The organism is Streptomyces sp. NPDC005438 (assembly GCF_040606315.1).
Taxonomy (GTDB): Bacteria; Actinomycetota; Actinomycetes; order Streptomycetales; family Streptomycetaceae; genus Streptomyces.
Window position 1 is genome coordinate 57,672 of the sequence record NZ_JBEXEP010000012.1, and the last position, 56,098, is coordinate 113,769.

The 56,098-nt window shown below is 72.0% G+C and carries 53 protein-coding genes (2 of these 53 only partly in view); 32 read left to right on the forward strand and 21 right to left on the reverse strand.

The window, feature by feature from the left end; translation table 11 throughout:
- On the forward strand, positions 1–495 hold the end of the coding sequence (locus ABZT14_RS22400) for an aminotransferase class III-fold pyridoxal phosphate-dependent enzyme (RefSeq protein WP_356305549.1). It extends 837 nt beyond the left edge of the window; only the last 495 of its 1,332 coding nucleotides appear in the window; the start codon falls outside the window, past its left edge; the stop codon is at positions 493–495.
- Positions 496–617: 122 nt separating this feature from the next.
- On the opposite strand, the gene ABZT14_RS22405 is transcribed toward ABZT14_RS22400, so the two are convergent.
- From ABZT14_RS22405 to ABZT14_RS22420, 4 genes are all read right to left on the reverse strand, one after another.
- The gene (locus ABZT14_RS22405) at positions 618–3,410 is read right to left on the reverse strand and encodes an AAA family ATPase (RefSeq protein ID WP_356305551.1); all 2,793 of its coding nucleotides are present in this window, start codon (positions 3,408–3,410) and stop codon (positions 618–620) included.
- 606 nt (positions 3,411–4,016) lie between these two features.
- Positions 4,017–5,306, reverse strand: a complete 1,290-nt coding sequence (locus ABZT14_RS22410) for an ATP-grasp domain-containing protein (RefSeq protein WP_356305553.1) — start codon at positions 5,304–5,306, stop codon at positions 4,017–4,019.
- A gap of 486 nt (positions 5,307–5,792) precedes the next feature.
- Positions 5,793–6,980, reverse strand: a complete 1,188-nt coding sequence (locus ABZT14_RS22415) for a glycosyltransferase family 4 protein (protein WP_356305555.1) — start codon at positions 6,978–6,980, stop codon at positions 5,793–5,795.
- A 59-nt stretch (positions 6,981–7,039) separates the two neighbouring features.
- Complete coding sequence (locus tag ABZT14_RS22420) at positions 7,040–8,152, reverse strand: hypothetical protein (protein WP_356305557.1); 1,113 nt, start codon at positions 8,150–8,152, stop codon at positions 7,040–7,042.
- A 270-nt stretch (positions 8,153–8,422) separates the two neighbouring features.
- Here ABZT14_RS22420 and ABZT14_RS22425 point away from each other — a divergent pair, with 270 nt between their 5' ends.
- A complete protein-coding gene (locus tag ABZT14_RS22425; RefSeq protein ID WP_356305559.1) occupies positions 8,423–8,692 on the forward strand; it encodes a chaplin in 270 nt (89 codons plus the stop codon).
- A 129-nt stretch (positions 8,693–8,821) separates the two neighbouring features.
- On the opposite strand, the gene ABZT14_RS22430 is transcribed toward ABZT14_RS22425, so the two are convergent.
- A complete protein-coding gene (locus ABZT14_RS22430; RefSeq protein WP_356305562.1) occupies positions 8,822–10,048 on the reverse strand; it encodes an acyl-CoA dehydrogenase family protein in 1,227 nt (408 codons plus the stop codon).
- Between the two features lie 144 nt (positions 10,049–10,192).
- Here ABZT14_RS22430 and ABZT14_RS22435 point away from each other — a divergent pair, with 144 nt between their 5' ends.
- From ABZT14_RS22435 to ABZT14_RS22460, 6 genes are all read left to right on the forward strand, one after another.
- Complete coding sequence (locus tag ABZT14_RS22435; RefSeq protein WP_356305564.1) at positions 10,193–10,828, forward strand: TetR family transcriptional regulator; 636 nt, start codon at positions 10,193–10,195, stop codon at positions 10,826–10,828.
- A gap of 397 nt (positions 10,829–11,225) precedes the next feature.
- Positions 11,226–12,464, forward strand: coding sequence for a MurT ligase domain-containing protein (locus ABZT14_RS22440; RefSeq protein WP_356305566.1), 1,239 nt, complete (start codon positions 11,226–11,228; stop codon positions 12,462–12,464).
- Positions 12,465–12,499: 35 nt separating this feature from the next.
- Positions 12,500–13,225 carry a glutamine amidotransferase gene (locus ABZT14_RS22445; RefSeq protein ID WP_356305568.1) on the forward strand — a complete coding sequence of 242 codons (726 nt, stop codon included), beginning with the start codon at positions 12,500–12,502 and terminating at the stop codon, positions 13,223–13,225.
- 105 nt (positions 13,226–13,330) lie between these two features.
- Positions 13,331–14,269, forward strand: a complete 939-nt coding sequence (locus ABZT14_RS22450; RefSeq protein ID WP_356305570.1) for a cytochrome c oxidase assembly protein — start codon at positions 13,331–13,333, stop codon at positions 14,267–14,269.
- Positions 14,270–14,387: 118 nt separating this feature from the next.
- On the forward strand, positions 14,388–14,546 hold the full coding sequence (locus ABZT14_RS22455) for a hypothetical protein (RefSeq protein ID WP_356305572.1): 159 nt from the start codon (positions 14,388–14,390) through the stop codon (positions 14,544–14,546).
- 101 nt (positions 14,547–14,647) lie between these two features.
- Positions 14,648–15,355, forward strand: a complete 708-nt coding sequence (locus tag ABZT14_RS22460) for a lysophospholipid acyltransferase family protein (RefSeq protein ID WP_356305574.1) — start codon at positions 14,648–14,650, stop codon at positions 15,353–15,355.
- A gap of 162 nt (positions 15,356–15,517) precedes the next feature.
- On the opposite strand, the gene ABZT14_RS22465 is transcribed toward ABZT14_RS22460, so the two are convergent.
- Together ABZT14_RS22465 and ABZT14_RS22470 are read right to left on the reverse strand one after the other, a co-directional pair.
- The gene (locus tag ABZT14_RS22465; protein ID WP_356305576.1) at positions 15,518–17,143 is read right to left on the reverse strand and encodes an alpha/beta hydrolase; all 1,626 of its coding nucleotides are present in this window, start codon (positions 17,141–17,143) and stop codon (positions 15,518–15,520) included.
- Positions 17,144–17,398: 255 nt separating this feature from the next.
- Positions 17,399–18,043, reverse strand: a complete 645-nt coding sequence (locus ABZT14_RS22470; RefSeq protein ID WP_356305578.1) for a TetR/AcrR family transcriptional regulator — start codon at positions 18,041–18,043, stop codon at positions 17,399–17,401.
- A 107-nt stretch (positions 18,044–18,150) separates the two neighbouring features.
- Here ABZT14_RS22470 and ABZT14_RS22475 point away from each other — a divergent pair, with 107 nt between their 5' ends.
- Both ABZT14_RS22475 and ABZT14_RS22480 read left to right on the forward strand, forming a co-directional pair.
- Positions 18,151–19,131, forward strand: coding sequence for an ABC transporter permease (locus tag ABZT14_RS22475; protein WP_356305580.1), 981 nt, complete (start codon positions 18,151–18,153; stop codon positions 19,129–19,131).
- Between the two features lie 193 nt (positions 19,132–19,324).
- Positions 19,325–20,281: a M28 family metallopeptidase gene (locus ABZT14_RS22480; RefSeq protein ID WP_356305582.1), complete on the forward strand. Its 957-nt coding sequence runs from the start codon at positions 19,325–19,327 to the stop codon at positions 20,279–20,281.
- A gap of 28 nt (positions 20,282–20,309) precedes the next feature.
- On the opposite strand, the gene ABZT14_RS22485 is transcribed toward ABZT14_RS22480, so the two are convergent.
- Entirely contained in the window at positions 20,310–20,627 is a 318-nt protein-coding gene (locus ABZT14_RS22485) for a type II toxin-antitoxin system Phd/YefM family antitoxin (RefSeq protein WP_356305584.1), read from the reverse strand.
- A gap of 70 nt (positions 20,628–20,697) precedes the next feature.
- Between ABZT14_RS22485 and ABZT14_RS22490 the strand changes: the two genes are divergently transcribed.
- From ABZT14_RS22490 to ABZT14_RS22500, 3 genes are all read left to right on the forward strand, one after another.
- Positions 20,698–21,324, forward strand: a complete 627-nt coding sequence (locus ABZT14_RS22490) for an ATP-dependent Clp protease proteolytic subunit (RefSeq protein WP_356305586.1) — start codon at positions 20,698–20,700, stop codon at positions 21,322–21,324.
- 5 nt (positions 21,325–21,329) lie between these two features.
- The gene (locus ABZT14_RS22495) at positions 21,330–21,638 is read left to right on the forward strand and encodes a hypothetical protein (RefSeq protein WP_356305588.1); all 309 of its coding nucleotides are present in this window, start codon (positions 21,330–21,332) and stop codon (positions 21,636–21,638) included.
- 332 nt (positions 21,639–21,970) lie between these two features.
- The gene (locus ABZT14_RS22500; RefSeq protein ID WP_356305590.1) at positions 21,971–22,441 is read left to right on the forward strand and encodes a C40 family peptidase; all 471 of its coding nucleotides are present in this window, start codon (positions 21,971–21,973) and stop codon (positions 22,439–22,441) included.
- A 12-nt stretch (positions 22,442–22,453) separates the two neighbouring features.
- Here ABZT14_RS22500 and ABZT14_RS22505 read toward each other — a convergent pair whose 3' ends face one another.
- Positions 22,454–23,968 (reverse strand): FG-GAP and VCBS repeat-containing protein, encoded by a 1,515-nt coding sequence (locus ABZT14_RS22505; RefSeq protein WP_356305592.1) that lies wholly within the window; start codon positions 23,966–23,968, stop codon positions 22,454–22,456.
- Between the two features lie 220 nt (positions 23,969–24,188).
- On the opposite strand from ABZT14_RS22505, the gene ABZT14_RS22510 reads away from it, so the two are divergent.
- Complete coding sequence (locus ABZT14_RS22510) at positions 24,189–24,722, forward strand: DUF6328 family protein (RefSeq protein WP_356305594.1); 534 nt, start codon at positions 24,189–24,191, stop codon at positions 24,720–24,722.
- 34 nt (positions 24,723–24,756) lie between these two features.
- Here ABZT14_RS22510 and ABZT14_RS22515 read toward each other — a convergent pair whose 3' ends face one another.
- On the reverse strand, positions 24,757–25,929 hold the full coding sequence (locus tag ABZT14_RS22515; RefSeq protein ID WP_356305596.1) for an 8-amino-7-oxononanoate synthase: 1,173 nt from the start codon (positions 25,927–25,929) through the stop codon (positions 24,757–24,759).
- A gap of 162 nt (positions 25,930–26,091) precedes the next feature.
- Here ABZT14_RS22515 and bioB point away from each other — a divergent pair, with 162 nt between their 5' ends.
- Genes bioB through bioD form a run of 3 tightly spaced genes read left to right on the forward strand, consistent with a single transcriptional unit; the run spans position 26,092 to position 29,326 of the window.
- A complete protein-coding gene (bioB, locus tag ABZT14_RS22520) occupies positions 26,092–27,291 on the forward strand; it encodes a biotin synthase BioB (RefSeq protein ID WP_356305598.1) in 1,200 nt (399 codons plus the stop codon).
- The gene (locus ABZT14_RS22525) at positions 27,284–28,588 is read left to right on the forward strand and encodes an adenosylmethionine--8-amino-7-oxononanoate transaminase (RefSeq protein ID WP_356305600.1); all 1,305 of its coding nucleotides are present in this window, start codon (positions 27,284–27,286) and stop codon (positions 28,586–28,588) included. The genes bioB and ABZT14_RS22525 overlap by 8 nt, the downstream gene beginning before the upstream one ends.
- 21 nt (positions 28,589–28,609) lie before the next feature.
- The gene (bioD, locus tag ABZT14_RS22530) at positions 28,610–29,326 is read left to right on the forward strand and encodes a dethiobiotin synthase (RefSeq protein ID WP_356305602.1); all 717 of its coding nucleotides are present in this window, start codon (positions 28,610–28,612) and stop codon (positions 29,324–29,326) included.
- A 549-nt stretch (positions 29,327–29,875) separates the two neighbouring features.
- Here the strand turns inward: bioD and ABZT14_RS22535 are convergent.
- On the reverse strand, positions 29,876–30,247 hold the full coding sequence (locus ABZT14_RS22535) for a fic family toxin-antitoxin system, toxin component (protein ID WP_356305778.1): 372 nt from the start codon (positions 30,245–30,247) through the stop codon (positions 29,876–29,878).
- Between the two features lie 150 nt (positions 30,248–30,397).
- The gene (locus ABZT14_RS22540) at positions 30,398–30,634 is read right to left on the reverse strand and encodes an antitoxin (RefSeq protein WP_356305604.1); all 237 of its coding nucleotides are present in this window, start codon (positions 30,632–30,634) and stop codon (positions 30,398–30,400) included.
- Between the two features lie 102 nt (positions 30,635–30,736).
- Between ABZT14_RS22540 and ABZT14_RS22545 the strand changes: the two genes are divergently transcribed.
- The 7 genes from ABZT14_RS22545 (at position 30,737) to ABZT14_RS22575 (ending at position 37,897) form a co-directional block, all read left to right on the forward strand.
- Complete coding sequence (locus ABZT14_RS22545; RefSeq protein WP_356305605.1) at positions 30,737–31,183, forward strand: GNAT family N-acetyltransferase; 447 nt, start codon at positions 30,737–30,739, stop codon at positions 31,181–31,183.
- Positions 31,184–31,395: 212 nt separating this feature from the next.
- Positions 31,396–32,754: a hemolysin family protein gene (locus ABZT14_RS22550; protein WP_356305607.1), complete on the forward strand. Its 1,359-nt coding sequence runs from the start codon at positions 31,396–31,398 to the stop codon at positions 32,752–32,754.
- On the forward strand, positions 32,751–33,770 hold the full coding sequence (locus tag ABZT14_RS22555) for a hemolysin family protein (RefSeq protein WP_356305609.1): 1,020 nt from the start codon (positions 32,751–32,753) through the stop codon (positions 33,768–33,770). Before ABZT14_RS22550 ends, ABZT14_RS22555 begins: the two co-directional genes overlap by 4 nt.
- Before the next feature lie 90 nt (positions 33,771–33,860).
- A complete protein-coding gene (locus ABZT14_RS22560) occupies positions 33,861–34,676 on the forward strand; it encodes an SGNH/GDSL hydrolase family protein (RefSeq protein WP_356305611.1) in 816 nt (271 codons plus the stop codon).
- An 11-nt stretch (positions 34,677–34,687) separates the two neighbouring features.
- Positions 34,688–36,118 carry an adenylosuccinate lyase gene (gene purB / locus ABZT14_RS22565; protein WP_356305613.1) on the forward strand — a complete coding sequence of 477 codons (1,431 nt, stop codon included), beginning with the start codon at positions 34,688–34,690 and terminating at the stop codon, positions 36,116–36,118.
- Positions 36,115–36,654 carry a G/U mismatch-specific DNA glycosylase gene (gene mug / locus ABZT14_RS22570; protein WP_356305780.1) on the forward strand — a complete coding sequence of 180 codons (540 nt, stop codon included), beginning with the start codon at positions 36,115–36,117 and terminating at the stop codon, positions 36,652–36,654. The genes purB and mug overlap by 4 nt, the downstream gene beginning before the upstream one ends.
- Before the next feature lie 94 nt (positions 36,655–36,748).
- Positions 36,749–37,897, forward strand: a complete 1,149-nt coding sequence (locus ABZT14_RS22575) for an ROK family protein (protein ID WP_356305615.1) — start codon at positions 36,749–36,751, stop codon at positions 37,895–37,897.
- A 321-nt stretch (positions 37,898–38,218) separates the two neighbouring features.
- On the opposite strand, the gene ABZT14_RS22580 is transcribed toward ABZT14_RS22575, so the two are convergent.
- The 8 genes from ABZT14_RS22580 to ABZT14_RS22615 all read right to left on the reverse strand — a co-directional run bounded on the left by ABZT14_RS22580 (position 38,219) and on the right by ABZT14_RS22615 (position 47,179).
- Positions 38,219–39,364, reverse strand: a complete 1,146-nt coding sequence (locus ABZT14_RS22580) for an MFS transporter (protein WP_356305617.1) — start codon at positions 39,362–39,364, stop codon at positions 38,219–38,221.
- A gap of 11 nt (positions 39,365–39,375) precedes the next feature.
- Positions 39,376–40,236 (reverse strand): IclR family transcriptional regulator, encoded by an 861-nt coding sequence (locus tag ABZT14_RS22585; RefSeq protein ID WP_356305619.1) that lies wholly within the window; start codon positions 40,234–40,236, stop codon positions 39,376–39,378.
- A gap of 76 nt (positions 40,237–40,312) precedes the next feature.
- Positions 40,313–41,800, reverse strand: coding sequence for a UbiD family decarboxylase (locus tag ABZT14_RS22590; RefSeq protein WP_356305621.1), 1,488 nt, complete (start codon positions 41,798–41,800; stop codon positions 40,313–40,315).
- A complete protein-coding gene (locus ABZT14_RS22595; protein ID WP_356305623.1) occupies positions 41,797–42,663 on the reverse strand; it encodes an alpha/beta hydrolase in 867 nt (288 codons plus the stop codon). Before ABZT14_RS22595 ends, ABZT14_RS22590 begins: the two co-directional genes overlap by 4 nt.
- Positions 42,660–43,121: a (2Fe-2S)-binding protein gene (locus tag ABZT14_RS22600; protein WP_356305625.1), complete on the reverse strand. Its 462-nt coding sequence runs from the start codon at positions 43,119–43,121 to the stop codon at positions 42,660–42,662. Before ABZT14_RS22600 ends, ABZT14_RS22595 begins: the two co-directional genes overlap by 4 nt.
- Positions 43,118–45,592: a xanthine dehydrogenase family protein molybdopterin-binding subunit gene (locus ABZT14_RS22605; RefSeq protein ID WP_356305627.1), complete on the reverse strand. Its 2,475-nt coding sequence runs from the start codon at positions 45,590–45,592 to the stop codon at positions 43,118–43,120. Before ABZT14_RS22605 ends, ABZT14_RS22600 begins: the two co-directional genes overlap by 4 nt.
- Positions 45,585–46,427: an FAD binding domain-containing protein gene (locus ABZT14_RS22610; protein ID WP_356305629.1), complete on the reverse strand. Its 843-nt coding sequence runs from the start codon at positions 46,425–46,427 to the stop codon at positions 45,585–45,587. Before ABZT14_RS22610 ends, ABZT14_RS22605 begins: the two co-directional genes overlap by 8 nt.
- The gene (locus ABZT14_RS22615) at positions 46,424–47,179 is read right to left on the reverse strand and encodes an SRPBCC domain-containing protein (protein ID WP_356305631.1); all 756 of its coding nucleotides are present in this window, start codon (positions 47,177–47,179) and stop codon (positions 46,424–46,426) included. Before ABZT14_RS22615 ends, ABZT14_RS22610 begins: the two co-directional genes overlap by 4 nt.
- 220 nt (positions 47,180–47,399) lie before the next feature.
- On the opposite strand from ABZT14_RS22615, the gene ABZT14_RS22620 reads away from it, so the two are divergent.
- The 8 genes from ABZT14_RS22620 to ABZT14_RS22655 all read left to right on the forward strand — a co-directional run bounded on the left by ABZT14_RS22620 (position 47,400) and on the right by ABZT14_RS22655 (position 55,063).
- Positions 47,400–48,371 (forward strand): ABC transporter substrate-binding protein, encoded by a 972-nt coding sequence (locus ABZT14_RS22620; protein ID WP_356305633.1) that lies wholly within the window; start codon positions 47,400–47,402, stop codon positions 48,369–48,371.
- A gap of 155 nt (positions 48,372–48,526) precedes the next feature.
- On the forward strand, positions 48,527–49,327 hold the full coding sequence (locus ABZT14_RS22625; protein ID WP_356305635.1) for an isochorismatase family protein: 801 nt from the start codon (positions 48,527–48,529) through the stop codon (positions 49,325–49,327).
- Positions 49,311–50,129 carry an ABC transporter ATP-binding protein gene (locus tag ABZT14_RS22630; RefSeq protein WP_356305637.1) on the forward strand — a complete coding sequence of 273 codons (819 nt, stop codon included), beginning with the start codon at positions 49,311–49,313 and terminating at the stop codon, positions 50,127–50,129. The genes ABZT14_RS22625 and ABZT14_RS22630 overlap by 17 nt, the downstream gene beginning before the upstream one ends.
- 85 nt (positions 50,130–50,214) lie before the next feature.
- On the forward strand, positions 50,215–51,000 hold the full coding sequence (locus ABZT14_RS22635; RefSeq protein ID WP_356305638.1) for an ABC transporter permease: 786 nt from the start codon (positions 50,215–50,217) through the stop codon (positions 50,998–51,000).
- Positions 50,997–51,890, forward strand: coding sequence for an ABC transporter permease subunit (locus tag ABZT14_RS22640; protein WP_356305639.1), 894 nt, complete (start codon positions 50,997–50,999; stop codon positions 51,888–51,890). Before ABZT14_RS22635 ends, ABZT14_RS22640 begins: the two co-directional genes overlap by 4 nt.
- Before the next feature lie 287 nt (positions 51,891–52,177).
- The gene (locus tag ABZT14_RS22645; protein WP_356305640.1) at positions 52,178–53,131 is read left to right on the forward strand and encodes an ABC transporter substrate-binding protein; all 954 of its coding nucleotides are present in this window, start codon (positions 52,178–52,180) and stop codon (positions 53,129–53,131) included.
- Positions 53,124–53,795 (forward strand): isochorismatase family protein, encoded by a 672-nt coding sequence (locus tag ABZT14_RS22650; RefSeq protein WP_356305644.1) that lies wholly within the window; start codon positions 53,124–53,126, stop codon positions 53,793–53,795. Before ABZT14_RS22645 ends, ABZT14_RS22650 begins: the two co-directional genes overlap by 8 nt.
- A gap of 5 nt (positions 53,796–53,800) precedes the next feature.
- The gene (locus ABZT14_RS22655; RefSeq protein ID WP_356305646.1) at positions 53,801–55,063 is read left to right on the forward strand and encodes an XdhC family protein; all 1,263 of its coding nucleotides are present in this window, start codon (positions 53,801–53,803) and stop codon (positions 55,061–55,063) included.
- Positions 55,064–55,915: 852 nt separating this feature from the next.
- Here ABZT14_RS22655 and ABZT14_RS22660 read toward each other — a convergent pair.
- Positions 55,916–56,098: the 3' portion of a GntR family transcriptional regulator gene (locus ABZT14_RS22660; protein WP_356305648.1), read on the reverse strand. The gene runs 558 nt beyond the window's last position; only the last 183 of its 741 coding nucleotides appear in the window; its start codon lies off the right edge, out of view — the gene reads right to left on this strand; the stop codon is at positions 55,916–55,918.

Consider the following 56,098-nt stretch of genomic DNA (forward strand, 5'->3'; position numbering starts at 1 on the left):
GATGTCGTCACCATGGCCAAGGGGCTGACCAGTGGCTACGCCCCGCTGGCCGCCGTGACGGTGACCGAGGAGATCGGCCGTACCTTCTCCGGCGACCCGATGCTGGGCGGGCTCCGCCACGGGCACACCACCAGTGGCCACGGCATCGGCACCGCCGTCGGGTTGACCGTGCTGAAGGTCATCGAGGAGGACGGGCTGATCGAGCACGCCGCCACCGTCGGTGACCGGATGTGCCGGGCCCTCGCCGACCGGGTGGGCAGCCTGGACGGAGTACGCGAGGTGCGTGGCCAGGGGCTGTTGGCGGCCGTGGAGTTCACCTCGTTCGAGCTGGGGATGCAGGTGCAGAACGCCTGCCGGGCGGCGGGGGTGGTGCTGCGCTGCGAGGGCCCGGTCCTGGCCGTCTCCCCGCCACTGGTCGTCACCGCCGAGCAGGTGGACCGGATCGTCGAGGCGATACGGGAGGCGGTGTTGGCCCACGCCCCCTCGGCGTCCTGACCCTCCGTACGGATCGTGACCGGCCTCCGGGGCGCCCGCTCGGGCACCCCGGAGGCCGGGTCCGTCCAGGGGTCGCACCCGTCAAGGCACTGGAAGCGGCCCGTCCTCTGGCCGGCCGGTGGTCAGTGCGCCTGGGGAGTGGAGGAGCAGTCCACCCGGGAGGTGTCCGGGGACTCGGGCACCCACTCGACCGCCAGGTCGGTCCGGTTCTTGACCTTCAACTTGCGGAACACCTTGGTCAGATGCTGCTCCACCGTGCTGACCGTGATCAGCAGCTTGGCGGAGATCTCCCGGTTGGTGTAGCCCATCGAGGCCAGCGCGGCCACCCGGCGCTCGGACAGGGTGAGCGCCTCGACCGGCTGGTCCCGGGTGGGCGCCGGGGGCGTCGGGGTCCACCGGCCGGAGTGCGAGGCCAGCAACACCACCGGCACCTCGGCTCGCACCGCCTGCGGCGAGGGCCGCTGTTGGACGCCGCACTCCCGGGCCAGCCGTGCGGCCCGGTACGAGATCACCCGCGCCCGGCCGGTGTCACCGGCGTTCTGGTGGGCCTGGCTGAGGTCCTCCAGGGCGCTGGCCAGGGGCAACCGCGCTCCACGGGCCTGGAGGACCTCCACCGCCTCCTGGAGCATCGGCAGCCGGTCCGCCTCGTCCCGCGTGCCGGCCAGCACCCGCAGCGCGACGCCGTACGCCCTGGTCCTTCGCGGGCCCTCCAGCGCCAGTTGTTCCTCGGCGTGGTGCCGGGCGGCCTGGTGGTCGCCCAGCCGCAGGTGGGCCTGGGCCAGGTCGTTGCGCCAGTCGATGAACGAGGGGGTGTCGATGCCCCACTCGGTCATCAGCTCCCCGCAGTAGCGGAAGTCCTCCAGGGCGGCCCGGGGTTGCTCGGTCGCCAGGTGGAAGTGGCCCCGCGCCTGGAGCAGTTGGAGGCCGTAACGGCTCTGGTAGGTGCCCTCCGGCACCGGGGTACGCAGGTGGGCGCGGGCGCTGTCCAGGTCGCCCATGGCGGTGGCGGCCCGCAGCCGCAGGCTCAGCGGTGCCCCCGCGACCACCCCCAGGCCGTCGCCTCCGCCCAGGGAGAGGGCGCGCGCCGCGTACCGTTCGGACTCGGGCAGCTCCCCGGCCCGCAGGGCGATGTCCGCCCGGGCGGCGGCGAGGATCGACTGCCACTGGAGGACCCCGCGCCGCTCCGCCTCGGCCAACAGGTGGTCGCACCAGCGGGCGGCGACCGGCAGCTGGTCGTCCAGGGTCAGCGCCTGGAGGGCGCAGACCACCGCCTCCAGGGTGTCCTCGCCCAACAACGTGTCCTGGAGCACCTGTTCGGCGACCGTGTCGTACTGTTCGCGCTCGTGCGGCCCCTCGGTGAACAGCGTGCTCAGCAGCACCACCGCCTGGCTCCGGTGCCCGGGCAGCCGGACGGCCGGCCGCCCGCTCTGACGGGCCGTGAACTCGGTGCCGGGGGGCAGGAACCGGGGGAAGGTGCTGCGCAGCCAGTGTTCGGTGCTGGTGAGAACGGTCTCGGTGTACTCGTCACGGGGCGGTTCGAGACCGGCCAGGTGGTCGATGAGTTCGATGCCGTCCCGTACCCGGCCCTGCCTCATCCCCATCCGCAGCAGGGTGCCGACCTGGGCGGCGTCCAGCAGACCGTCGCGGTGCGCGTCCATCAGCGCGACCCAGTGCCGGTTGACGGCCTCGGGGTCGTAACGCTGCTCGGCCCGGGCCAACCGCAGGCGCAGCGCGGCCTGTTCGGTCGGGTCGGTGCTGAGGGAGAGGGCGAACTCCAGGTAGCGGACGGCCGCCCTCTCCTCGTCCCCGGCCAACGCCTCCTCGGCCGCGCGGAACAGTTCCGTCACCGCCCAGTCGGCGCTCACGGTCCTGGCGGACAGCAGGTGGTCGGCCGCCGCCCCGGGCTCGCCGTCCCTGCTCATCAACCGGGCGGCCCGGGTGTGCAGTTCGGTCAGTCCCGACGGTTCCAGGTCGTGGTAGACCGCCGCCTGGATCTCGGGGTGCCGGAACCGTCCGTCGACCAGCAGGGTCGCGGTGTTGAGCCCCTGGAGGGCGCGGGTGACCGCGTGGGTGTCCCAGTCCAGGAGTTCGGCGACCCTGCTGACCGAGCCGGAGTCGCCCAGTACGGCCATCGCCCGCGCGGCCTCCAGCACCTCGGGGCCGCTGCGGTGCAGGCAGGTCAGTACGGCCTGCCGGTAGCTCTCGCCCACCTGCCAGTCGCCGCCGGACCGGCTGAGGGAGTCGAGGTAGTCCTCCACCAGCGCCCGTACCAGGAGTTGGTTGCCGCCGCTGATCTGGTGCACGCCCCCGGCGATCTCCCGGGCCGTCTCCGGGCCCAGGTGGCGTGACAGCACCTCGACCACTCCCCCGACGGTGAGCGGGGCCAGCCGGAGCCGACAGAAGTGTGTCTGCCGGATCAACTCGATACGGCAGTTCGGGTAGCCGGCCCAGTCGTAGGAGGACTCGGCGAGGACCAGCATGACGCGCTCGGAACGGATGCGGTTGGCGAGGGACAGCAGCCACGCCAGAGAGGGACGGTCCGCCAGGTGCACGTCGTCGACGGCGATCACCACCGGTACCCGCTGGGAGAGTTCGAGCAGGGCACCCGTGGTCTGACGGTCACTCTCCCGCTCGACCTGCTCGGGGTTCAGCCCCTCGGTAGCCCCCTCGTCAGAGGGCAGGCAGTCCAGCAGTTGCCGCAGGACACCGTGGGGTTCGTCGGTCTCGGAACGGGCGGCGGTGGCGGTCAGGACCAGGCCTTTCCCCGCCTGGCAACGGTCGGTGAAGAATCGCAGGAGTTCCGTTTTCCCACTGGCCACCGCGCCACTCGCCAAAGCGATTCGACCGTGGCCTCGTACGCATTCCTCAAATGCCGTTTCGAGGAGTCGTATTTCGTGTTCCCGTTCCACCAACACCGTCGGGACTTACCTCCCCCCGCATTTCCATTGCGAATGCCAGGAAAACGGGGAGCCCGGCGCCGTGACCGAAAACGATCACTCAACCGAGGTCCCCAACGACCCGACGTTCGTCAGCTCACGGTAGTCGAGCCTCGTCACGTGCGGAAACTCTAGGCCTAGGCCTGCCGGGTGTAAACCCTTGACCCAGGGTTGGGGATCAGCCACCAGGGGCTGCCGCGCCAATGTCCCGAGAACCACAGCTGGCGACGACAACGTATCGACGGGCCGCCCCGGGGAATAACGCACCCCCTTCGGACAAGGTGGGCAGGCCATATGCGACGACGGTGATCGCGATTATGGACGACCGCTCACGAATACCCGGCAACGAGCCGTACACCAACCAGACACCATAACGAAACCCACGGGTCACATCGCGGCCGGGGCGGTGTCACCGAGACCGGGTCCACATCGCCGCGCCCCCACACCGGTCTCCACCTCCCCTCCAGCAACGGAAGCCTCAACTCCCCTTGGTCCGACGGCCGTTGACCGTACACGCCTGGGGTCACCCACCCGTCACCGACCCCGTGGACGGTGGACGAGATGGCGGCACCTCCAGGGGCGCGGTCAGCGCCGGCCCCGACCCCGGTACGACGTCAGCGCCCGCCGCAGCAGGGACCCGGCCATCGCGGCGAAGGGGCCGGGATCGTCACCCGCGAACCAGCGGGGTTCCCCTTCGGCCGACGCCTCCCGGAGTGGCCCGTCGGTCGCGCGCCCGCGCGGAGGGAGGGTCCGGGACGGCCGCCCCTCCCGAGGGGAGCCGGGTTGGGGAACGGTGCGGCCGGTGAGGTCGAGGTGCTGGGCGCGGACCGCGTCCATGTCCCCTTCTCCGGCCGGCCGCCGGTGGCCCGCGCCGGACCGGGCGTGGGCGTCCAGCAGCAGGAACGCTCCGGCCTCCCGGTCCCAGCGGAAGTCCAGGTCCAGCACTCCCTGGTAGCCGAGGGCGGCGGCGAGCGCGCGGGCGGTCTCCGTCAGGTCCCCGTACTCCCCCGCCGTGGCGCACGGGGAGGTGCCAGGCCGGGTCCGGGTTCCCGGTCCCGTACCGCCGAAGAGGAGCCGGCTGCGGGCGTCGAAGTAGCCATGGAAGGACCGGTCCCCACCCGGGGTGGGGGCCACGTACCGCTGGAGCAGCAACGGACTGCCGAGGTGCTGGCCGGCCGCGTACAACTCCCCCGCCTGGTCCGGGTGGTGGAGCACGGTGGTGGGTCGTGGCCCGTTCGCGGCGCCCAGCAGCCAGGGGCGGGCCCACTTCGCCACCACCGGTGGGCCCAGGGTGGCGGCGACCTCGACCGCCTGCCGCCCGTCCTCCACCAGCCGGGTCTCGGGGTGGGGCACCCCCAGTCGCGTACAGCCGAGGGCCAGTCGCTCCCAGTCCGCCACCTCCAGCACCTGGGGCAGGGACACCGACGGGACGAGGAACCGTCGGCCGAGCGCCTCGCGCAATCCGGCCACCGACAGCGCGCTCACCTGGTCCATCGGGATCAGCACCGCCGGACGCCCCAGTCGCTCACCGATACGCCAGAGGGTCCGGCGCAGCCCCTCGTGAGCGGGGTCCACCGTGGCGGGCGTCCAGGGGTGGACACGTTCCAGGTAGCGGGAGCGGCTGACCGGCCCCCGGGGAGCGGCCAGCAGGGCGTGCACCTCCACCCCGGCCCGGCCCAGGGAGCGGACGGCGCCGAGTGTCCGGTGGTCGAGGGGTTCGGGGTCCAGGCACAGCAACAGCGCCGGCACCTCCCGGGCGAAGTCCGGTGGTGGGACCTGGCCTGAGCCGCGCGGGCGGGAGGCGGGTTCCGGGATCTTCGGCGCCTCCCGGTGGTTCGCCGGACGCGGTGCGGACAAGGGGGGTGAAGCGGTCATGGCGCGGCTCCAGGACGGACCGGGTGGGCAACGGGTCTCACGAGGGGGCGGGGTGGGTGGAGTGGGGGGCCGTCGTGGCGGAGCACCGGATGCGACGCCGCCTCCGGGGGCCGGTGTCCGGTTCGCCGGCCACCGGCGCCGGTGGAGGGGCGGCCGGGCCGGCTCCACGACCTGGCCTTCGCCCGGCGGCGACCCGCGGCGCCGGGGCACCTGGGGGGCGGAGCGAACGGTCAGGTCAGGGGCGTACGCCGGGACGGGCCAGCCCCGAATGGCGCTCAGTGGCGGTGGGGGGATGCCGGGGTCAGGGCGGTGAGCGCTGCGCCACCGGCGCACAGCGGGTTCGGGCTCCTCGCCCGCCATCCGGGCGGGCCGGGTCGTCGGCCGCCCCGTCGACCAGCGCCGGCGACCGTGCCGGAGGGGCCGGCCGCGCGGTGGGGCGGTTCGGACGGGTTGGGGCGCGGTCACCCCGGCCTGCGTACGCGCCGGTCATGGGCGCACGCCCTCCTCCACGGGCGGGGCGGTCGGCGCGTGGCGGGCGAGCAGGTCGTGGTAGAGGCGCAGTACGGCCGAGGTGGTGCGGTCGACGGCGAAGCCGGCGCGCACGTGCTGGTGACCGGTCCGCCCCAGAGCGGCGAGGCGACCGGGGTCGGCCAGCAGGGTGGTCAACGCCCCGGCCAGGGCCGCCGGTTGGCCGGGTGGGACCAGACAGGAGCGACGTAGTTCGGCGGGGAGGCTCTCGCGGGCGCCGGCGACATCGGTGAGCAGCACAGGCCGGCCGACGGCCATCGCCTCCAGGGGGACCAGCGCCATGCCCTCCCAGCGCGAGGCCGACACCACCAGGTCGGCGGCGGTGTACCACAGTTCCGGCTCGTCGGTGTGCGGCACCAGTGCCACCCGGGAGGGGCGCGCCCCGTGCAGGGCGTCCCGGTCGGGGCCGTCGCCGACCAGGGCGAGGTAGGCCTCGGGCAACCGGGTGCGCACCGTGGACCAGGCCTCCAGCAGCAGGTCCTGTCCCTTCTGCGGGCACAGTCGGCCCACGCAGACCGCCAACGGGGCCCGGGGGTCGATGCCGTGGTGCCGCCTCAGCCGGGCGCGGGCCTCGGCGCGGTCGCCGTCCTCCGCGTACCGGAAGCGCCCCAGGTCCACCCCGTTACGGATCACGGTCCAGCAGCCGCGTACCTGTTGGGAACGCCCGTGGAGCCGTTCGCCCTCGCTGACGCACAGGACGCGGTCGGCCCAGCGGGTGGCGAACCTCTCCCAGCCCAGGGTCAGTGCGGAGGTGAGGCCCGGCGCCGTGTCGAAGGACCAGCCGTGCGGCTGGTAGACGGTGGGGAGCCGGCCACGTACGGCGAGCCGGCCGGCCAGTCCGGCCCGGACTCCGTGCAGATGCGCCAGGTGGGGCAGCCACCGGTCGACCAGTCGGGACGCCTCCAGGGCCTCGCGGGGCATCCCCGGTCCCGGTTCGCGCCGGGTGGCCCAGGGCACGACCCGGGCCCCGGCCTCCCGTGCGGTCGTGGGCAGTTCGCCTTCAGCGGGGCAGGCGACCACGGCGTGGACACCGGCCCTGGTCTGCGCCCGGACCAGGTCGGTGACGACTCGGGCGACACCGCCGGTGCTCGGGTGGGCCAGGTGCAGCACCGTCAACGGTTGTGGTGCGGGCGTCTGTCTGGACATGGGGGCTCCCGACACGGTGGCTGGGTGGGGGTACGGCCGGGCCCGGGTGGGGCCGGGGGTCAGCGTCGTGCGGTGGCCGCCAGGAACAGGGCGGCCAGCTGGAAGTCGTCTCCCCGGGTGGACAGGTCCACCCGGAGGCCCTCGCCGCCTCGGGCCAGGGCCGGGGTCAGGTCCAGCACGTCGGAGTCGTAACCGAGGGTGTTGGGGTAGGCGGGGGTGCCCCGGGTGGCCCGCCCCCGGTCGGAGAGGGTGGAGTTCAGTACGTCTCCGGCCGGGTTGGCCTTGTCGTGGAGGCGGACCCCGCTTCCCGAACCGGCCCGGGCGTGGAGGGAGTCGTGCCCCTGGCCCCGGTCGCCGTCGTAGGCCACGAGGCCGAGGGTTCCCGAGGCCCGGGCGGGGAACCGGGGCCTGGGCAGGGTGACCGACAGCCGGTCACGGCGGTCGTGCAGTCGCTCGTAGCCGTCCCAGACGGCCAGTTCGCGCAGGGGCTCCCGGTCGTCCTCGTAGGTGACGACCAGGGTCCATCCGCCCCAGGTGCCGGAGGCCGAGTGCCCGGTGGCGACGTTCACCTCGGCCACGGTGTACGGGCCGGCGCCGGCATCCCGCACCAGGGCGGTGACGTCGGCGGAGGCGGTGTAGCCGTCGGGGTCACGGCCCCCGGAGCCCCGGTGGCGGCCGATGGTGGAGTCGGCCCGTACCCGCTTGTAGGAGCCGCCCGGCTCGGCGAACAGCACCCACCCGTTGTCCCGTGCCGGTCGCCGTTCGTCGGCCCGCAGGTTGCCGCCCCAGTACAGGCGCGCGTAGGAGACCCGGGCGCGGTGGGGCAGCCCCAGCTCCGCCCGGCTGGAGTTGCGGGTCTCCCGGTCGTCGTCCACGTCGACGTGGGTCATCCGGTAGTCGTTGTTCCGGCCACCGCGCAGGGTGCCGGGGGCGCAGCGGTCAGCTGTGGCGGTGACCGCCTTCTCGCAGGTGACGACGGTGTTGGCGGCGCGTACCAGCCCCCCGTGCTGCACCGCCCGGTACCGCTCGGTGAAGGGGACGCGGGAGCGTTCCCTCGGGTCGGGGGTGGCCACGGAGTGGGGAAGGGCCAGGGCCACCGCCAGGGCACCCACGACGCAGCAGGCTCTCCGGCTGGCGTGCCCCGGGTCGGTACGCATGACTCGCCTCCGCATTCCTCGGCGCTCCTCGGCGTCCATCGGTGGAAACCGGGACTGACCATGACATATGCGCGCGGGGCAAGGAGGTGAGGCGCGCATCAACGCGCCGAGCGAGCACGGGACGGGCGCAACCGTAGGTTCATCGGACCGCGCTCTCGGAGGGGCCGTCGTCCCGTCACCGGGGTCGAGCGAATTCGCCGAACTCCTCGGCCACAGCCCATGTCCCCGGCCGGGCCTGATCGTTGAGGAGGTTGTCCCATACACAAGCGGAAAGGAAGACGGAGAATGAACCGAGTCTCCAAGGCAGCCACCCTCACCGCCGCCAGCTGCGCGGTCCTCCTGGGCGGCGCCGGTGCAGCCGCCGCCCACGACGGTGGTGGCGCCGGCGCCCAGGGTGTCGCCGCCCACTCCCCCGGTGTCGCCAGCGGCAACGTGCTGCAGGTCCCGGTGCACATCCCGGTCAACCTGTGCGGCAACTCGATCAACGTGATCGGCCTGCTGAACCCCAGCTTCGGCAACAGCTGCGTCAACGACGCCGGCCACTCGCACAAGTGACGGCGCGGGCCCAACGTCCCGGTGGGACCGGGGAGTTGGGCCTGACCGGCAGGGTGAACCGCGCGATGGGCGCCCCACCGTCTTCGGTGGGGCGCCCATCGGCGCGTGCGGGGGCGGGCCGGGCGCGGTTCAGCGGATGTTGACGCCGGAGATGGTGCGGGCGATGACCAGGCGCTGGATCTCGCTGCTGCCCTCGAAGATGGTGTAGATGGCCGCGTCGCGGTGCATCCGCTCCACCGGGTACTCCCGGGTGAAGCCGTTGCCCCCGAGGATCTGGATGGCCTGCCCGGTCACCTTCTTCGCCACCTCGCTGGCGTACAGCTTGGACATCGAGCCCTCGGCCGACTCGAAGGGCTTGCCGGCGGAGGCCATCCACGAGGCCCGCCACACCAGCATCCGCGCGGCGTCGATCTGGGTGCGCATGTCGGCGAGTTGGAAGGCCACGCCCTGGTTGTCGATGATCGGGCGACCGAACTGCACCCGGGTCTTGGCGTAGTCCAGGGCGACCTCGTACGCGGCCCGGGCGGTGCCCACGGCCATGGCCCCGACCGCCGGGCGGGACGCCTCGAAGGTCGCCATCGCCGCGTTCTTGACCCGCTCCCCGCCTCCCTTGGCGCGCTCCCGGGCGCGGGCCAGTCGCTCGTCCAGCTTGTCCTTGCCGCCCAGCAGGCACGACCCGGGCACCCGTACGTCGTCCAACACCACCTCGGCGGTGTGGGAGGCGCGGATGCCGTGCTTGAGGAACTTCTGCCCCTGCGACAGTCCGGGCGTGCCCGGCGGCACGATGAACGAGGCGTGCCCCTTGGAGCCCAGTTCGGAGTCGACCACCGCGACCACCACGTGGACGTTGGCTATCCCCCCGTTGGTGGCCCAGGTCTTGGTGCCGTTGAGGACCCACTCGTCCTTGGCCTCGTCGTAGACGGCGCGGGTGCGCATGGCGGCGACGTCGGACCCGGCGTCCGGCTCGGAGGAGCAGAAGGCCGCCACCTTCACGTCGTTGACGTCCCCGTACATCTGGGGGATCCAGGTGCCGATCTGCTCCTCGGTACCGTTGGCGAGCACGCCCACCGCCGCCAGGCCGGTGCCCACGATGGACAGCGCGATCCCCGCGTCGCCCCAGAACAGCTCCTCCATGGTCATGGGGACGCTCAGCCCGGTGGGGTCGAAGTACTGCTGCGCGTAGAAGTCCAGCGAGTAGAGCCCGATCTTGGCCGCCTCCTGGATGATCGGCCAGGGAGTCTCCTCGCGCTCGTCCCATTCGGCGGCGGCGGGCCGGATCACGTCGGCCGCGAAGCCGTGGATCCATTCCCGTACGGACTTCTGGTCGTCATTGAGGTCAAGGGCGAAGTCGGTCATGGGTCCCTCCGAGCGGGCTTACTTTCGGTAACTCGGAGTCTGTTACCGGCGAGTAGAGCATGTCAACCTCCTGGCCAGGGCGAAAAGACCAAAGCGGCGAATGTTACGTTGCGGCCGGGAACGGCTTCACGGTGGGGAGGACGCATGAGCGCACGGGACCAACAGGACGGCACCGAACGCAGACGCCGGGAACTGCTGGAGGCGGCGAACCGCGTGGTCCTCCGCGACGGCCCCGGCGCCTCCATGAACGCCATCGCCGCCGAGGCCGGCATCACCAAACCCATCCTCTACCGCCACTTCGGCGACAAGGGCGGGCTCTACCGCGCCCTGGCCGTACGCCACACCGACGCCCTGCTCGAAGGCCTCCGCCAGGCCCTGGACCAGCCCGGCGACCGCCGACAGCGCGTGGAGAACACCCTCGACACCTACCTGGCCGCCATCGAGGCGCACCCCCAGGTCTACCGCTTCCTGATGCACCCCGAGGGCGAGGCCGGGGAGGAGAACGGCCTCGGCAACGGCCAGCACCAGAGCCCCCTGTTGCGGCGCATGGGCGAGGAGTTGGGCACGGTCATCGTCGAGCGACTGGAGATGGACGGAGCGCACGGGCCGGAGCAGGCCCGGATCTGGGGGCACGGCATCGTCGGGATGATGCACGCCGCGGGCGACTGGTGGCTGGGCCAACAGCCCTGTTCCCGCCAGGAGTTGGTGCGTACCCTCGCCGACCTGCTGTGGGGCGGGCTGGCCGAGGCCAAGGACCGCCAGGGAGCGCCCGCCTTCTGACCCGACGACCCCGGCCGGCACGTACCCGCGTCCGGCTCCCTCGGAGGCGCCCGCACCTCCAGCGCACCTGCCCGGAGGCGGCGGAAAGGCGCCCGGTCCGGGACGGCGCGACACGGGTTCGGAGGGGGGCCCGTCGGGTGGCGCGGTCGGTGGCACCGCCGTGGCTCGATAGGCTGGAGCCCGATCTCAGGGCAAGGGGGTCTGTCTCTTTCGGTCATCGCCGGGCTCGCGTGCCCTGGCACCGTGCCTCGCGGCGCTGGCAGGGGTGCCGTCGGTCACCGGTGTGCGCCGACTGGCGACGCATCGGATTCCTCCTCGACCTTGCGATCCACGGCACCAGAACGCGCTCACTGATCCAACACGAGCAAGAAGAAACCCCCTAGGAGGGACCAGGGCGATGGCAGGAAACACGGAGCCGCTGTCGACGCGCGCCAAGTTCGCCGTCACGGCAGGCAAGGCGGCCTCGGCGGTATCACGTGCCGCCGGTCGGGGAAGCGGATCGGTCATCGGGGGCAAGGTCGCGCTGCGGCTCGACCCCGACCTGCTGGCCCGGTTGGCCCGCCATCTCGACGTGGTGCTGGTGTCGGCCACCAACGGCAAGACCACCACCACCCGGCTGATCGCCGAGGCGCTGCGGGCCCACGGCGAGGTCGTCTCCAACGCGCTGGGCGCCAACATGCCGGCCGGCATCACCTCCGCGCTGGCCGGCGGGTCCAGCGCCCAGTACGGGGTCATCGAGGTGGACGAGAAGTACCTGGCAGGGGTGGCCAGGGACGTCGGCCCCAAGGCGATCGCCCTGCTCAACCTCTCCCGCGACCAGTTGGACCGGGCCGCCGAGACGCGGATGCTGGCCGAGCGGTGGCGCGAGGGGCTGGCCGACCTCAAGGCCACGGTGATCGCCAACGCCGACGACCCCCTGGTGGTGTGGGCGGCGTCCTCCTCCCCCAACGTGGTGTGGGTGGCCGCCGGGCAGGAGTGGAAGGACGACGCCTGGTCCTGCCCCTCCTGTGGCGGCGTGATGCAGCGGCCCGGGGACGACTGGTTCTGCGGTGAGTGCGGTTTCCGCCGTCCCACCCCCACCTGGGCCCTGCACGGGGAGCAGGTGGTCGACCCGCAGGGGGTGGGCTGGCCCATCCGGCTCCAGCTCCCCGGCCGGGCCAACCGCGCCAACGCGGCCACCTCCACCGCGGTGGCGGCCGTCTTCGGGGTGCCGCCCCAGCAGGCGCTGGAGCGGATGTACTCGGTGACGGCGGTCGCCGGCCGCTACGACGTGGTCACCTACCAGGGGCGGAACGTACGGCTGCTGCTGGCCAAGAACCCGGCCGGCTGGCTGGAGACCTTCTCCCTGATCGACCCCCCGCCCACCCCCGTACTGCTGTCGGTCAACGCCCGCTCGGCCGACGGCACCGACACCTCGTGGCTGTGGGACGTGGACTACTCCCGACTGGCCGGGCACCCCATCCGGGTCATCGGTGACCGCAAGCTCGACCTCGCGGTACGCCTGGAGGTGGCGGGCGTGGACTTCGAGGTCTGTCAGGACGCGGCCGAGGCGGTGCGCGGCTGCCCGCCCGGGCAGATCGAGGCCATCGCCAACTACACGGCCTTCCAGGACCTGCGCCGCGCCGTCGGCAACTGACCCCGCGTAGCACTCACGGGAGAGGGACAGCGATCATGAACGACATGGCACTGAGGATCGTGTGGGTCTACCCGGACCTACTGAGCACCTACGGCGACCAGGGCAACGCCCTGGTCCTGGAACGACGGGCCCAGCAGCGGAGGTTGACCGTACAGCGTCGGGACGTCCGTTCCGACCAGGCGATCCCCACTGACGGGGACATCTATCTGATCGGCGGCGGTGAGGACCGGCCCCAGCGGCTGGCCGCCGAACGTCTGCGCCGCGACGGCGGGTTGAACCGCGCCAGCGACAACGGCGCGATCATCTTCTCGGTGTGCGCCGGCTACCAGATCCTGGGGCACGAGTTCGTCAACGACCTCGGCCAGCGCGAGCAGGGCCTCGGCCTGCTGGACGTGACCAGCGGTCGGGGCGAGGCCGAGCGCTGCGTCGGCGACGTGCTGGGCGACGTCGACTCCCGGCTGGGCCTGCCCGCGCTCACCGGCTTCGAGAACCACCAGGGCGTGACCCACCTGGGGCCGCACGCCCGCCCGTTCGCCCAGGTACGGCTGGGCAAGGGCAACGGCGTCGGCGACGGCACCGAGGGCGCCTGGAACGGCACCGTCTTCGGCACCTACCTGCACGGCCCGGTGCTCGCCCGCAACCCGCAGATCGCGGACCTGCTGATCCGGCTGGCGCTGGAGGTCAACAACCTCAACCCGGTGGACGAGACCTGGTACGAGGCGCTGCGCGCGGAGCGCATCGCCGCCGCACAGGCCGTCTGACCCCCCGCCCCCGGTCCACGGGGGCACGGACGACGGTACGTATGGCCCCCACGCCCTCGGGTGCGGGGGCCATACGTACCCTGGTGGCCGAGGATCGGAGTACGGATGGATCACGGCCACGACGGGATGGACCTGCCCCCCTTCACCCTGGGGCGGGGACTGGAGTTCACCGGGGAGCCGTTCTTCCTGACCGGCTGCCTGCTGGCGCTGGGTCTGTACCTGTGGGGCGTCGTCCGGCTGCGGCGCCGGGGGGACGAATGGCCCTGGGGGCGCACCTGCGGGTTCGTGGTCGGGGTGCTGACCGTGGCGCTGGTGATGTGCACCGGTCTGGGCGACTACGGCATGGTGCTGTTCAGCGTCCACATGGTGCAGCACATGGTGGTCAGTATGCTCTCGCCGATTCTGCTGCTGCTGGGGGCGCCGGTGACCCTCGCCCTGCGCGCGCTGCCCGCCTCGGCGGGCTCCGGCCGGGGCCCGCGCGAGCTGCTGGTGGCCCTGCTGCACAGCCGCTACCTGCGGGTGGTGACCCATCCGGCGTTCACCATCCCGCTGTTCATCGCCAGCCTCTACGCGCTGTACTTCACCCCGCTGTTCGACACCCTGATGCGCACCCAGCCGGGCCACCTGGCGATGATGGTGCACTTCCTGGCGGTGGGCCTGGTGTTCTTCTGGCCGATCATGGGCGTGGACCCGGGTCCGCACCGGCCGGGGTACGTGATGCGGATGCTGGAGCTGTTCGCCGGAATGCCCTTCCACGCGTTCTTCGGGATCGCGCTGATGATGGGCACCGAACCCATGGTGAGCACCTTCGCCCACCCCCCGGCCTCGCTGGGGGTCAGCGCCCTGGAGGACCAGCAGGCGGCCGGGGGCATCGCCTGGGCCTTCAGCGAGATCCCCTCACTGTTCGTGCTGCTGGCGCTGCTGTTCCAGTGGTACATGTCCGAGCAGCGGCAGGCCCGTCGGGCCGACCGGGCGGCGGACCGCGACGGGGACGCCGAGTTGGCCGCGTACAACGCCTACCTCGCCTCGCTGCGCACCCGCTGACGGCGGGCACCGCCCAGCAGTGGCGTACCCGTCACTCAGCGGGGACCATGGAGTACTGGACCGTGGTCACCCCACGGTCACGGTGCCTGGGTGCGGCGACCGCGAGAAGGGTGCTGAGATGACGGGTTCGACGAAGGCGATGGCGCTGTGCACGATCGTGGCCCTGGTGTTGGTCTCGGCCTACTCGGCGGTGCTCGGCGGTAACGGTTGGCTGTGGTTCTCCTGGGTGGTGCTGGGCCTGACCACCCTGGGCACGCTGACCATGTCGGAGAGCTGACCCGGCCGACCCCACGGAGAGCCTTCCGTGCGCGCCCCCTCCCGGGGTGGCCGCCCGGGAGGTTACGGTGCCACGCACCGTGACTCTCTGGGAGGCCGGAGTTGTTCTACTACCTGTGCAAGTACGTGCTGCTGGGTCCCGCGCTACGGGTGGCGTTCCGCCCCCGCATCGAGGGCCTGGAGCACGTTCCGGCGGAGGGCCCAGCGATCGTCGCGGGCAACCACCTGTCGTTCTCCGACCACTTCCTGATGCCGGCGATGCTGCACCGCAGGATCACCTTCCTCGCCAAGGCGGAGTACTTCAACGGGCCGGGGCTGAAAGGCCGGTTGACCGCCGCGTTCTTCCGCAGCGTCGGGCAGATCCCGGTGGACCGGCGGGGCCGCAGGGCCGCGCAGGCCGCGATCGAGGAGGGGCTGGGGGTGCTGTCCCGGGGCGAGCTGCTGGGCATCTACCCCGAGGGCACCCGCTCCCACGACGGCCGGCTCTACAAGGGCCGGGTGGGGGTGGCGTCGATGGCCCTCCAGGCCGGGGTCCCGGTGATCCCCTGCGCCATGGTCGGCACCTTCGAGGTGCAACCACCGGGACGGAAGATCCCCAAGCTGGGCCGGGTCACCATTCGGTTCGGCGAGCCCCTGGACTTCTCCCGGCACGCCGGGATGGAGAACGAGCGGGCGGTGCTGCGGGCGGTGACCGACGAGATCATGGGCGAGATCCTGCGGCTGTCGGGCCAGGAGTACGTGGACATGTACGCCCCGGACGCCAAGGCCGCCCAGCAGGCGGCCCGTGCCGAGGACAACTCGGCCGGCTGAACCGGGGCCACACCGTACGGAGTTGTCCCCGCTCCCCCGCTGGCGAAGGCCCTGCGCCCCGCCGCCCGCACGGGACAAGGGAGGCGGGGGCGGGCCCTCCGGGCCCGCCCCCGCCTGTGGTGACGGTTATTCGGTTGTCAGCGACCGGTCACCCGGCACGGCTCAGCGCACGGTGGGCAGCCCCGGCAGCGGGGCACCCTTCTTCGCCTTGGAGCTGGCCGTCTCGCCCTCCTCGGGGGTGGGCGTCTGGTGCGGGGCGCAGGTCACGTCCTTCTTGTCGACCTTGCCCTTCAGCAGGTAGTTGTCCACCCGCTTGTTGATGCAGGAGTTCTCCCAGGTGGTCACACCGTGGGAACCGGCGTTCTCCTCGGTGATCAGACGGGAGCCCTTGAGGCGCTTGTGGAGTTCCACCGCGCCCTCGTACGGGGTGGCCGCGTCCCGCTCGGACTGCACCAGCAGGGTCGAGGGGAGCTTCTTGGCGCCCACCTCGATGGGCCGGTACTGCTTGCCCCAGGTGGCGCAGGGCAGGTTCATCCAGGTGTTGGACCAGGTCAGGAAGGGGTAGTCCTTGTGCAGCCGCTCGCTGTCACGGTCCCACTTCTTCCAGCTGCGGGGCCACTTGGCGTCGGTGCACTCCACCGCGTTGTAGACGGCGGTGCCGTTCTCGCTGGCGATGTTGCCGGCGGTGTCGTCCATGTCGGGCGAGGCGGCGTCGATCAGCGGCTGTTCGTCACCCTTGATGTAGGCGGACCAGATCTTGGCGACCTCGGCCCACATCTCGTCGTAGTAGGGCGCGCCCTGGAAGAAGCCGAGCAGCTCCTCGGGACCGACCTGGCCGCCGAGGGGCTCCTTCTTCACGGTGGCCCGCAGCTTGTCCCACTGCTTCTGGACCTGCTGGGCGGAGCTGCCGATGCCGTAGGTGTCGTCGTGCTTGGCGACCCACTTCGTCCAGTCCTCCCAGCGCGTCTGGAAGGCGACGTTCTGGTTGAGGTTGGCCTGGTACCAGATGTTGTCCCGGGCCGGGTTGACGACGCTGTCCAGGAGCAGTCGGCGCACGTGCTCCGGGAACAGGGTGGCGTACACGCCGCCCAGGTAGGTGCCGTAGGAGACACCGATGAAGTTGAGCTTCTTGTCGCCCAGGGCGGCACGCAACACGTCCAGGTCACGGGCGGTGTTGGTGGTCGTCATGTGCGGCAGCATGGCGCCGCTGCGCTCACGGCAGCCCTCGGAGTACTCCTTGGCGCGCTTGCGCCCGGCGAGCTTGTCGGCCTCGCTGTCGGGCACCGGGTCGGGCTTGGGCGCCTTCACGCTCTCCTGCGGGTCCATGCAGGAGATGGGGGCGGAGTGGCCGACGCCCCGGGGCTCGAAGCCGACGAAGTCGTACGCCTTGGCGGCCTTGGTCCACAGGGGGTTCTCGGTGGTGACGCGGGTGGGGAAGCGGAGGCCGGAGCCGCCGGGACCACCGGGGTTGTAGAGCAGGGAGCCCTGTCGCTCGGACTTGCTCCCGGTGGACTCGGCCCGGTCCACGGCGATCTTGATGGTCTTGCCGTTGGGCTTCTTGTAGTCGACCGGCACGGTGACGAATCCGCACTTGATCGGGTCCGCGACGCCCCAGTCCTCGGGGCAGGTCTTCCAGTCGATGCCCTTGGCGGCGGCACGCTTGGCGGCGATCTTCACGCCCCGCGCCTCGGCAGCGCTCTGGGCGGGCTTGCCATGGTTCTTCTCGCTGTCACCGGCGAGCGCGGACGGCGCGGCGAGGGAGACGGCGGTCAGGGTACTCGCGGCCACTACTCCCGCGGTACCCCATGCTATGACGCGCTTTCTCACAATCTGTTCCCCCTTGTTCGGGTGGGTGGCCCGCCCTCGTTCGTTGGTGGCGTCGTGGGCGGTCTCCTGGTGGGCGATCTCAGGGCGGATACTTCCGTCTCCTCCCGGGCGAGCGGTAGCACACGATAATGATCTTTACCAAGACGTGAATCAGCCGGCCATCCGGGGGCGGCGCAGAAGGTGCCAAGGGGTGACATCACCGCCCATAAGGCGGCGTCAACTACCGGCCGGGCCAGCCGACCCGTCGCCCTCCTCGACCGGGTTCAGCGTCAGCAGGCCCCGCATTCCCCGGCGGAAGTCCTCGGGACCCAGCCCACCGAACAGGGCCTGCTGGACGAAGTAGCCCTGCACGGTGGCGACCAGGGTGCGGGCCACCTCCTCGGCCGACGCCTCGGGGTCGAGCCAGCCGCGTTCCTGGTAGTCCTCCACCAGGCGTCGCCAACGGCCCAGCAGGTCCTGGTACGCCTCCCGCATCACCTCGGCCAGTTCGGGGTTCCGCAGGGCCTCTCCCCAGACCTGGAGCAGGAGTTGGGGCAGGGTGCGGTCGTCGGCGCCCTCGAAGGTGCCGCGCACCCGCTCCAGTACGCCGACGAAGATCTCGTCGGGCAACGGCAACCGGTCCTCGGCGGTCAGCTCGTTGTAGGCGTCCCGGACCGCGGCGAGGGCCTCCGCCGCGACGGCGGTGACGATCTCGTCCTTGCCCCGGAAGTACCGGTAGACGGCCCCGGCGGACAGGCCCACCTCCCCCAGCACGTCCTGCATGGACGTGGCGTGGAAGCCGTTGCGGGCGAAGCAGCGGCGCGCGCCGTCGAGGATCTGCCGACGTCGCGCGTCAAGGTGTTCCTGGGATACGCGGGCCATGGAAGGGACCGTAAAACGAACGTTCTTTCTTGACAACCGGCGCGTCCCGGCGAGACCGTGAGGACGAAAAACGAACGATCCTTCTCTTTGCGAGATGCGAGGAACCGATGCCCCAGACCACCCCCACCGCCCGGCGCATGGTCGCGGTGATGGTCCTGGTCCCGGTCCTGGTGGGCCTGGCCCTGTGGGCCTTCACCTGGCCGGCCAGCCGGACCGCCCCGCGCGACCTCCCCCTCGGAGTCGCCGGCCCCGCCCAGGCCACCGCACCGCTACAGAAGCAACTGGAGCGCCGCCCCGACGCGTTCGAGATCCACCGGTACGCCGACGAGCGGGCCGCCCGCGAGGCCGTGGAACACCGCGAGGTCTACGGAGCCGTGGTCGCCTCCCCCCAGGGCGTCCGGGTACTGACCGCCTCGGCGGCCAGCCCCGTGGTCGCCCAACTGCTCCAGGACGCGGTCCGGGGCCAGGCCCCGGAGCACCTCCGGGTCACCACCGAGGACGTGGTGCCCACCCCGGACAGCGACCCCCGTGGCGCGGTACTCAGCTCCAGCGCCCTGCCCCTGGCGCTGGCCGGCATGGCCCTGGGGGCGATGGTGACCGTACTGGGGTTCCGTGGCGCACGGGCCCTGGTGGTCCTGGTGGGCGCCGCCTGCCTGACCGGGCTGGTCGGGGTGCTGCTGGCGCACAACTGGCTGGGCGCCCTCAGCGGTGCCTGGTGGGCGGAACTGGGGGTGCTGGCCCTGGCCGCCCTCGCCTCCGGCAGCGTCGTGGCCGGACTGGGCGCCCTGCTGGGCCAACCGGGCCTGGGCGTGGGCGCCTTGCTGGTCGTCCTGTTGGGCAACCCCTTCTCCGGGTTGACCTCCGCCCCGGAGTTGCTGCCCCAACCGGCCGGTTTCCTCGGGCAGTTGCTGCCTCCGGGGGCGGCCGGTTCGGCCCTGCGCTCGGTGGCGTACTTCGACGGCCACGGGGCGGGCGTACCCCTGTTGACGCTGGCCGTGTGGGTGATCCTCGGAACGGTCGCCGTGATGCTGGGGGCACGGCGCGGCACCGCGAGCCGGCAGCCGGAGGGTGATCCGGCGCCCGCCTGAGGGACGTCAACCGTCGCGCCACGGCGGGCCGTTCACCGAGGCGCGGGGGTACGACCGGCTGACCTCGCCCGGGGTCACGGCCACCCCCGGGCGAGGTCAGCGGCCTTGACTCCCGGGTTGCGGGTGGGGTTTCTTCGTGGTCGCGTCTCTGTGACGCCGCTCCGCACCACAAACCCCCCACACATCGGAGCTCATGGTGATACGTAAGACCAGGCGACGCGCTGTCGTCGTCTCCTCCTCCGCCGCGCTGGCCCTCGCCCTGCTGGGCGCCGCGGGCGCCCACGCCAGCGGCACCCCGGCGGCGGCCGAGGCCCCGGACGTACCGGTGGCCAACGTCCAGCAGCACCTCCAGGAACTGGAGAAGATCGCCGAGGCGAACGGCGGCAACCGCGCCCACGGCGAGCCGGGCCACAAGGCCTCCATCGACTACGTCAAGGGCAAGCTGGACGACGCCGGCTTCGAGACCCAGGTCCAGGAGTTCGAGACCGCCGGCGGCACCGGCTACAACCTGATCGCCGACTGGCCCAAGGGTGGCGGCGACGACAGTCCGGTCCTGATGACCGGGGCGCACATCGACTCGGTGGACGACGGCGCCGGCATCAACGACAACGGGACCGGCTCGGCCGGCATCCTGGAGGTCGCCCTCCAGGTGGCGAAGGCCGACCTCCAGCCCAGCAAGCACCTGCGCTTCGCCTGGTGGGGCGCGGAGGAACTCGGACTGGTCGGCTCCCAGAACTACGTGGAGGGCCTCGACCAGGGCGAGCAGGACAAGATCGAGGCGTACCTCAACTTCGACATGATCGGCTCACCCAACCCCGGGTACTTCGTCTACGAGGAGGACGCCGCGATCCAGGAGGTGTTCGCCGACTGGTTCCAGGCCAAGGACATCCCCACCGGCCCCTCCGAGGAGACCAACGGACGCTCCGACCACGCCTCCTTCGAGCAGGCCGGCATCCGGGTGGGCGGACTGTTCACCGGTGCCGGCGCGACCAAGACCCAGGAGCAGGCGGACCAGTGGGGCGGCGAGGCGGGCGAACCCTTCGACCCCTGCTACCACTCCTCGTGTGACGACACCGGCAACGTGGACGAGAAGGCCCTGGACCTGAACTCCGACGCCATCGCCCACGCGATCTGGCAGCTCAGCTCCTGACCGGGTCCGCGCCCCCGGGCGCGTGACCTCAACTCTCCCGGCCCGGCCGCCTGTTGGAGGCGGCCGGGCCGCTGTCGTGCCGGGCCACGATGCCGAAGTCGCCCTGCCGGGGGGCGCCGCTCCCCATCGAGGAACGGGCGGAGGAGACGGTGCTGATGACCTCCTCCTCGCCGGCGTCCTCCCGCTGGTCGAGTTGGTCGAGGCGTTCCAGGTCAGCGGCCGACACCAGGGCCACCAGGGGCTTCCCGTGCCGGGTGATGACCACCCGTTCCCCGCCGTAGACCGCGCGGTTGATCAGTTCGGCGAGTTCGGCACGTGCCTGGGTCACCGGAATCTCATAGGCCATACCCCCAGCATAACGTCACGTACATCCTGTACATTTTTTACAGACACCGGCCCCGCTGGAAGGAACGGCCATGCGCGCACCCTCCGGGCACCACGTGCTGCCCGAATTCACCGAACGCCGCGACGGCGGCACCCGCACCCTCGACCCGTACTCCAAGCTGCTGGAGGAACGGATCGTCCTGCTCGGCACGCCCCTGGACGACTTCACCGCCACCACCATCACCGCCCAGCTGATGCACCTGGAGCACGCGGACCCCGACCGGGACATCTCCCTGTACGTCAACTCCTCCGGCGGCTCGTTCACCGCGATGACCGCCGTCTACGACACGATGCGCTTCGTCACCTGCGACGTGGAGACCGTCTGCCTGGGCGAGGCCGGCCCCCTGGCGGCCGTACTGCTGGGGGCCGGCGCCCCCGGCAAGCGGCTCGCCCTGCCGCACTGCCGGGTACGGCTGTCCCAGCCCTCCCTGGCGGAGCCGGTGGAGGGGCAGCCGGCCGACCTGGCCATCCAGGCCGCCGAACTCCAGCGCACCCGCGCGACGTTGGAGCGGATGCTCGCCGAACACAGCGGTCACCCCGAGGAACGGGTACACGAGGACATCGAGCGGGACCGCGTCCTCGACGCGGAGCAGGCGAAGGCCTACGGACTGGTGGACCGACTGGTCACCCGCCGCCCCGGCGGCCCGGGAGCGAGGTGACCGCGATGCTTCCGCCCGAACTGCCGCCACTGCCGGCACTGACCCAGGCCGAGGGGCGACTGGTCGACTCCTACCTGGAGGTCGTGGACCTGCTGGGCCGGGTCAACCCGGCACGCGGGGTGCACACCTACGGCGGACTGCGGGCCGCCCAGGCGCTCCCCTCCCGCGCCCAATCCCTGTGCGCGGCGCTGGCCTTGATGCACGAGCGCGGCGAACGGGAGCTTCACACCGCCACCCTGACACGCGCCCTGCGGACGCTGGACGGGGAGCGCCGGGCGGCCCGGGTGGGCCTCCCCGCCCTCGCCGGAGAGTGAGCCTCGCGGCCCGCGACGCCAACTCCCCCACCAGCGGGGCCGGTTGGACCTGACGCACCGGCAACAACGCCGTCCCGGGTGGCCGCGCACCCGGGACACGGGCCATCTGTGGCTCACCCATACGGACTTGGGGTCCCGCCGATGAGGTGGCCCGCACCGCCTTGCACGGGGCGGGCCCCTCGGACGCGCCATCGCCGCTGGTGAGAGGTGACACACCGCGCGTTTCGCGTCACGTTCCGCGTCCGACCGGCCACCCGAATAGGGCAGCCGGCTCGCGGACTTTACGTGTTCCCCGCCGGGAACTCCCGAACAAATAGCGCAGTATGCCCGCTATGAGCGAATACACCACCTCAGCTTCCGCGCTGCTGTCACGTGTGAGCGCCGTCGCGACCCTCACCGTCGCCGCCGTCGCCGGACCGACGTTGGTCGGCGTCGCCCCGGCGGAGGCCGCCCCCTCCCATACCGAGGCGGTGCGCGTCGCCGCCTCCAAGAAGGGCTCCCCCTACCAGTGGGGCGGCAACGGACCGTCCCGCTTCGACTGCTCGGGGCTGGTGCGCTACGCCTTCAAGCGCCTGGGCAAGAGCCTGCCGCGCACCGCGGCCGACCAGTACCGCAACTCCACCAAGGTCCCGGCCAGTTCACGCCGGCTGGGCGACCTGGTGTTCTTCCCCCGCAACGGCACCATCTCCCATGTGGGCATCTACGCCGGCAAGGGCCGGATCTGGCACGCCCCCAAACCCGGGGCGGTGGTACGCCTGGAGAAGATCTGGACCAAGAGCGTGCGGTACGGCCGGGTCCGCTGACCCGGCCGTGGCTCACCGCACCAGCCGGGTGGCGAAGCCGACGTCCTTCTTCGCCCGTTCCCTGGGGACGTCGTGGTCCTCGGGGCCGAGCGAACAACCGCCCTTACCGGTCAGGCCGTCCCTGGTGCCGGTGAGCAGCCGCAGGCGGCCGACCTGGTCCTCCTTGGGGGCCAGGACGGCCAGGTCAGCCTTACGGTCGCCGTTGTCGTCCAGCAGGCGCACCGCGTCGCCGAACCCGTCCTGTCCGGGCTTCTCCGGCCGGTCCACGGTGGTCTGGTCGACGCGTTGGGTCTTCTCGCCGGTCAGGCCGTCCTTGCCGCCACGCAGGAGGTAGACGGCACCCGCCGTCTTCCCGTCCTTGACCTCGCCGGTCGCGGTGAGGTTCTCGCCGGAGTCGCCGGTGACCACGTCGGCGTAGCCGTCGCCGTCCACGTCACCGGCGTCCAGGGCGGAGCCGAAGGAGTCGGGCTCCTCCTTCTTCCCCGGCACCCCCTCGGTGCCCCGGTCGATACGGGTGCGGGGCGACTTCTCCGGGCCGTCACCGGAACCGTGGAAGACCTCGACCGGGCCCGGAGTCCCCCCGTCGGGAGGGCTGTTCTCGGGGTGGCGGTGCATGATCAGGTCCGGGTAGCCGTCCTTGTCGACGTCGCCGGTGGTCGCGGTGGAGATACCGGGGAGCCGGTCCTTCTCGGGCTTGCCGAAGCCGTCCTTGCCGCTGGGCAGGTAGCTGGTGGTCACCCCGCCGGTCATGTCGTCCTCGGTGTAGCCGTGGACACTCATCAGCTCGGCGACTCCGTCACCGTCGAGGTCGGCCGCGAGGGTCTGGATCAGGTCGGCGTCCTTCCGCGCCGCCGGAGCCGGTACGTCGTCGGTGCCGGACGGGTCCCCGTCTCGGGTGAACGGGCCCTTCAGCAGGGCCCGTTCACCCGAGACCTTCCAGAGCAGGTCCACGTGCCGGTCGCCGTCGAAGTCCGCGGCGGTCAGCGTGTGGGGGCCGTTGCCGTTCAGGTCGAAGCCACGGGGCACGCCCTGGACGTAGGTGCCGTCCCGCAGCCCGTCCGGGGAACCCCAGACGAACATGACTCCGCCCCGGGCCGTCCGGTTCTTCTTGCGCGAGCTGCTGACGTCGACGGCCAGGTCGGTGTAGCCGTCGCCGTCGAAGTCCCCGGTCACCGGGTTGTCGCCGAAACTGACGCCCCTCTGTTGCTTTCCGGGAACCCCGGGACTGTCCAGGCTGAGCCGTTGTCCTCGGCGCTTGTCGCCGTCACCGCCGTAGGTGACGGCGACGTGGTCGGTGAAGTCGGAGCTGGCGGCGAGGTCCGCGTGCCCGTCCCGGTCGAAGTCGGCCTGCGGCGCGGTACCGGCCGGGCCGGACTGCGGGGTCTTCCCGGCCTTGGGCTCGTCCCCGGAGCCCCCCGGGTTCTGCCAGGCCAGCACCCCCAGGACCACGGTGACCGCGGTCACCGCCGCGAGGGCGGCGTACAGGAGGGGCCGGCGACGTACGGGGTTGTTGTTGCGCTCTGCCACGGATCACTCCACGACGGTCGTGCGTGAGGTGCGGGCACCGGGCCCGGTGCCCGCACACCCTTACCCCCGTGACGACACCCCACGCCCGGCTCGGGGTTGCGGTGGGGGCCGAACTCGTGGGCGGGTGTGGAGGATCCCGAACGGGTCGGCGCCGGACGGGAGTACGTAACCGGGGCGGGGCGGGACGACTGAGCACCGCGCGTCAGGGCACCCGTACCCCATGAGCGACGGGCGCACCGGGGCCCATTCGGCGGCCCGCAACGAGACCCCCCGCCAGCGGGACGACCGCAACTTCGTGGAGCTGCTCCAGGAGCTGCGGGTCGTGCAGACCGGGGTGCAGATCCTCTTCGCGTTCCTGCTGACCATCGTCTTCACCGAGCGCTTCCCGGAGCTGCACGCGTACGAGAAGGGGGTGTACGTCACCACCTTCCTGCTGGCCGTGCTGACGGCGGTGCTGTTCACGGCGCCGGCCGCCCTCCACCGCTGGCTGTTCCGCCGGGACGCCAAGCGCCTGGTGGTGGAGGTCTCCTCGCGGCTGGCCGCCGTCGGACTGGGGGCCCTGTCGCTGACCCTGGCGGGCGCGGTGCTGCTGGTGACCAGCCTGGTGCTGGGTCGGGCCTGGGGGGCGGTGGTGTGCGGGCTGACCGTGGTGGCCTGCGCGGTGACCTGGGCCGGGGTGCCCTGGGCGCTGCGGTACCTGACCGAGCGCCGTCGGACGCCTGCCCCTCCGGGGTCGGAGGACCCGGGCCGTTGACCCCTGCGAGCCGGCCCGGCTGACCGGTCCCGGGTCAGTACTCCCGGGCCGGTCCCCCAACGGGCGGGGCGGTGGCGACCAGTGTGGTGACCGCCTCGTCCACCTCCGCGTCGGTGAGGTCGGCGCGGGCGGTGAGCCGTACCCGGGAGATGCCGTCGGGTACCGAGGGTGGGCGGAAGCAGCCCACCCACAGTCCGCGTTCCCGGCAGTCGGCCGCCCAGCGGACGGCGGCCTCGGGGGTGGGGGCGGGTACCGACACCACGGCGGCGTCCGGCGGGGTGGCCGGCAGCCCGGCCTCGGTCAGCCGTCGGTGGAGGGTGCGGGCGACCTGGCGTACCCGCAGGGCGCGTTCGGGCTCGCCCCGGAGTCGGCGCAGCGCGGCCAGGGCGGCGCCGGTGGCGGCCGGGGCCAGGCCGGTGTCGAAGATGAAGGTGCGGGCGGCGTTACGCAGTTCCCCGATCACCCGGGCCGGGCCGAGGACCGCGCCGCCCTGGCTGCCCAGCGACTTGGAGAGGGTGGCGGTGCTGACGGTGTCCGGGGAGCCGGCGAGCCCCCCGGCGTGCGCCGCGCCGCGCCCGCCCTCGCCCAGGACGCCCAGGCCGTGGGCGTCGTCGACCACCAGGGCGGCGCCCCGGGCGCGGCACTCCTGGCTGAGCCGGTCCAGGGGGGCGAGGTCGCCGTCCACGGAGAACACCGAGTCGGTCACCATCAGGCCGGGCCCCTGGTGGCTGGCGAGTGCCTTGCGTACGGCGGCGGGGTCGCGGTGGGGCACCACGGCGGTACGGGCCCGGGCCAGGCGGCAACCGTCGATGAGGGAGGCGTGGTTGCCCTCGTCGGAGACGATCAGGGACCCGGCGCGGCCCAGGGTGGTGAGCGCGGCGAGGTTGGCGGCGTACCCCGAGGAGAACACCAGCGCCGCCTCGAACCCGGTGAACTCGGCCAGTTCCTCCTCCAGTTGGCCGTGCAGGGCGGTGGTGCCGGTCACCAGCCGGGAGCCGGTGGAGCCGGCGCCCCACCGTCGGGCGGCCTCGGCCGCGGCCTCGGTGACGTCGGGGTGGCGGGTGAGGCCCAGGTAGTCGTTGCTGGCGAGGTCGACCAGGGAGGAGGTGGCGTCGCGGTAGCGCAGGGCGCGGTCGAGTCCGGCCTCGCGACGTCGGCGGGAGGACTCCCGTATCCAGTCGAAGGGGTCCGCCGGCTCCTGGGTCATCTGGCGTCCTCTCACCCTGCTCGTGTGCGTTCGTCTGACACGCTCCCCGACGCTAGCGAGCCTGACGAGTGAAGGGGGTGTGGTGATACCCACAGTTGTTTGCGGGCTCCTTGTGCGATCTCCACTTGGCTCACGGTGCGGTCATGGGCAAGGATCAGCGCCATGGAGCTGCTGAACACGCTGGTGGACAAGGGGCTGCGCGGACAGACGCCCTCCCGCGAGGAGGCGCTGGCCGTACTGCGCTCACCCGACGAGTCGCTGCTGGAGGTGGTGGCGGCGGCCGGCAGGGTACGACGGCGGTGGTTCGGCCGGCGGGTGAAACTCAACTACCTGGTCAACCTCAAGTCCGGGCTGTGCCCCGAGGACTGCTCGTACTGCTCCCAGCGGCTCGGCTCCAAGGCGGAGATCCTCAAGTACACCTGGCTCAAGCCCGAGGAGGCCGCCGAGGCCGCGAGCGCCGGTGTGGCCGGGGGCGCCAAGCGGGTGTGCCTGGTGGCCAGCGGACGCGGACCGACCGACCGTGACGTGGAGCGGGTCTCCAAGACCATCGCCGCCATCAAGGAGAGCAACGGGGACGTCGAGATCTGCGCCTGCCTCGGCCTGCTCAGCGCGGGCCAGGCGGACCGGCTACGGGACGCCGGCGCCGACGCCTACAACCACAACCTCAACACCTCCGAGGCCACCTACGGCGACATCTGCACCACCCACGACTTCTCCGACCGCGTCGACACGGTGCGCCAGGCCCAGGCCGCCGGCCTCTCCCCGTGTTCCGGCCTGATCGCCGGCATGGGGGAGAGCGACGAGGACCTGGTCGATGTCGCCTTCGCCCTGCGGGAGTTGAACCCCGACTCGGTGCCGGTCAACTTCCTCATCCCCTTCGAGGGCACCCCGCTGGCCAAGGAGTGGCACCTCAACCCCCGTCGCGCGCTGCGCGTCCTGGCCATGGTCCGCTTCGTCTGCCCGGACGTGGAGGTACGGCTGGCGGCCGGACGCGAGGTGCACCTGCGTTCGCTCCAGCCCCTGGCGCTGGAGATCGCCAACTCCATCTTCCTGGGCGACTACCTCACCAGTGAGGGCCAGGCCGGCCAGGCCGACCTGGACATGATCGCCGACGCCGGCTTCGAGGTGGAGGGCACCGACACCACCACCCTGCCCGCCCACCGCGCCGAGGCCGCCGAGGGCTGCGGCTCGCACGCGGGCGGCGGTGGCTGTGGCCCCTGCGGCGGCGGGGCGTCCACGCCGGAGGCCCCAGAGCCGGTGCCGGCGACGGTGGGCGCGGCCGGTGAGGACGAGCCGGCCCGTACCGACCTGGTGGCGGTACGGCGGCGGGGCACGGGAACGGATCTGCCGCCCAATGCCTGAACCGCTGGACGTGGAACGGCTGTTGGACTGGGACCGCCGGCACGTGTGGCACCCGTACGGGCCGATGCCGGGACGGTCCCGGCCCCTGGTGGTGGAGTCCGCCTCCGGGGTACGCATCCGGCTGGCCGAACCGGTCGGCGGGCACCGGGAGTTGATCGACGCCACCTCCTCGTGGTGGTCGACCATCCACGGCTACAACCATCCGGTGCTGAACGCCGCCGTGCAGGACCAGTTGGGGCGGATGAGCCACGTGATGTTCGGCGGGCTCACCCACGAACCGGCGGTGCGGCTCGCCCGGCGGCTGGTGGAGATCACCCCCGAGGGGCTGGAGCACGTGTTCCTCGCCGACTCCGGTTCGGTGTCGGTCGAGGTGGCCGTCAAGATGTGCCTGCAGTACTGGCGTTCCCGGGGCCGGCCCGACAAGCGACGGCTGATGACCTGGCGCGGCGGCTACCACGGGGACACCTGGCACCCGATGTCGGTGTGCGACCCGGAAGGGGGGATGCACAACCTCTGGTCCGGGGCGCTGCCCCGGCAGGTGTTCGCCGACGCCCCGCCGGCCGGTTTCGACCGGGAGCCGGAGCCGGAGTACGTCGACCAGCTGCGGCGGCTGATGAGCCGTCACGCCGACGAGCTGGCGGCGGTGATCGTGGAGCCGGTGGTGCAGAACGCCGGCGGGATGCGGTTCCACTCCCCCGGCTACCTCCGGGTGCTACGCCAACTCTGCGACGAGCTGGGGGTGTTGCTGGTCTTCGACGAGATCGCCACCGGCTTCGGGCGTACCGGTACGTTGTTCGCCGCCGACCACGCCCAGGTCACCCCGGACGTGCTCTGCCTGGGCAAGGCGCTCACCGGCGGCTACCTCAGCATGGCCGCCGCCCTGTGCGTGCCCCGGGTCGCCGAGGGCATCTCCGAGGGCGAGGTGCCGGTGCTGGCCCACGGGCCGACCTTCATGGGCAACCCGCTGTCCTCCGCCGTGGCCTGCGCCTCAATCGACCTGCTGCTGGAACAGGACTGGGCCGGGGAGGTACGGCGGATCGAGAGGGTGCTGCGCGAGGGCCTGGCCCCCTGTGCCTCGCTGGACCGGGTGGCCGAGGTGCGGGTACTGGGAGCGATCGGGGTGGTGCGCATGGACCACCCGGTGGACGGGGAGCGGGCCGCCCGCGCGGCGGCCGAACAGGGCGTGTGGCTCCGCGCGTTCCGTGACCTGCTCTACGTGATGCCGCCCTACGTGATCGGGGACGACGACCTGCACCGCACCTGTCAGGCCCTGGCCGCCGCGGCCGAGGTCGCCTGAACCGACCACGAGGAGACAGCGATGACCATCCGGGTGGTGACCGGTACCGGCACCGAGGTCGGCAAGACGGTGGTCACCGCCGCCCTGGCCGCCACCGCCCTGGCCCGGGGACAGCGGGTCGCGGTGCTCAAGGCCGCCCAGACCGGGCTGGCCCCCGGGGAACCGGGGGACGCCGCCGAGGTACGGCGGCTGGCCGGCGAGACGGTCACCTGCGAGGAACTGGCCCGCTACCCCGAGCCCCTGGCCCCCGACACCGCCGCCCGCCGGGCCGGCGCGCCCCCGGTGGGTCCGGCCCAGGTGGCCGAGGCGGCACGGGAGTTGGAGCGCCGACACGACCTGGTACTGATCGAGGGCGCCGGAGGCCTGCTGGTACGCCTGGACGCACGAGGCGGCACCCTGGCCGAGGTGGCGGAGCTGCTGGACGCCCCGGTGGTGGTGGTCGTGGCGGCCGGTCTGGGCACCCTCAACCACACCGCCCTGACCGTGGAGGCGCTGGAGCACCGTCGGCTGCGCTGCGCCGGGCTGGTGGTGGGCAGTTGGCCCTCCGCCCCCGACCTGGCCGCCCGCTGCAACCTGGACGATCTGCCCACGGTCACCGGGCAGCCGGTACGGGGGGTGCTGCCGGCCGGTGCGGCGGCGCTGTCCCCGGAGCGGTTCCGAGGGGACGCCCCCGGGTGGCTCTCCCCCGACTGGGGTGGGACCTGGTCGCCCACCACCCCTGCGCCCACGGCGAGTTGACCCACCCCCGAGGGTGCTGAGGCGGCGTCGCGGGACCGTTGCCCCGACCTCGCCCGACCCCGACCGCACCTGGCCCTGGGCCCTCCGCCGAACCAGTGGGGCGGGGCGGCCGGTGCCTCCGCTGCCGCCCGACCGCGCGCCAGGCCCGCCTACTCCGGCGCGCCGACATCCCCTCGGGGTCACGCGACACGGGCCCCACCCGGGGACCCCTCATGGGCGGGACCGGAGCGGGCCCGCACCACACCGACCTCAGCTCTCATGCTCCGAGGCCCCGGGGCGGCATCCCCCTTGCCGCGCGCCAGGCCCGCGTATTCCGCCGCACCCACGCCCCCTCGGGGTCACGCGGTGCTGGACCCGGCCACGCCCCACGTGGCTCGCGCCCCCGACAGGCCGTCGATGCCCACGTGGCCGCACCACGCCGACCTCAGGCCGAAGCGCCCCGGTGCTCCCCAGGGCGGGACCGGCCAGCGCCTCCCCCACTCCGCCGCGCCCGCCCCTGGGGGCACGCGGTGCGGCGCTGAGGGCGCCCCGGCGAACGAGGAGCCTCGGTCACCCTCCCCAGCCGCGCAGTTCCTCCGCGATCCGGTGGACGTCGGCGTCACCGTTCTTGACCAGCTTGGCCAGGTCGCGGATCTGCTCGGGCGAGGTGGTGACCCTCACGCCGCTGGCCACCAGGTAGCCGTAGGCCACGGCCGAGGCGAACAGGGCGTTGGAGTGCTCCAACGCCGGTACGTGCAGCAGTAGTTGGAGCAGGGCGGCGGCCCGGTCCTGGGGTTCGGGGTAGATGGGGCGCTCCAGCACGGTGGCCTCGTGTCGGGCGACGGCGGCCACCAGGGCGCCGTAGTCGCTGACCCGGGGGTCGTGGGGTGCCTTCTGCTCGGCGAGGATCAACAGCCAGGCGAGGTCGATACGGACGGTGATGACGGTTCTCCGGGGGGTGGGTGGCGGTTGCCGTGGCGGTGGGGCCCGAGAGCCGGTGATCACGACGGCGCGGCCGGGCGGGCCCGTGAAGGGGTTCGGGCGCGAGGCGCCCTCGGCCGGGGACGGCCGTGACGGTGGAGGTGCCGGGGTTCAGCCGTGCGGGGCGCCCTCACGGCTGCCCTGCTCGAACTCCTCGGCGAAGACACTCTCGTACTGCTTCATGAAGTCGGCCGCCGCCTCGACGAAGGTGTGCCCCACCTCGCCGGCGTCCTTGAGCACCAGTTCCTCGATGTACCGGTTCACGCTCACGCCTCTCTGCAGGGCGCGTTCCCGCGCCGCCTCGGCGGTGGTCTCGTCCACCCGGACGTTCAGCTGCGTCTTGGCCACACCTCGACGCTAGCGCTCCGGTGCTAGCGACGGCAAGGGCGGGGGCGTCCGTATCCCGGTCAGCCGGGCCGTGGAGGCCGGCCCCGGTGGTGGCATGGAGCCATGGAGGAGTGGGATCTGGACACCGGCGAACCCCGTGTCACCGCCGCCGACCGGTCGGAGCTGCCCGAGGTGCTGCGGTTCTGGCGGCTCGCGGCCCACGGGGAGAGCATCAGCGACGACCTGGAGAGCCTGGAGCGCCTCTGGTCACGTGACCCCGACGCGCTGCTGTTGGTCCGGCGGCGGGGCGAACTGGTCGGCACGGTGATCGCCGGGTACGACGGCTGGCGCTGCCACCTGTACCGCCTCGCCGTCCACCCGGAGTACCGCCGGCAGGGGCTCGCGCGGCTGCTGTTGCGGGCGGCGGAGTCCCGCTTCGTCACGCTGGGCGGTCGACGCGGGGACGCCATGGTGCTCGCCGACAACCACCAGGCGCGGGCCGCCTGGACCGCCGCCGGCTACGCCCCGCAACCCCAGTGGAACCGTTGGGTGAGATTCCTGGACGAGTGACGGCCGCCCGCGTGTCACCAGGGCCGCTTGCCAGAGTGCCGCTTTTGCTGGTCCTTTACGATGGCTGTCCGCGTTGCGGGGGTCGGCCCCCGGCAACGAGTCGGCCCCCTCCAACGAAAGGTGTGTGAGCGTCCGCCCATGGGCGAGCCTCCTAGTTGTAGCGACAGCGCACTTCCTCACTCTCCGCCCGCCCCCGACGAGGGGGTGAACCGGTGACCGAGGTCCTCCTGCTCCTCGTGGCGCTGCTGCTGTGTCTGGCCTGTGGCCTGTTCGTCGCCGCCGAGTTCTCCCTCACCACCGTCGAACGGGGCGCGCTCGACCAGGCCGTCGAGCGGGGTGAACGCGGGGCGGCCAGCGCCCAGCGCGCCGTACGCTCCCTGACCTTCCAGCTCTCTGGAGCCCAGCTGGGCATCACGGTGACCAACCTGGTCGTCGGTATGCTCGCCGAACCCTCCATCGCCCGGCTGATCGCCGGCCCGTTGGGCGACCTGGGAGTGCCGGGTTCGGCCACCTCCTCGGTGGCCCTGGTGCTGGGGACGGCGCTGTCCACCGTGGTGCTGATGGTGGTCGGTGAGCTGGTGCCGAAGAACTGGGCGATCTCCAGTCCGTTGACCATCTCCAAGGCCGTGGCCGCGCCGCAGCGGGCGTTCAGCGCCGCCTTCAGCCCGCTGATCCGGCACCTGAACAACACCGCCAACCGGCTGGTGCGCCGCTTCGGAATGGAGCCCACCGAGGAGCTGGCCCAGGCCCGTTCCCCCCAGGAGCTGGTGGCCCTGGCACGCCACTCCGCCAAGGAGGGCGCCCTGGAGGCGGACAGCGCGGACCTGTTCGTCCGTACCCTGCACCTGGCGGAGCTGACGGCGGAGAACGTGATGACCCCCCGCGTCCAGGTGACCGCCCTGGAGGTGCAGGCCACCGCCGAGGACGTCGCCAACGCGACGCGGGCCACCGGGCTGTCCCGGTTCCCGGTGTACCGGGGCACCCTGGACACCGTGGTCGGCATCGTGCGGATCAAGGACGTCCTGGCGGTACCGGCCGAACACCGGCTACGACTGCCGATCACCAAGCTGATGAGCGAGCCCCTGCTGGTGCCCGAGTCCCTGACCGTGGACCGGCTCCTGGACCGGATGCCGGGGGGTGAACGCTCCATCGCCGTGGTCATCGACGAGTACGGCGGCACCGCCGGGGTGGTGACCCTGGAGGACATCATCGAGGAGGTCGTGGGCGAGGTACGCGACGAGCACGACCCCCAGGAGATCCCGGACCTGGTCGCCACCGGCACCGACCCCGAGGGACGGGCACGGTACGACGCCGACGGGGCGGCCCGCACCGACCAGTTGGCGAGCATCGGGCTACGGGCCCCCGAGGGCCCGTACGAGACCCTGGCCGGACTGGTGGCGTTCCACCTGGGGCGCATCCCCGTGGTCGGCGACACCGTGGAGTGCGACGGCTGGCGCATCGAGGTCACCGACGCCAGCGGTCACCGCGCGGCCCGGGTGCACCTGGTGGCCCCGCTTCCCGAGGAGCGGGACACCGTCGGCTCCTCCCCGACCGAGGAGGACGGGCGATGACCCTGATGCAGCTGTTGATCGGTCTGCTGACCCTGGTGTTCAACGCCTTCTTCGTGGGCGCCGAGTTCGCCCTGATCTCGGTGCGGCGCAGCCAGATCGAGCCCCACGCCGAGGAGGGCAACCGCCGGGCGCGCAGCGTGCTGTGGGGCCTGGAACACGTGTCGGCGCTGCTCGCGGCGGCCCAGCTGGGCATCACCCTGTGCACCCTGGTGCTGGGTGTGGTGGCCGAGCCGGCGATCGCGCACCTGCTGGAGCCGATCTTCCACACCATGGCGGTGCCGGACGGCCTGACCCATCCGATCGCCTTCGTGATCGCCCTGACGGTGGCGACGTACCTGCACATGCTGCTGGGCGAGATGCTGCCGAAGAACATCGCCCTGGCCGAGCCGGAGCGTACGGCCCTGGCGCTGGGCCCGCCGCTGGTGGCGCTGTCCCGGGCGCTGCGGCCGGTGGTGTTCACCATCAACGCCTTCGCCAACGCCCTGCTGCGGCTGCTGCGGGTGGAGCCGAAGAACGAGGTGGAGGCCACCTTCTCGGATGACGAGCTGTCCCGGCTGGCGACCGAGTCCAGTGAGGCCGGGCTGCTGGACGACCGGGCGACCGAACGGCTTCGGGACGCCCTGGAGTTGGGCCGCCGTCCGGTGGCCGAGGTGGTACGCCCGCCGGAGCGGGTGGTCGCCGCCCCACCGGAGGTGACCCCCGAGGAACTGGAGCGGCTGTCGGCCTCCTCCGGCTTCTCCCGCTTCCCGCTGGTCGACGGCCAGGGGGCCGCGCAGGGCTATCTGCACGTCAAGGACGCCCTGGACGTGATCCCGCGCGACCAGCCGTTCCCGCTGGCGGCGCGACGCCCCATCGCCCGGGTACGGGCGACGACCCCGCTGAGCGACGTGCTGACCGCGATGCGCAGCAGCGGCACCCACCTCGCGGTGGTGACCGGGACCGGGGGGACGGTGGCCGGGCTGGTGACCATGGAGGACGTGCTGCGGGAGCTGGTGGGCAAGCAGCCGACCGCCTGATCCGCCCTGCGGGGGCCGGCGCTCGCCCGAAGGGGCGGCGCCGGCCCCCGCAACCGGTTGCCCGGAGCAACGGGATACCCTGTATGCGCCATGAAGGACACCCGTACCGAACCTCCCGTCATCCGCAGTTTCGTCGCCCTGGGGGACTCCTTCACCGAGGGCATGTCGGACCCGGCCGGCCAGGACTCCTACCGGGGCTGGGCGGACCTGCTGGCCGCCCGGCTCAACTCCCGGTCCCCCGACTTCCGTTACGCCAACCTCGCGGTGCGGGGGAAGCTCATCGGACAGATCGCCGCCGACCAGGTGCCCCCCGCCGCCGCCATGGGCGCGGACCTGGTGACCCTGGTGGGCGGGCTCAACGACGTACTGCGCCCCAACTGCGACCTGGGCCGGGTCACCGCCCGGCTGGAGGAGTGCGTCGAGACCCTCGCCCCTCGCGTCGGGCGGCTGGTGCTGATGCGCAGCCCGGGCCGCCAGGGCCCGGTGCTGCACCGCTACCGACCCCGCATGGAGGCCCTGTTCACCGTCATCGACGAGCTGGCCGAGCGGCACGGGGCCCTGGTGGTGGACCTGTTCTCGGCCAAGGTGCTGCGTGACCCCAGGCTCTGGGCCGAGGACCGACTGCACCTGACCACCGAGGGCCACCGTCGGGTCGCCGAGGCGGTGTGGCAGCGGCTGGGGTACCCGGCCGAGTCGGACTGGCAGGCCCCACTGCCCGCGCCCACCCCGGTGCCCTGGGCCGTACGACGCCGCGCGGACCTGAGGTTCGCCCGGCAGTATCTGGGCCCGTGGATCGGACGGCGGCTGACCGGGCGGTCCTCCGGTGACGGCCGGGCTCCCAAGCGTCCCGAGCTGAGCGCCCTGGTGGCGGAGGAGCCCGGACGCCCCGCGCGGGGTACCCCGTAGAATTCGCTTCCGTGACGGAACAACCCCGCATCCCCAACGTCCTGGCCCAGCGCTACGCCTCCGGTGAACTCACCGCGCTGTGGTCCCCCGCGTACAAGGTCGTGCTGGAGCGCCGGCTGTGGCTGGCCGTGCTCCGCGCCCAACAGGACCTCGGGGTGGAGGTCCCCGAGCAGGCGCTGAAGGACTACGAGCGGGTGGTGGACCAGGTGGACCTGGCCTCCATCGCGGAGCGGGAGCGGGTCACCCGGCACGACGTGAAGGCGCGGATCGAGGAGTTCAACGCGCTCGCCGGGCACGAGCAGGTGCACAAGGGAATGACCTCGCGTGACCTGACCGAGAACGTGGAACAGTTGCAGGTGCGGTTGTCCCTGGAGCTGGCCCGCGACCGTACGGTGGCGGTGCTGGCCCGGCTGGGCCAACTGGCCGCGCGTTACCAGACCCTGGTGGTGGCCGGCCGTTCGCACAACGTCGCCGCCCAGGCCACCACCCTGGGCAAGCGGTTCGCCACCGCCGCCGACGAGCTGCTGGTCGCCTACGAGCGGGTGCGGGAGCTGTTGGAGCGCTACCCCCTGCGCGGGGTCAAGGGCCCGGTGGGCACCTCGCAGGACATGCTCGACCTGCTGGACCAGGACCCGGCCAAGCTGGCGGACCTGGAGCAGCGGATCGCCCACCACCTGGGCTTCGGCCACACCCTGACCTCGGTCGGGCAGGTCTACCCCCGTTCCCTGGACTACGAGGTGGTGACCGCGCTGGTCCAACTGGCCGCCGCGCCCGCCTCGTTGGCCAAGACCATCCGGCTGATGGCCGGGCAGGAGCTGGTGACCGAGGGCTTCCGGGAGGGACAGGTCGGCTCCTCCGCCATGCCGCACAAGATGAACACCCGCAGCTGTGAGCGGGTGAACGGGCTGGCGGTGATCCTGCGCGGGTACGCCTCCATGACCTCGGAGCTGGCCGGCGACCAGTGGAACGAGGGCGACGTCTCCTGCTCGGTGGTCCGCAGGGTGGCCCTGCCCGACGCCTTCTTCGCCTTCGACGGGCTGGTCGAGACGCTGCTGACGGTGCTGGACGAGTTCGGTGCCTTCCCAGCCGTGGTGGAGCGGGAGTTGGACCGCTACCTGCCGTTCCTGGCCACCACCAGGGTGCTGATGGCCTCGGTGCGTGCCAGCGTCGGACGGGAGCGGGCCCACGAGGTGATCAAGGAGCACGCGGTGGGCGCGGCGCTGGAGCTGCGCGAGGGCGCGGCGGACAACAGCCTGCTGGAGCGGCTGGCGGCCGACCCCCGCATCCCCCTGGGCCAGGGGGAGTTGGAGGCCCTGATGGCGGACCGGCTGGCGTTCACCGGGGCGGCCTCGGCCCAGGTCGAGACCGTGCTGCACCGGATCGACGAGGTGACCAGGCGCCACCCGCGTGCGGCCTCGTACACCCCCGGGGCGATCCTCTGAGACGCGAGGACCTGGAGGCGGCCCGGGACCGTACCGTGCCGGACGTGGTGGGCGACCACCTGGACGTGCTGTTCTGCGGCATCAACCCCTCGCTGATGTCGGCGGCCACCGGCCACCACTTCGCCCACCCCGGGAACCGCTTCTGGCCGGTGCTGCACGCCAGCGGCTTCACCCCGCGCCGGCTGGACCCGGCCGAGCAGGACCAACTGCCCCGCTACGGGCTGGGCATCACCAACGTCGTGGCCCGGGCGACGGCCCGGGCCAGCGAACTGGACCGCGAGGAGTTCCGGGAGGGCGCGGGCAGACTCACCGCCCGGGTGGAGCGGCTGCGGCCCCGGATACTCGCGGTGGTGGGCATCACCGCCTACCGCGCCGCCTTCGACGAGCGCTCCGCCGGGGTCGGCCCGCAGCCCCGCCAGGTGGGGCCCTCCCGGGTGTGGGTACTGCCCAACCCCAGCGGGCTCAACGCCCACTGGACGGTGGAGTCCATGGCCCGGGCCTACGCCCGGCTGCGGGCCGACGCGAGGCGGGACTGACCGCACCCGGGGGTACGAGGCGGGGCGCCCCCTCGAAGGGCGACACCGGGAACGCTACGATCCGCCCACCGGAGGCAGGGTCTGGAGGCACAGCGTGCGCAAGGTCATCAGCGGGGACCCCTCACTCCTGCGGCGCATCAACACGGCGGCGGTGCTGACCGTGCTGCGCGAGCAGGAACCCGCTCTCGCTTTGTCGCTCACCGAGCTGACGCGTACCACCGGGCTGTCCCGGCCCACGGTCGAGGGCGTGGTGGAGAACCTGCTGGAGTCGGGGCTCGTCGCCGAGGCCCTGGAGGAGGGCGGCGACGGACGGCGGGGCCGGCCCGCCCGGCACTTCCGCTTCCGGGCCGAGGCCGGACACCTGCTGGGAATCGAGATCGGTGTCCGCAGGCTGACCGTGCTGCTCGCCGACCTCAACGGGGAACTGGTGGGCAGCTACACCCGGCAGTTGGAGGCCGAGACCGAGGCCCAGCAGCGGATGGACCGGGTACTGGCGGTGGTCGACGAACTGCTGGCCACCTGCGAGGTGGACCGCAAGGGCGTACGCGCGGTGGGCGTGGGCACGCCGGGGATCGTGCGCCAGGACGGCACCATCCGGCTGGGCACCGCCCTTCCCGGCTGGACCGGCTACCCCCTGGGCGAGCGGCTGAGCGCCAGCTTCGACTGCGCGGTACGGGTGGAGAACGACGCCAACTCCGCCGTACTGGGCGAGCACTGGCAGGGCGCCGCTGTCGGGGTCGACGACGCGGTGTTCGTCATGGCCGGCCTCAGCCCCGGCGCGGGCGCCCTGATAGGGGGGCGGCTCCACCGGGGGCACACCGGCTCGGCCGGCGAGATCGGCTCCCTGCACCTGCGCGGCCAGGAGCTGACGCCCGAGCGGCTGCTGTCCCCGGACGGCGAACCGCTCCAACCCCTGGACGAGGACGCGGTGGGCGAGATGCTGCTCCGGGCACAGCGGGGTGACGCCCAGGCCACCCTGGCGCGAGAGCGTCTGCTGAGTCGGCTGGTGCACGACGTGGTGGCCCTGGTGGTGGCCCTGGACCCGCAGACGGTGATCGTCGGGGGCTGGGCGGAGGGGCTGGAGGACCTGTTGGACCCCCTGTACGAGGGCCTGCGCCGCTATCTGCTCACCCCGCCCCAGGTGGTGTTGTCGGCTCTGGGTGAGTCGGCGGTGGCCACCGGGGCACTGCGCGGTGCCCTGGACTGTCTGGAAGAGGAGTTGCTGTCCCTGTCCGACGGGTGAGGCCCCTCGGCGGCCGTGACCACCCGTGCCTCCACGTCCAGGGTCCGCGCCGGCCGCCATGGGTACTCTGCCGGGGCGCCGCTCCGCGAGGGGCCGTCGTGAGTGGGGTACCCGGCGTCCGGGTCCGAAGGTTCCACCGTGGTCGGCCGCCGATGCCCGGGCTGTGCTGGAGGGCTGGGTGCGTCGCCGTGCGAGAGCGCAGTCATCGGCTCGGCGCTCGCGGATCGTGCTGGCGCGTGCCGAGGGGCACTCGGTCAGGGAGGCGTCCGGGCGGCTTGGTGTCACCGCGCGGACCCGGTCAGCGGCGTCGTGGGTCCGGGTCTACCTCTCGTAGCGTCGACTACCCCACATCGCGGCGACCACCACTGGAACGCCCAACAACGCGAAACCCAGGAAGATGTTCTGGAATCTGGACACCGCCAACAGCCGGCCGCCGACGAGGGTGCCCACCGAGTTGCCCAGGAACAGCACGGTGGCGAACAGCGACACGGTGACGGCACGGGCGTGCGGCACCACGTCAGTGGCCCAGGTCTGAAGACTTGAGTGCATGAACGCCCAGCCGCAGCCCAGCCCCGCGCAGCCGATCAGCATGGCCACCAGCCCCGGACCCACCGGAAAGGCGCACAGCGACAGCGCGGCGGTCAGCCCGCCGGCCGCGATCAGCCTGCTGCGCGGTACCCAGACGGACAGCCGCTTGACCAGCGGTGCCGCCACCAGCGCCCCCACCCCGTAGAGCGCCACCACCGCCCCCGCCGCGGTGGCGCTCATGCCCTCGCTCTCCTGAAGCGCGGCGGGCACGAAGTTCAGCACCGCGAGCATGACGAACCCCTCGCCCAGGGCGAGGGACAGCACGAGCAGGGCCCAGCGGCTGCGTACGACCGCCGCCAGGGGCGCCCGGACACCGGGAGTGGCACGCGCGGCCGGTTCGGGCAGCCCGTGCAGCGCCACGGCCAGGGCCGCCGCGGCGATCCCCACGGCGAGGAAAGGGAGCCGCCAGGACGCCACGTCCACCAGCACACCGGCCCCGACGGTGGCCGCCGCCGCGCCCACGGCGGTGCCGCGCATGAGGTCAGTCATGGGGCCCTGCCGTTCGCGCAGGGGAACGGTGTCACCGATGTACACCAGCGCACCCGGGATCACCGCCGCGAACGTCGCGCCGGCCACCGCACGGGCGGCGATCAGCGCCGACAACGAACCGCTGGCCGCCCCCAGCACACTGGCCACGGCCGCGACGAACAGCGCCAGCCGCATCATGCGCACCCGTCCGAGCCGGTCCGACAGCAGGCCCCAGACCAGTTGCATCGCCCCGTAGCCGACCAGGTGGACGGTGGCCGCCGTGGTGACGTCGGCCACCGACAGGCCGAACTCGTCGGCGATGACCACCAGGAGGGGGGCGATCATCACACGGTCGAACGAGCTGGTGAAGGAGGCGAGTTGGAGTACGCGCAGTCCCGGGTGACGGCCCATCTGTCGCCGCGTCAGGAGCCGGCCGGGCCTGGCGTGCTGGTCGCGTTGCCCCCCACACCCGCGGCCGGCTCGGCGACGTCCGCCGCGTCCTCCACCCAGTCCTCGCTGGTCTGGTGGACACCGCCGGTCCGCTCGGTGATGCGTCGCGCGCAGGCGCTGACGGACTTGCCCACGTGCGACACGTTCCTCTCGTCCAGTTGCGAGAAGAAGGCGAGGACGCACACCGCGCGGGTCGCCTGTCCTCTGGCGTCGAAGACCGGGGAGGCCACCGCGCCCTGCGCGAGGTTGAACTGCTGGATGCTGGTGCTGTATCCGCGACGTCGTACCTCCCTGAACAACTGGGCGAGTTCCTCTCGGTCGACCACGGTGCGCTCGGTGTACCGCACCACCCCGTGCCGTCGCGCCAGGTGGTCGAACTCCCCTGCCGGCACCCAGGCGCCGAAGGCGTGCATCAACGCCGGTGCGGAGAACGGGAAGCTGTCACCCACGTCCACGGTGACCCGCACCCCGGTCTGCCGCTCGGCCTTGGCAACGACCACGTAGTCGCCCGACCCGGTGCGCTCGGCGAGGAAGGCGATGAAGCCCAACTCGGCGCTCAGGTTCTCCAGTTCCTGCTGGACGATCGCGGACAGCGCCTCGGTCGTCTTGTTGCTCATGGTCAGCAGGCGCGGGCCGAGGGTCCACCCGGTGCGGTCACCGACGTTGAGCACCCAGCCCGCCCGTTGCAGGGTGGCGAGGATGTTGTAGCAGGTGCTCCGGTTGAGTCCGAGCTCGTCCACCAGACGTCTGGGCGTCACCGCGGCGGGCGCCTCCGCCGCCAGCATGTCCATGATCCGCAACGTCGCCGCCACCGCGGGGACCTCAGTCGCCATATTCGCTCCGTAGTCTGGTCATCTCATGGGGAACGCGTGGTCTGGGCGGTTCCCGGCAGGCCGACAGGGGGCCCGGTCAGCGCAGTGCCTCGCCCCATCGGTCGGCGATCTCCCGCAGGTACGCGGGATCGCTCTCGGACACCCTAGGGAAGCTGTCGAGCCGTTCGTACGGGCGGCAGGCGTCCACCACGGCACGGCTGTTGAAGGGTGCGGCGCCCTCCTGGAGCATCGGGTCCAGCTTGCTGCCCCAGGTGCGGCCGATCACGTCGATGTCCCTCTCGGGGTCGGTGCGGGTGGACATCGCCCAGATCACCTCGTCCAGGTTGGCGGGATCGATGTCCTCGTCCACCACGACCACGTAACGGTTCATGTAGGCGGCTGCGGGCAGTTGGGCGGTCAGGTGGCCGACCTGCCGGGAGTGCCCGGCGTAACGCTGACTGATCGCCACCGCCACGAACAGCCGCCCACCGCCGGCCTCGTGAGCCCAGGCACTCCGTACGCCCTGCACCCCGGCGCGCACGAGGTCGTCGTGGACCATCGCGGACTTCATCACCGTGCGCATGTACGAGTAGTCGTGCGGCGGCTTGCCGGGTGGGGCGCCCAACTGCACGCAGTCGTCCCGGTAGTGCAGCCAGCTGATGTCCAGGGTCGGCAGCGGGCGGCGGCTGCCTGAGTAGTAGCCGGTCCACTCGCCGAAGGGCCCCTCGGAGCGGGTGTCGTCCGGGCGCAGCCAGCCCTCCACGGCGAACTCGCTCCCGGCCGGGATGGGCAGCCCCGTCTCCCGTCCGCGCACGACCGGAACCCGTTCCCCCACGATCGCCCCCGCGTACTCCAACTCCGAGATGCCGGCGGGTACTTCGGTGCCACCGGTGATCAACAGTACCGGGTCGTGACCGAACGAGACGGTCACCGGCGCCCGGCCCTCCCGTTCGAACCACCGGGCGATGTTCTGGGCGCCGTGCTTGCCCGGCACCGCGTTGACGGTGGCGCTGCGGCCGTCGTCCTGGACCTGCATCCGGTAGCAGCCGCCGTTGATCTTCCCGCTCTCCGGGTCGCTGGTGACCACGAAGCAGCCGGTGCCGATGAACCGGCCGCCGTCCAGCGCGTGCCACAGCGGGACCGGGAAGCGTGTGAGGTCCACGTCCGCTCCGGGCACCGTGTTGGCCAGCAGCGGGGCGTCGGACACCTCCACCGTGGGGAAGTCGGACGCGCGCGCCGCCCACTCACCGGGCTTGCCGCGCAGCGCCGCGACCAGGCCCTCGTCGTCGAGGTCGTCTCCCAGCCGCAACGTCAGACCCAGTCGTCGGGCCGAGGCGGTGCTGCCGGTGAGCACCCGCATCCCCTTGGGATAGCCGGTGATCTCGTCGAACAACAGCGCCTTGCTCGGCCGCCGACGGTAGCTGAGTTCGGCGATGGCGCCGAGTTCGAGGTTCCAGTCGGCACCGATGACCTCGTTGAGTTCGCCGAGTGCGGTGACCCGGTCCAGCCAGGTGCGGAGGCTCAGCGTCGGCTCGGAGGTCGCCCCCGCGTCGCCGGTGTGGTCCCTTGAGTCGTAGCCGGTCATGTCCCACCGCTCCCTTCGTCGTTGCTCGCGCCCTTCTCCAGGCTGGCGCGCAGATGCTCCACCGCCAGCGGCCAGCAGCGGGGGTCGTCGACGACACTCAGGTGCCGTGCGCCGTCCAGTACGTGCAGACGGGAGCCGCTGATACCGACATGCAGTTCCTCGGCCATCGCCGGCGGAGTGGCGTAGTCCTCGGACCCGACGATGATCGTGGTCGGGGCGGTGATCGCCGGCAGCAGGTGTCGGGTGTCGGCGGCGCCCAACGCGCGGCAGGCCGCGGCGTGCGCGGGGGACGGAGTGCGCAGGAAGATGCTCGACACCCGCCGCACCTCCTCGGGACGCTCCTCAAGGGTGCGGGCCGAGAACCAGCGGTCCACCTGGAACGGGAGCTGCTCGGCGCGGTCCAACTCCACGGCCCGGGTGGCGCGTTGCTCCCAGTCGCTCACCCGGGTGTGCCCGTAGCAGGCGGTGGTGTCCAGGAGCGCCAGCGCGGCGATCCGCGTCGGGTGGGCGCCGGCCAGGGCCGTGGCGGTGGTGCCGCCCATCGACAGGCCGGCCAGGCCCGCCCGCTGGATGCCGAGCGCGTCGAGGACCGAGAGGGCGTCCTCGGCCATGTCCTCCACGGTGAACGGCCGCCCGTCCCAGGGCGAGACGCCGTGTCCGGGCGCGTCCAGGGCCAGGAACCTCAGCCCCGTCTCCTGGGCGGCCCTCGTCGCCAGCGGACGCCACAGCTCGGCGCTCAGCGCCAACGCGTGCAGCAGCAGTACGGCCGGTCCCGAGCCGATGTCCAGTACGCCGACCTCGCCGCGTGCGGTGGCGACGCGGGCCACCGGTGGCGTGCCGACGGTGCGGTCGTGGGTGTTCATCGGGCTGCCCTCCGATGCGCGGCGGTCGTCACCGCGCGGCAGATCTCGGTGTAGGTGCCACAGCGGCAGATGTTCCCCTCCAGGTGGCGCGCCACCTCCTCCTCGTCCGGTTCGGGGTTCTCCGAGAGCAGCTCGTGCGTCATCATCACGAAGCCGGGGATGCAGTAGCCGCACTGTGCGGCGCCGCACTCGACGAAGGCGCGCACCACGTCGTCGTCGGCCGGCAGCCCGTCGGCGGTGCGGATCTCGGCGCCGTCGTACCGCTCGGCGAGGGCCAGGCAGGTGCTCACGCTCATGCCGTCCACCAGTACGGTGCAGGCGCCGCACGCCCCGACGCCGCAGCCCTCACGGACGGCGGTGGTGCCGGCCTGATCCCGCAGCACGTCGAGCAACAGCGCGGAATCGCCGACCTCGACGCTGTGGCGGATTCCGTTGACAACCAGGTTGATGCGTTTCACGACGGCTCCTCGGAAGCTGCGGACTCGGGGGCGGGCTGGCCACTGGGCGCGGGGCCCACGGGAGACTCGGTGTGGGCGGCGTAGGCGTCCAGCACGCGCTCCGGTGTCAGCGGCAGCTCCGTGATGCGTACTCCGATGGCGTCACGGACGGCGTTGGCGATCGCCGGGGCGACGCCGAGGATGCCGGTCTCCCCGACGCCCTTGGCCCCGAACGGGCCGGTGCGGTGCGCGCTCTCGACGACGATGGGGGTGAGCCGGTCCGGCATGTCGGTCACCGAGGGCAGCTGGTAGTCCAGCAGGGTTCCGTTGACCAACTGCCCCTGGTCGAAGACCAGTTCGTCGAAGAGCGCGTGTCCGACGCCGGTGACGGCGGCTCCGGTGAGCTGCTGTTCCACGAGTGCCGGGTTGATGGCTCGCCCCACGTCCCCGGCGACCGCGAGGTGCTCCAGCCGTATCCGACCGGTCCAGGTGTCCACGGCCGCGCGTACGGCGACCGCGCCGGCGAACCAGTGCTCGGTGGCCTTGGCCGACTGGCCGGTGGTCTTGTCGTAGGGGATCCACTCGGTGGTGAAGTTCGAGGCGCAGGTCAGCGTCGTGCCGCGGGCTCGGAAGTGGCCGAGCACGATGTCCGGTACGGATAGCGCGGACAGCGGGCCGGTGTCGCCGTCCCCGGCGGCCACGGTGCGGCGTACTCCCCCGCTGGTCAGTTCCAGCTCGGCGGCCGGTGCGCTCAGCTGCTCGGCGGCCAGCTCCAGCAGGCGCTCCCGCATCTGCTCGGCGACCAGTCGCACCGCGTTGCCCGTGTGGTACGTGGAGCGGCTGCCCGCGGTGATGGTGTCGTAGGGCGTGACGTCCGTGTCGGCGGGCACGACCCGCACCAGGTGACTGTCGATGGCCAGCACCTCGGCGACGAGCTGCGCCATGATCGTGTCGCTGCCCTGGCCCATCTCCACGGTCGAGATCATCAGGCTGGCCGAGCCGTCCTGGTTGAGCTGGAGCACCGCGTTGGCCACCGTGGGCGTCAGCACCGCCTTCATGCCCACCGCGATGCCGCGTCCGTAGCGCCACCGGCCGCTGCCGGACTCCATCGGCCGCTCCCAGTCCACCGCGTCGGCCACCGCGTCCAGACAGGCCACGAAGTCGGCGCTGTGCATCGCCGTGCCCATCGCGGCGATGTCGCCCTCCCGCAGCAGGTGCCGCCGTCGGTAGGCGTAAGGATCCTCGCCGACCTGCCGGGCGATCTCGTCCACCAGCGACTCGTGCGACCACGTCACCTGCGGCACCCCGAAGCCGCGGAACGGCCCGGCGGACGGCTTGTTGGTGTAGACGCAGCGGGAGTGGATCGCCACGTGCGGGATGCGGTACGGCCCGCTGGCCACCATGCCGGACTTGGCCGTGATCCGTGGCCCCACGTCGGCGTACGCGCCGGTGTCGTAGAGCACTTCGGCGTGCGCGGCCAGCAGGTCGCCGTTGGCGTCGGCCCGCAGACTGGAGGTGACCCGGGCACCGTGCCGCGTCGTCAGCAGGAACGCCTCCTCGCGGGTGGCCAGCAGCCGTACCTTCCGGCCCAGCAGCCAGGCCACGGCCGCCGTCAGCGGCTCCAGTCGGTCATACATCTTGGAACCGAAGCTGCCGCCCAGTGGCCGGGTCCGCACCCGTACGTGGCTCAGTGGCAGGGCGAGCATGTCGGACAGCGTCTGGCGCACGTAGGACGGCGTCTGGGTGGTGGTGACCATCTCCAGCCGGCCGGCCTCCACCCAGGCCATCGTGCACGGCAGTTCCATCGGTACGTGGTGTGTGGGCGGGCACCACAGCCGACGCTCGACGGTGTACGCGGCCTGTGGCCAGGCGCCGTCGGCCGGGTGGGGGTCGCCGTGCACGAGGTGGTACTCGTAGTTGACGTTGGTACCGCGCACTCCACTGAGATGCCGCAGGTCGCCGAAGACCGCCGAGGGGCGCAGCTCGTCGTGGACGAACGCCTCACCGGCGAGTGCGGTGTCCAGGTCGTAGACGGGGTCCAGCTCCTCGTAGTCGACGAACACCGCCTCGGTCGCGGCCCGCGCGGTGGCCAGGTCGCTCGCGACGACCACGGCCACCGGCTCGCCCACGTACCGCACCCGGTCGTAGGCCAGCGCCGGCTGGTCCTGGAAGGCGGGGCCGGTCAGGATGCGTTCGCCCAGGGCGGCGTACAGGTCGGCACCGGTGAGGACGGCCTGCACACCCTCCAGCGCCAGGGCCTCGGACGTGTCGACTTCGAGGATCCGGGCGTGTGGGACCGTCGCCCGGTGCACCGCGAGGTGCGCCGTGGAGCCCTGTGGCTCGTCGGCGACATGGGTGACCATGCCGCGTACCCGGCCGGGCATGTCCACCCTGTCCCGCCTCGCGCCCACTCCGGTGTGCTGGGGGCCGCCTTCGACCGGCAACGTGACCGAGGGCTCGATGGTCGGGGGGACGGTGCGCTGCTCAAGCATGGTTCAGCTCCTCACAGGCGCCGGTCACGGCCTCGTACACCGCGACCCGGCCCAGGCGTAGCTTGTAGTCGCTGGACCCCCGGATGTCGGGGATCGGATCCAGGTGTGGTTCGGCGGCGTCCCTGGCCGCCGAGCCCGCGGCCTGGGGGCTGAGGCCGGTGACGTCCAAGGACAGGTGGACCGGGATCGGGGCCAGGGCGCCCAGGCCCAACTCCAGCCGACGGCGCCCGCCCTCCTCGGTGACCAGTGCGGCGGCTGAGGCGCTGGGCCAGTCGCTCTCGCGGAGGCTGCTCATCTTCACGTAGCGGCAGGCCCCCGGGAGCGGCTGCGCTGGGATGACCAGCGCCGTCACCATCTCGTCCGGCTCCAGCGCGGTCTGCTGGAAGTCGGTGAAGAAGTCCCGCACCCGGATGGCGCGGCTGCCCCGGGCGGACCGTGTCTCCACCGTCGCGTCCAGGGCGAGGAGGGCGGTCGGCGGATCCAGCCGGTAGTCGCCGTGGGCGATGTTGCCGCCGACCCGGGCGGTGTTCCGCACTCGTGGGCTGGCGACCCGCCCGTAGGCGAGCGCGGCCAGCGGTACGACCTGACGCACACCGGGATCGGTCTCCATACGACGGATGGAGACCATGGCACCGACCCGCACCCCCAGTGGGGTCACCTCCAGTACGTCCAGGCCCGGGATCCGCCCGATGTCGACCAGGTCCTCGGTGAACAGCACGCCCTGCTTACGCAGGATCTGGATGGCGGTGCCACCGCCGTAGACCTGGGCGTCGTCCAGGTCCGACAGCAGGTAGCACGCCTCGTCCAGGGTCTCGGGGATGTGCAGGTCGGTCACCGCGTCCTCCTCTGGTCCGCGCCGCCTTTCCACCGCCGACGGATCCGGTCGATGAGCCGCCGCCACCAGGGGGCCCGCACGTCCTGGCGAGGCCGTTCGCCACGGTCGGGTTCCGTCGGGAGGCGGCGAGGTTCGCCAGCGGCCCGCGCGGGCTGAGCGGGCTGGGCGGCTTCCGGGGCGGCGGAGCCAGCGGTCGCTACGACGGTGGCCTCGGCGGCAGGAGCGGCGGACTCGTCGAGCGACGTGGTCCGGGTGTCGCCGTGAGGTACGGGGACGGGGGCGTCGTCCTCCGTGGCCGTGGTGGTCTCGCCCGCGGTGCAGGCCGCGGCGAAGCGCTTGACGAACTCCTGCTCCATCTCCACCGACCGGCGCCGCACGATCGCCTCGCCGAGCCGGCCGACCTTGCCCCACAGCGCCATCTCCAGGGCGTAACCGACCAGTGAGCCGGCGGGATCGGGAGCGACGGTGAGCTTGGCGGTGACCTTGATGGAGCTGCCGAGTTTGCGGTCGTCGCCCTTGAGCAGCGCCTCCACCTGGCGCGGGGCGTCCATCGAGACGATGGTGGCGGAAAAACGTGCGTTGAAACGGACATGGGCGACAACGTTCTCCAGCCGGCCGCTGTAGGTGGCGTCGTCCTCGCGTGCCAGTTCCGTACAGCCGGGGATGGACGTGCGCATCACGTCCGGGTCGAGGAAGTGCGCGAAGACCCGCTCGGGCTCGGCGGGGACGGTGAACTGAGAGGAGAGCTTCATGAGTGACCGCCATGGGAGACATTTAGACCTGCATAGGGGACGATAGCTCCGGGTCACACATGGCTGTCAATCTATTGACCCGCCATTCCGTGAGATCTAGCCTCCTCGATACGAAACAAGTTGTCCGCTATAGAGGTCATGTCAGAGCGGAGACGTGTTGCCGTCGGACGTACCCGACGCGTCTTCCGCCGTGGCACGGCGCGGTGCACGAGGAGTTCCCATGTCCAAGAGCCGCCTCACTGCCGGCCTCGCCACCTCCCTCCTGGTCCTGACACTCGCCGCCTGTGGCGGCGAGGGCGGGAGCGGGGGTGGAGGGGGTGACGACGGCGGCACGATCCGTATCGCCCACAACTCGAACGCCGCGAACCTGCCAGCGCGGATCGCCAAGGAGCAGGGCTACTTCAAGGACGAGGGCATCGACGTGAAGTTCACCCTGGTGGAGAACATCGCCACGTTGCCCCCGGCGCTGGGAAAGTCGTTCGAGATCGTCCAGACCGCGCCCACGAACATGATCTCCGCGAGCAACCAGGGCATCCCGATGGTCGCCGTCTCGGGAGCCACCGTGGACACCAAGGACAACCCCACCGCCTCGGTGATCGCCTCGAAGAAGTCCGGCATCAAGTCGATCAAGGACCTCAAAGGCGGCAAGCTCGGCGTGCTGAACGAGACCGGCACCCTCCACACCGCCGTCAAGTACTGGTTGAAGGAAGCCGGAGTACCCGAAGACAGCGTGAAGATCGTCCAGGTGGACGGGCCAGCGATGGCCGACCAACTGGCCGCCGGGCAGGTGGACGCGGTGGAGACCATCGCACCGTTCCGAAGCACCGTGCTGGCCAAGGGAAACGCGGTGGACCTCGGTGACCCGTATCTCCAGATGGCCCCGGAGCTCGGCGCCATGCTGTGGGGCGCCCAACGACAGTGGGCCGAGAAGAACGCCGAAACCGTGAGCGGCTTCCGCACCGCCATCGCCAAGGCGATCAAGCACATCGACGAGCATGAGAAGGAGTCCCTGGAGGTGCTCCAGGACTACGCCGGTCTGCCGGACGCCGTCATCAAGGACACCGTCCTGCCCGCGTACACCTCGGAGTCTCGTCCGCAGGACCTCAAGGTCTGGCTGAAGGCCATGCGCGAGGTGGAGAATTTCAACGGCGACGTGAAGCTGTCGGACCTGGTCCCGGACGAGGGCGACTGACCCCGATGCACGCCCTACACGCCACGGCACCGACATCCGCTTCGGCGCATGGCGCACTGCTCGATCAGACCCCCGCGCGTTGCCGTGCCGCGCCCCGTCGCAGCTCCCGGCAGCAGTCCCCTGGCTACCCGTCGCCCGCCCACGGAGGTCCTCACATGGTGAACATCTGGGACAACGTCGTCCCCGAGACTGAGCGGGAACGCCTGCTCGCCACCGGATTCGGCGCGGGGGTGCGCCTGGGCAGGCGGCCCTGCCTCCTGGTGGTGGACGTGACGCTCTCCTTCCTGGGCCGCCGCACGGCCGAGGTCCCGAGCCCGGACAACTCCGCGGATGACGAGGGCGGTGAGGACTACGTGACCGGCTGTGGGCCCGAGGGCTGGCGGCGGCTGCCCGCGATTGTCGCGCTCCTGGAGTCCGCACGGCGTGCCGGCATTCCCAGAGTGCTCACCAGAGGCTCCCCCGAGGCGGCGGCGGTGGTCGGCGGCGCCATCAAGCTCAGCCGCGCCGGGGAGTTGGCGCGCCGTACCCACCAGGCTCCCTTCCCGGCCGAGATCGTGCCTCAGCCGGCGGAGTCCGTGGGCCCCGGGGAGCCGGCCGAGTTCGTGCTGGAGAAGACCAAGGCCAGCGCCTTCTTCGGCACCCCGCTGCTGACGTACCTGCACCAGCACCAGGTGGACTCGCTCATCGTGGTCGGCACCACCACCTCCGGCTGCGTGCGCGCCACCGTGGTGGACGGCGCCTCGTACGGCTACCCGGTGCTGGTCGCCGAGGACGCCTGCTTCGACCGCTCGCCCTTCGCCCACGCGGCGAACCTCTTCGACATCCAGATGAAGTACGGCGGCGTGACCACCAGCGAACGCCTGCTGGCGGAGTTGTCCGCCCTCCACGCCGCCCCCACTCCGCGAGACCCGAGCAGCCCCGACGAAGGAGTGATCTCCGATGTCCGCGCCCGCTGACCGCAAGAGCGCGGTGACGCACGCCGCGACCCGCAGCTTCGTCTGCGAGGACCTCCAGGTCACCCTGTACGGGGCGGCTGGTGCGGCCGTCATCCTGGAACACGTCGATCTGACCGTCGGACGGGGCGAGTTCGTCTCCGTCCTCGGCCCCTCCGGCTCCGGCAAGACCACGCTGCTGCGGGTGCTCGGGGGGCTCCAGGACAAGTCCGGCGGCACGGTGCGCTGCCAGGATGTACCGGTGGACGGTCCACCGTCGGACGTGGTGACGGTGTTCCAGGACTACTCCCACTCACTGCTGCCCTGGCGTTCGGTGCGCCGCAACGTCGCACTGGGCATCGAAAGCAGGCTGGACAGGGACGAGTGCGCCAAGCGGGTTGCCGCCGCGCTCGACATGGTCGGTCTCTCCGACAGCGCCGACGAGTACCCGTGGCGGCTGTCCGGCGGAATGCAGCAGCGGGTGCAGATCGCTCGTGCACTCGCCATGCGACCGTCGGTGCTGCTGATGGACGAACCCTTCGGCGCCCTGGACGCGATGACCAAGGCCAGCCTTCAGGACCAGCTTCTCCAGGTGCAGGAACTCACCGGCACCACCGTCGTGTTCGTCACCCACGACGTGGAGGAGGCGGTCTACCTCAGCAACCGGGTCGTGGTGCTGGAGGGCCGCCCAGCAGGTGTCGGCCTGGACCTCGCCGTCGACCTGCCCAGCCCACGCGACCAGATCACGACCAAGGAGTCGGCCACGTACCTGTCACTGCGGCACAAGGTCTACGAGGCCCTGGGACACGGAGGCAGCCGTGCGTGACACCGTCCAAGACACGAGCCATCCAGCCGTCGCACCCGACATCCCGTCCGACGGCAAGCCGAGTGCGAGGTCCGGTGCCCGGACCGTGCGGCGCCTCCCCGACTGGCGGCGCCTCAACTGGCTGGGAGCGGCGACCTTCGTCGGTGCGCTGGCCCTGTGGGAGGTCGCCATCCACATCGGGCTCCTGTCCTTCGAGTACCTGCCGCCGCCGAGCAAGGTCTTCCTGGGCCTGAACGAGCTGATCTCCAGCGGCGAGCTCCAGGAAAACCTCACGCACACCCTGACCGCGGCTATCTCGGGATGGCTGCTTGCCGCCGTCGCCGGGGTCGCGCTGGGCGCGCTGCTCGCCCTGTTCCGACCGATGTGGCGTTATTCCATGGCCACCGTCGAGGCACTGCGCGCGCTGCCGATCGTGGCCTTCGTGCCGGTTGCCGTGGTGCTCTTCGGCTTCACCCAACAGATGGAGATCGTGGTCGCCTTCTACGCCGGGCTGTGGCCGATCCTGCTCAACACCTACGCGGGGATGCGGAGTCTGGACACCCGGCTCACCGAGGTGGGCCACGTACTCGGGCTCAGCGCGGCGGCCGTCTTCTGGAAACTACGCCTGCCGGCCGCCACCTCGTTCATCATGGTCGGACTCCGGCTGGGCCTGGCGATCTCGCTGATCCTCACCCTGGTCGCCGAGATGGTCGGCAATCCGTCCGGGCTCGGCTTCGCCCTGATCCAGAAGGGCCAGTCGCTCCAGCCGGAGCAGATGTTCGCCTACGTGGTCGTCATCGGGCTCTGCGGCATCGTGCTGAACGGCGTCCTGATGGCGCTGGCCCGGGTCTTGTTCCGCGGACAGATGGCAGCGGCAGGTGATTCGGCGTGAGCGTCCTCAACAACCCCGACCAGACCTCCAGCGCGGCCGGCGGCGACGCCGGCCCCCCACCTTCCGACCGCTCCAAGCGGCTTCGCCGCAACACCCGGCGCTCGGCTTCCCCCGAGGGCGCCCCCACCCGGCCGGACCGGCGCAGCAGCACCCCGGTGCTCGGCCTCCTGCCGCTAGTCGCGTTGCTGGGCCTGTGGCAGCTGCTCGGCGAACCCGACTCGCCCCACTACCCGCCGCCCAGCGAGTGGTGGGCCGCCGTGAAGCCGCTCATGGAGAAGGGCACCCTCACACCCGCGCTGGGCTGGTCCACCCTGACGTTCCTGCTCGGGCTGATCATGGCCACCGTGCTGGGCTCCACCTTCGGCATCCTCGTCGGTGCCAACAGGACAGCCGACCGGGCACTGGGCCCCGGCCTGGAGTTCCTGCGCATCCTGCCGGCCGCCTCCCTGGTGCCGGTGGCCGCGCTGGTCCTCGGATACACGATGACGATGAAGCTGGTCATCGTGACCCTCCCGGCCACCTGGCCGATCCTGCTGACCTGCCGCACCGCGCGGCGATCCCTCAGCCCCGTACTGCTGGACGTCCCCCGCACGCTGGGCCTGAGTCGGCGTGAGCGGCTGACGAAGGTGATCCTTCCGGCAATGACCACAGCGGTGCTGCTCGGTGTCCGTGTCTCCGCGCCTCTGGCGCTGATCATCACGCTGCTGGTGGAGATCGTCACCCGGATCAACGGCCTCGGCGCGCTGCTCGGAGCCGCGCAGTCCAACTTCATGTCAGCGCAGGTATACGGGCTGCTGGTGATCGCCGGAGCGCTGGGATTCCTCGTCAACTGGTTCGTGACCCGCCTGGAGAGCGTCGTGAACCGCCGTATGGGGACGTCGGGGGGCTGAGCCGCTCCGCCACCTTCCTGTCGGAACGTCCACACCGAGCCGCGAGCACGGGAGCCGCCCGACGGAAACGCCGTCGGACCGTCGCGTGGCCCACCCCTGGTTCGACCGACGGCGCCAAGAAGGCGCTTCGCCGGACAGCGACAGACAGATCACTCACGACGAAAGTCGTCGTGAATCAGAACTGAGGGGCGCTGATGCTCTCCATATCCCCGTTTCACTCTTTCCGGGCTTCTCACGAAGCCGTTGCGCACGGCAGGAGCCGTCCGCCGGTACGACGGCGACGCTCCGTGGCCCTGGTGGGTGCCGCGCTGCTGACCGTCTCCGCCGTCACCGCCTGTGGGGGCGACGGTGGCAGCGCGGACGGCAACACCACGATTCGGATCGCCCACAACTCCAACGCCGGCGTACTCTCCGCACGGGTCGCCGAGGCACAGGGCTACTTCGAGGACCACGGTCTCACCGTGAAGTTCACGAAGGTGGAGAACGTCGAGACGCTGCCGCCCGCACTCGGCAAGTCCTTCGACATCGTGCTCTCCACTCCCACCCTGCTGCTCAGCAGCTCCGCCCGGGGCCTGGATGTGGTGGAGGCGGCCGGCACCTCCGTGGAGGTGAAGGACAACCCGACCGCGGCCGTCATCGGCTCCGGCAAGACCGGCGTGAAGTCCGCCAAGGACCTGGGCGGCAAGACGGTCGGAGTGCTCAACGAGACCGGCACCCTGCACCTGGCCACGCAGTACTGGCTGGAGAAGAACGGGGTCTCGCCCGACAGTGTCAAGGTCGCGCAGGTGAACCCGCCAGCGGGCAAGGACCAGCTCAAGGCCGGGCGGGTCGACGCGGTCGAGACCGTCACCCCCTTCATCGACTCGATCCTCGCCGACAAGGACTCGGTGCTGCTCACCCACCCGCATCTGGAGATGGCCCCGGAGATCGGCCTGATCCTGTGGGCCACCAGCGGGAGTTGGGCGGACCAGAACCCCAAGGCCCTGGCCGGATTCCGCAAGGCGCTGGCCGACGCGGTGAAGTGGATCGAGGACTCCTCGAACGAGGACGAGGCCCGCGAAGTGCTGGGCGACTACACCGGACTGCCAGCCGACGTCGTCGGCTCCCTGAAGCTGCCCAAGTACGCCGCGGAGCCGCGCCCACAGGACCACAAGGTCTGGCTGAAGGCGATGCGCGACTACGCCGACTTCAAGGGCAAGGTCGATCTGGACAAACTGGTGGCCGGGGACTCCGATGGCTGACCGTGCCGGGGTGTGTGGTGACCGTGCCGTCCTGGGGACGGACGTACCGCCCGCGCGGGCTCGCCCCCCGTGGGACGGCCAGCGCGAGCTGCTCCCCGGTGCCGCTGAGGAGAGCGAGGACGCGCTGCCACCCCCGGAGGCCGGGGTGGCCCTGGTGACTGATGTCGTACCGGCCTCTCCGAGCCCCCGGGCAGGCGGTGCGTCCCGTGATCCCGCCGACCGGACCGGACCGCGCCACCTCACCGCTCGCGGACCCTACCGCCCCGCGATCCGCTCCTCGCTGGACGCCACACGCGCGGTCGGCCCACCCCGGCTGTGGGCCGACGGAACCACCGCCCGAGGCGTGGACGAGGGGCCCTCCCCGGCCCGACTGGAGCCAGCGGGCGGCGACTTCGTCCTGGACAGGTCCCGAGTCGGCGCGTTCTTCGGCACCCCGTTGGCTTCCCACCCACACCTGCGCCGGGTGGACGCCCTCGTGGTCGCCGGCACCACCACCTCCGGCCGCGTCCGTACGACCGTCACCGAGGCGGCATCCCACCGCTTCGACCGTCCGCCGTTGGCGCGCGCGGCCCACCCGTTCGCCGTCCCGAGGACGTGCGGCGCGGTCGTCGACGCCCGAACCGCGCACCGCCTGCCGGCCACCGCACGTCGCCCCGAGGAGTGACCCCGATGCTGGAACTCTCCGCCGAACTGAACCGCTGGAGCCAGGAAGGCCGCGCCTTCGCCGTGGCCACGGTGGTCGCGGTACGCGGCAGCGCCCCACGGCCACCCGGCGCGGCACTGGCGGTGGACGCCGAGGGCACGGTGCTGGGCAGTGTGTCCGGTGGCTGCGTGGAGGCGGAGGTGTACGCCTTGTGCGAGCAGGCGACGGCCTCGGGCGAAACGCGGACCGTGGTGTTCGGATACGACCCTGACGACCCGTTCGCCACCGGGCTCAGCTGTGGCGGGGAGTTGGAGGTACTCGTCACCCCCGTCCCCGCCAGGAGAAGCGGGCCCGCCCACCCGCCGGTCGTCCGGTCCCCCCGCCCAGCCCTACCGAACGGGCGGTCCACCGCCCTGCCACCCGACCCGGCGACGGCGGTGAGCCGCGCGCTGTCCGACGGGGACGAGGGCCGCCCCACGGCTCTGGTCCGGGTGGTGTCCGGTCCACCACAGCTGCGCGGCGCCGCCCTGTCGGTCACGGGAGACGGCCACCCGTACGGCACCCTCGGTGGGTCACCGGAGCTGGACCGTGCCGCCCGCGCGGCGGCCAAGGCGCGCCTGCTCACGGGCGGTTGCGCCACCGTACGCCTGGGCACGGCGGGCGCCGGTACCGAAGGCGGGCCGTGTGGGGAGCCGGTCACCCTGTTCGTGGAGACGCGGTTGCCACCGCCGAGGATGCTGGTCTTCGGGGCGGTGGACTTCGCCGCGGCGGTGGCACGGGCCGGCGCCTTCCTCGGCTACCGGGTCACGGTGTGCGATGCCCGTGAGGTGTTCGCCACCCCGCAACGCTTCCCCGAGGCGGACGAGGTGGTGGTCGACTGGCCGCACCGCTACCTGGATCGGGAGCACGCCGCCGGGCGACTGGACGAGCGGACCGCCGTGTGCGTACTCACCCACGACGAGAAGTTCGACGTGCCCTTGCTGCTTCGGGCACTGCGGCTGCGGGTGGAGTACGTCGGAGCGATGGGTTCCCGGCGCACCCACCGCTCGCGGTTGGAGCGGCTGCGTCTGGCGGGGGTGTCGGAGACGGAGATGTCCCGGCTGCGCTCGCCGATCGGCCTGGATCTGGGGGCTCGTTCTCCCGAGGAGACCGCGCTGTCCATAGTCGGTGAGATCGTGGCGCTGCGACACGGCGGCTCGGGAGTACCGCTCAGTGACACCGACGAGCCGCTGCACCGCGACGAGCGGGCCGAGGGCGTCACGTCCCGCAGAGCGCCGACCGCCGCGTGATCCCATCCTCGCCGATGTCGCCCTTCGGGGGGCGACGCCGTGACACCCTGACCGCACCGCCACACCGAATGGCCCCGCACAGCGGGTACTTGGCCCCCTTCCTGGTCGGAGTCGGGTCACGCCACCCCGGGACCGCTCGTCCCGCGAACCCACGTCCCCGCCTCGGACACGCCCCCGGGTTGGCGTGGTCGGCACCCGCGAGGGCGACCCCCGCGCCGTCGAGCGGCGACGCACCCGCCCCTCAAGTACCGCCCACCGAACATCAGTTACCGACAACGGTGGGACTCGGGTCACCAGGGCGCGCGGTGCGGACCACGGAGAGGTCCGCGTACACCGCGCCTCGCGGCGCTGACCTCAGGCGGTGTCAGTCGGCCAGGCGTCGCTTCGGCTTCTTCCTCCGCCTCGCGCCGTCCCGCGGCGCACGGCGTCCGAACGCGCTCACTGACCCCTCAAGATCCACACCACACGCCCTGGCTGGGTCATGTCGTTCGGATCACCTCGCCGACCAGATGAAGACGGCAACGACGTGGAGTGCGGCGAGGTAGAGGGTGGCGGTCTTGTCGGAGCGAGTGGCCAGGCCGTGCCGCTGGTCGGGTAGCCGGGTCATGTCGCCATGACCCGGCCCCCTCGGAACCGGGCGTGCCTGTTTCCGGGCACCACCGCTCAAGCAAGCTCGAAAGGATCCGCGTCCGCCTCGACGAGCCGGGCCAGAGCGTTTCGGTTCCGCTCAGCCGTCGGACGCGCTCGGACCTCGTCTCTCCACACCTGGCCACTCACCTCGGCTTCGTGCATCCCGCCGATACATGAGCGGGCAGCAGCGTGCGACCCCAACCAAGATCCGAAAGAGGCGCCCTAGCCGTTGACGGTCACCGGGTCGGCGTCCCCGAAGGTGAGCCGGCAGGTGTCGGCGCGGTAGGTGGCCACCGACACGGCGGCGGTGCGGCCCCCGCTGAGGTAGCGGGTGGTGACGATCAGCACCGGGGCGCCGGGCAGCCGGTCCAGCAGCCGGGCGTCCTGCGCCGGTGCCGAACCCAG

Excerpts from the sequence above, each read along its gene's own strand:
- ABZT14_RS22410 (WP_356305553.1), bottom strand. The coding sequence starts at position 5,306 with ATGACCGCTTCACCCCCCTTGTCCGCACCGCGTCCGGCGAACCACCGG.
- ABZT14_RS22415 (WP_356305555.1), bottom strand. The coding sequence starts at position 6,980 with ATGTCCAGACAGACGCCCGCACCACAACCGTTGACGGTGCTGCACCTG.
- ABZT14_RS22420 (WP_356305557.1), bottom strand. The coding sequence starts at position 8,152 with ATGCGGAGGCGAGTCATGCGTACCGACCCGGGGCACGCCAGCCGGAGA.
- ABZT14_RS22425 (WP_356305559.1), top strand. The coding sequence starts at position 8,423 with ATGAACCGAGTCTCCAAGGCAGCCACCCTCACCGCCGCCAGCTGCGCG.
- ABZT14_RS22430 (WP_356305562.1), bottom strand. The coding sequence starts at position 10,048 with ATGACCGACTTCGCCCTTGACCTCAATGACGACCAGAAGTCCGTACGG.
- ABZT14_RS22435 (WP_356305564.1), top strand. The coding sequence starts at position 10,193 with ATGAGCGCACGGGACCAACAGGACGGCACCGAACGCAGACGCCGGGAA.
- ABZT14_RS22440 (WP_356305566.1), top strand. The coding sequence starts at position 11,226 with ATGGCAGGAAACACGGAGCCGCTGTCGACGCGCGCCAAGTTCGCCGTC.
- ABZT14_RS22445 (WP_356305568.1), top strand. The coding sequence starts at position 12,500 with ATGAACGACATGGCACTGAGGATCGTGTGGGTCTACCCGGACCTACTG.
- ABZT14_RS22450 (WP_356305570.1), top strand. The coding sequence starts at position 13,331 with ATGGATCACGGCCACGACGGGATGGACCTGCCCCCCTTCACCCTGGGG.
- ABZT14_RS22455 (WP_356305572.1), top strand. The coding sequence starts at position 14,388 with ATGACGGGTTCGACGAAGGCGATGGCGCTGTGCACGATCGTGGCCCTG.
- ABZT14_RS22470 (WP_356305578.1), bottom strand. The coding sequence starts at position 18,043 with ATGGCCCGCGTATCCCAGGAACACCTTGACGCGCGACGTCGGCAGATC.
- ABZT14_RS22475 (WP_356305580.1), top strand. The coding sequence starts at position 18,151 with ATGCCCCAGACCACCCCCACCGCCCGGCGCATGGTCGCGGTGATGGTC.
- ABZT14_RS22480 (WP_356305582.1), top strand. The coding sequence starts at position 19,325 with ATGGTGATACGTAAGACCAGGCGACGCGCTGTCGTCGTCTCCTCCTCC.
- ABZT14_RS22485 (WP_356305584.1), bottom strand. The coding sequence starts at position 20,627 with ATGGCCTATGAGATTCCGGTGACCCAGGCACGTGCCGAACTCGCCGAA.
- ABZT14_RS22490 (WP_356305586.1), top strand. The coding sequence starts at position 20,698 with ATGCGCGCACCCTCCGGGCACCACGTGCTGCCCGAATTCACCGAACGC.
- ABZT14_RS22495 (WP_356305588.1), top strand. The coding sequence starts at position 21,330 with ATGCTTCCGCCCGAACTGCCGCCACTGCCGGCACTGACCCAGGCCGAG.
- ABZT14_RS22500 (WP_356305590.1), top strand. The coding sequence starts at position 21,971 with ATGAGCGAATACACCACCTCAGCTTCCGCGCTGCTGTCACGTGTGAGC.
- ABZT14_RS22510 (WP_356305594.1), top strand. The coding sequence starts at position 24,189 with ATGAGCGACGGGCGCACCGGGGCCCATTCGGCGGCCCGCAACGAGACC.
- ABZT14_RS22515 (WP_356305596.1), bottom strand. The coding sequence starts at position 25,929 with ATGACCCAGGAGCCGGCGGACCCCTTCGACTGGATACGGGAGTCCTCC.
- bioB (WP_356305598.1), top strand. The coding sequence starts at position 26,092 with ATGGAGCTGCTGAACACGCTGGTGGACAAGGGGCTGCGCGGACAGACG.
- ABZT14_RS22525 (WP_356305600.1), top strand. The coding sequence starts at position 27,284 with ATGCCTGAACCGCTGGACGTGGAACGGCTGTTGGACTGGGACCGCCGG.
- bioD (WP_356305602.1), top strand. The coding sequence starts at position 28,610 with ATGACCATCCGGGTGGTGACCGGTACCGGCACCGAGGTCGGCAAGACG.
- ABZT14_RS22545 (WP_356305605.1), top strand. The coding sequence starts at position 30,737 with ATGGAGGAGTGGGATCTGGACACCGGCGAACCCCGTGTCACCGCCGCC.
- ABZT14_RS22555 (WP_356305609.1), top strand. The coding sequence starts at position 32,751 with ATGACCCTGATGCAGCTGTTGATCGGTCTGCTGACCCTGGTGTTCAAC.
- ABZT14_RS22560 (WP_356305611.1), top strand. The coding sequence starts at position 33,861 with ATGAAGGACACCCGTACCGAACCTCCCGTCATCCGCAGTTTCGTCGCC.
- ABZT14_RS22580 (WP_356305617.1), bottom strand. The coding sequence starts at position 39,364 with ATGGGCCGTCACCCGGGACTGCGCGTACTCCAACTCGCCTCCTTCACC.
- ABZT14_RS22585 (WP_356305619.1), bottom strand. The coding sequence starts at position 40,236 with ATGGCGACTGAGGTCCCCGCGGTGGCGGCGACGTTGCGGATCATGGAC.
- ABZT14_RS22590 (WP_356305621.1), bottom strand. The coding sequence starts at position 41,800 with ATGACCGGCTACGACTCAAGGGACCACACCGGCGACGCGGGGGCGACC.
- ABZT14_RS22595 (WP_356305623.1), bottom strand. The coding sequence starts at position 42,663 with ATGAACACCCACGACCGCACCGTCGGCACGCCACCGGTGGCCCGCGTC.
- ABZT14_RS22605 (WP_356305627.1), bottom strand. The coding sequence starts at position 45,592 with ATGCTTGAGCAGCGCACCGTCCCCCCGACCATCGAGCCCTCGGTCACG.
- ABZT14_RS22615 (WP_356305631.1), bottom strand. The coding sequence starts at position 47,179 with ATGAAGCTCTCCTCTCAGTTCACCGTCCCCGCCGAGCCCGAGCGGGTC.
- ABZT14_RS22620 (WP_356305633.1), top strand. The coding sequence starts at position 47,400 with ATGTCCAAGAGCCGCCTCACTGCCGGCCTCGCCACCTCCCTCCTGGTC.
- ABZT14_RS22625 (WP_356305635.1), top strand. The coding sequence starts at position 48,527 with ATGGTGAACATCTGGGACAACGTCGTCCCCGAGACTGAGCGGGAACGC.
- ABZT14_RS22630 (WP_356305637.1), top strand. The coding sequence starts at position 49,311 with ATGTCCGCGCCCGCTGACCGCAAGAGCGCGGTGACGCACGCCGCGACC.
- ABZT14_RS22650 (WP_356305644.1), top strand. The coding sequence starts at position 53,124 with ATGGCTGACCGTGCCGGGGTGTGTGGTGACCGTGCCGTCCTGGGGACG.
- ABZT14_RS22655 (WP_356305646.1), top strand. The coding sequence starts at position 53,801 with ATGCTGGAACTCTCCGCCGAACTGAACCGCTGGAGCCAGGAAGGCCGC.